The organism is Verticiella sediminum, assembly GCF_007558815.1.
GTDB lineage: Bacteria > Pseudomonadota > Gammaproteobacteria > Burkholderiales > Burkholderiaceae_B > Verticiella > Verticiella sediminum.
Map to the genome: position 1 here is coordinate 56,772 of NZ_VLTJ01000008.1, position 54,478 is coordinate 111,249.

General features: G+C 67.3%; 55 protein-coding genes (2 of these 55 only partly in view). 18 read left to right on the top strand and 37 right to left on the bottom strand.

Annotated features, from left to right (window positions below):
* The 6 genes from bcsD to FOZ76_RS05410 form a co-directional block, all read right to left on the bottom strand.
* Nucleotides 1–401: the 5' portion of a cellulose biosynthesis protein BcsD gene (gene bcsD / locus FOZ76_RS05385; protein WP_246129305.1), read on the bottom strand. It extends 55 nt beyond the left edge of the window; only the first 401 of its 456 coding nucleotides appear in the window; the start codon lies at nucleotides 399–401; its stop codon lies off the left edge, out of view.
* Nucleotides 402–592: 191 nt separating this feature from the next.
* A complete protein-coding gene (folK, locus tag FOZ76_RS05390) occupies nucleotides 593–1,102 on the bottom strand; it encodes a 2-amino-4-hydroxy-6-hydroxymethyldihydropteridine diphosphokinase (protein ID WP_143947113.1) in 510 nt (169 codons plus the stop codon).
* 166 nt (nucleotides 1,103–1,268) lie between these two features.
* Complete coding sequence (gene pcaDC / locus FOZ76_RS05395; RefSeq protein WP_143947114.1) at nucleotides 1,269–2,441, bottom strand: bifunctional 3-oxoadipate enol-lactonase/4-carboxymuconolactone decarboxylase PcaDC; 1,173 nt, start codon at nucleotides 2,439–2,441, stop codon at nucleotides 1,269–1,271.
* A gap of 30 nt (nucleotides 2,442–2,471) precedes the next feature.
* On the bottom strand, nucleotides 2,472–3,836 hold the full coding sequence (locus tag FOZ76_RS05400) for a lyase family protein (RefSeq protein WP_143947115.1): 1,365 nt from the start codon (nucleotides 3,834–3,836) through the stop codon (nucleotides 2,472–2,474).
* Between the two features lie 11 nt (nucleotides 3,837–3,847).
* Complete coding sequence (locus tag FOZ76_RS05405; protein ID WP_143947116.1) at nucleotides 3,848–4,489, bottom strand: CoA transferase subunit B; 642 nt, start codon at nucleotides 4,487–4,489, stop codon at nucleotides 3,848–3,850.
* Nucleotides 4,490–4,499: 10 nt separating this feature from the next.
* Nucleotides 4,500–5,162 (bottom strand): 3-oxoacid CoA-transferase subunit A, encoded by a 663-nt coding sequence (locus tag FOZ76_RS05410; RefSeq protein WP_143947117.1) that lies wholly within the window; start codon nucleotides 5,160–5,162, stop codon nucleotides 4,500–4,502.
* 211 nt (nucleotides 5,163–5,373) lie between these two features.
* Between FOZ76_RS05410 and ribBA the strand changes: the two genes are divergently transcribed.
* The 6 genes from ribBA (at nucleotide 5,374) to FOZ76_RS05440 (ending at nucleotide 9,788) form a co-directional block, all read left to right on the top strand.
* Complete coding sequence (gene ribBA / locus FOZ76_RS05415) at nucleotides 5,374–6,552, top strand: bifunctional 3,4-dihydroxy-2-butanone-4-phosphate synthase/GTP cyclohydrolase II (RefSeq protein WP_143947118.1); 1,179 nt, start codon at nucleotides 5,374–5,376, stop codon at nucleotides 6,550–6,552.
* Nucleotides 6,553–6,596: 44 nt separating this feature from the next.
* Complete coding sequence (ribH, locus tag FOZ76_RS05420) at nucleotides 6,597–7,139, top strand: 6,7-dimethyl-8-ribityllumazine synthase (protein WP_143947119.1); 543 nt, start codon at nucleotides 6,597–6,599, stop codon at nucleotides 7,137–7,139.
* Complete coding sequence (gene nusB / locus FOZ76_RS05425) at nucleotides 7,136–7,615, top strand: transcription antitermination factor NusB (RefSeq protein ID WP_143947120.1); 480 nt, start codon at nucleotides 7,136–7,138, stop codon at nucleotides 7,613–7,615. Before ribH ends, nusB begins: the two co-directional genes overlap by 4 nt.
* Nucleotides 7,616–7,625: 10 nt before the next feature.
* The gene (gene thiL / locus FOZ76_RS05430; protein ID WP_246129306.1) at nucleotides 7,626–8,645 is read left to right on the top strand and encodes a thiamine-phosphate kinase; all 1,020 of its coding nucleotides are present in this window, start codon (nucleotides 7,626–7,628) and stop codon (nucleotides 8,643–8,645) included.
* 40 nt (nucleotides 8,646–8,685) lie between these two features.
* Nucleotides 8,686–9,198, top strand: a complete 513-nt coding sequence (locus tag FOZ76_RS05435; RefSeq protein WP_143947122.1) for a phosphatidylglycerophosphatase A family protein — start codon at nucleotides 8,686–8,688, stop codon at nucleotides 9,196–9,198.
* A gap of 74 nt (nucleotides 9,199–9,272) precedes the next feature.
* Entirely contained in the window at nucleotides 9,273–9,788 is a 516-nt protein-coding gene (locus FOZ76_RS05440) for a CinA family protein (RefSeq protein WP_143947123.1), read from the top strand.
* A 126-nt stretch (nucleotides 9,789–9,914) separates the two neighbouring features.
* Here FOZ76_RS05440 and FOZ76_RS05445 read toward each other — a convergent pair whose 3' ends face one another.
* From FOZ76_RS05445 to FOZ76_RS05455, 3 genes are read right to left on the bottom strand one after another with little or no spacing between them, the layout of a single operon-like run.
* On the bottom strand, nucleotides 9,915–10,145 hold the full coding sequence (locus FOZ76_RS05445; protein WP_143947124.1) for a hypothetical protein: 231 nt from the start codon (nucleotides 10,143–10,145) through the stop codon (nucleotides 9,915–9,917).
* 53 nt (nucleotides 10,146–10,198) lie between these two features.
* Nucleotides 10,199–11,041: an orotidine-5'-phosphate decarboxylase gene (gene pyrF, locus FOZ76_RS05450; RefSeq protein WP_143947125.1), complete on the bottom strand. Its 843-nt coding sequence runs from the start codon at nucleotides 11,039–11,041 to the stop codon at nucleotides 10,199–10,201.
* Nucleotides 11,042–11,092: 51 nt separating this feature from the next.
* Nucleotides 11,093–12,319, bottom strand: coding sequence for an MFS transporter (locus tag FOZ76_RS05455; protein ID WP_143947126.1), 1,227 nt, complete (start codon nucleotides 12,317–12,319; stop codon nucleotides 11,093–11,095).
* Nucleotides 12,320–12,498: 179 nt separating this feature from the next.
* Here FOZ76_RS05455 and pip point away from each other — a divergent pair, with 179 nt between their 5' ends.
* A complete protein-coding gene (gene pip / locus FOZ76_RS05460; protein WP_143947127.1) occupies nucleotides 12,499–13,470 on the top strand; it encodes a prolyl aminopeptidase in 972 nt (323 codons plus the stop codon).
* An 84-nt stretch (nucleotides 13,471–13,554) separates the two neighbouring features.
* On the opposite strand, the gene FOZ76_RS05465 is transcribed toward pip, so the two are convergent.
* The 7 genes from FOZ76_RS05465 to FOZ76_RS05495 form a co-directional block, all read right to left on the bottom strand.
* The gene (locus tag FOZ76_RS05465) at nucleotides 13,555–13,869 is read right to left on the bottom strand and encodes a DUF4387 domain-containing protein (protein WP_143947128.1); all 315 of its coding nucleotides are present in this window, start codon (nucleotides 13,867–13,869) and stop codon (nucleotides 13,555–13,557) included.
* 4 nt (nucleotides 13,870–13,873) lie between these two features.
* Entirely contained in the window at nucleotides 13,874–15,253 is a 1,380-nt protein-coding gene (locus tag FOZ76_RS05470; RefSeq protein ID WP_143947129.1) for an acyclic terpene utilization AtuA family protein, read from the bottom strand.
* A gap of 9 nt (nucleotides 15,254–15,262) precedes the next feature.
* A complete protein-coding gene (locus tag FOZ76_RS05475; RefSeq protein WP_143947130.1) occupies nucleotides 15,263–16,792 on the bottom strand; it encodes a carboxylesterase/lipase family protein in 1,530 nt (509 codons plus the stop codon).
* A 3-nt stretch (nucleotides 16,793–16,795) separates the two neighbouring features.
* Nucleotides 16,796–17,773, bottom strand: a complete 978-nt coding sequence (locus FOZ76_RS05480) for a Bug family tripartite tricarboxylate transporter substrate binding protein (protein ID WP_170235302.1) — start codon at nucleotides 17,771–17,773, stop codon at nucleotides 16,796–16,798.
* A 139-nt stretch (nucleotides 17,774–17,912) separates the two neighbouring features.
* Nucleotides 17,913–18,815: a LysR family transcriptional regulator gene (locus FOZ76_RS05485; protein ID WP_143947132.1), complete on the bottom strand. Its 903-nt coding sequence runs from the start codon at nucleotides 18,813–18,815 to the stop codon at nucleotides 17,913–17,915.
* A 234-nt stretch (nucleotides 18,816–19,049) separates the two neighbouring features.
* The gene (locus FOZ76_RS05490) at nucleotides 19,050–20,021 is read right to left on the bottom strand and encodes a Bug family tripartite tricarboxylate transporter substrate binding protein (protein ID WP_143947133.1); all 972 of its coding nucleotides are present in this window, start codon (nucleotides 20,019–20,021) and stop codon (nucleotides 19,050–19,052) included.
* Nucleotides 20,022–20,055: 34 nt separating this feature from the next.
* Nucleotides 20,056–21,555, bottom strand: coding sequence for an AMP-binding protein (locus tag FOZ76_RS05495; protein WP_143947134.1), 1,500 nt, complete (start codon nucleotides 21,553–21,555; stop codon nucleotides 20,056–20,058).
* Nucleotides 21,556–21,741: 186 nt separating this feature from the next.
* Here FOZ76_RS05495 and FOZ76_RS05500 point away from each other — a divergent pair, with 186 nt between their 5' ends.
* Nucleotides 21,742–22,662, top strand: coding sequence for a LysR family transcriptional regulator (locus tag FOZ76_RS05500; RefSeq protein ID WP_143947135.1), 921 nt, complete (start codon nucleotides 21,742–21,744; stop codon nucleotides 22,660–22,662).
* Nucleotides 22,659–23,309: a GNAT family N-acetyltransferase gene (locus FOZ76_RS05505; protein ID WP_143947136.1), complete on the top strand. Its 651-nt coding sequence runs from the start codon at nucleotides 22,659–22,661 to the stop codon at nucleotides 23,307–23,309. The genes FOZ76_RS05500 and FOZ76_RS05505 overlap by 4 nt, the downstream gene beginning before the upstream one ends.
* 35 nt (nucleotides 23,310–23,344) lie before the next feature.
* Here the strand turns inward: FOZ76_RS05505 and FOZ76_RS05510 are convergent, their stop codons facing one another.
* Nucleotides 23,345–24,154, bottom strand: a complete 810-nt coding sequence (locus FOZ76_RS05510; protein WP_170235303.1) for an alpha/beta fold hydrolase — start codon at nucleotides 24,152–24,154, stop codon at nucleotides 23,345–23,347.
* 303 nt (nucleotides 24,155–24,457) lie between these two features.
* Between FOZ76_RS05510 and FOZ76_RS05515 the strand changes: the two genes are divergently transcribed.
* The 5 genes from FOZ76_RS05515 to FOZ76_RS05535 all read left to right on the top strand — a co-directional run bounded on the left by FOZ76_RS05515 (nucleotide 24,458) and on the right by FOZ76_RS05535 (nucleotide 29,430).
* Nucleotides 24,458–25,405 carry a LysR family transcriptional regulator gene (locus FOZ76_RS05515; protein ID WP_143947138.1) on the top strand — a complete coding sequence of 316 codons (948 nt, stop codon included), beginning with the start codon at nucleotides 24,458–24,460 and terminating at the stop codon, nucleotides 25,403–25,405.
* A gap of 87 nt (nucleotides 25,406–25,492) precedes the next feature.
* Entirely contained in the window at nucleotides 25,493–26,350 is an 858-nt protein-coding gene (locus FOZ76_RS05520; protein WP_143947139.1) for a class II aldolase/adducin family protein, read from the top strand.
* A gap of 132 nt (nucleotides 26,351–26,482) precedes the next feature.
* Nucleotides 26,483–27,061, top strand: coding sequence for a TRAP transporter small permease (locus tag FOZ76_RS05525; RefSeq protein WP_143947140.1), 579 nt, complete (start codon nucleotides 26,483–26,485; stop codon nucleotides 27,059–27,061).
* Nucleotides 27,058–28,344 carry a TRAP transporter large permease subunit gene (locus FOZ76_RS05530; protein ID WP_143947141.1) on the top strand — a complete coding sequence of 429 codons (1,287 nt, stop codon included), beginning with the start codon at nucleotides 27,058–27,060 and terminating at the stop codon, nucleotides 28,342–28,344. The genes FOZ76_RS05525 and FOZ76_RS05530 overlap by 4 nt, the downstream gene beginning before the upstream one ends.
* 75 nt (nucleotides 28,345–28,419) lie before the next feature.
* Complete coding sequence (locus FOZ76_RS05535; RefSeq protein ID WP_143947142.1) at nucleotides 28,420–29,430, top strand: TRAP transporter substrate-binding protein; 1,011 nt, start codon at nucleotides 28,420–28,422, stop codon at nucleotides 29,428–29,430.
* A gap of 121 nt (nucleotides 29,431–29,551) precedes the next feature.
* On the opposite strand, the gene FOZ76_RS05540 is transcribed toward FOZ76_RS05535, so the two are convergent.
* Complete coding sequence (locus tag FOZ76_RS05540) at nucleotides 29,552–30,325, bottom strand: AraC family transcriptional regulator (protein ID WP_143947143.1); 774 nt, start codon at nucleotides 30,323–30,325, stop codon at nucleotides 29,552–29,554.
* Between the two features lie 135 nt (nucleotides 30,326–30,460).
* Here FOZ76_RS05540 and FOZ76_RS05545 point away from each other — a divergent pair, with 135 nt between their 5' ends.
* Nucleotides 30,461–31,717: an MFS transporter gene (locus FOZ76_RS05545; RefSeq protein WP_143947144.1), complete on the top strand. Its 1,257-nt coding sequence runs from the start codon at nucleotides 30,461–30,463 to the stop codon at nucleotides 31,715–31,717.
* 36 nt (nucleotides 31,718–31,753) lie between these two features.
* Here FOZ76_RS05545 and FOZ76_RS05550 read toward each other — a convergent pair whose 3' ends face one another.
* The 6 genes from FOZ76_RS05550 to FOZ76_RS05575 form a co-directional block, all read right to left on the bottom strand.
* Nucleotides 31,754–32,518, bottom strand: a complete 765-nt coding sequence (locus tag FOZ76_RS05550) for a hypothetical protein (protein WP_143947145.1) — start codon at nucleotides 32,516–32,518, stop codon at nucleotides 31,754–31,756.
* Nucleotides 32,519–32,769: 251 nt separating this feature from the next.
* On the bottom strand, nucleotides 32,770–34,425 hold the full coding sequence (gene groL / locus FOZ76_RS05555) for a chaperonin GroEL (protein ID WP_143947146.1): 1,656 nt from the start codon (nucleotides 34,423–34,425) through the stop codon (nucleotides 32,770–32,772).
* Nucleotides 34,426–34,519: 94 nt separating this feature from the next.
* Nucleotides 34,520–34,807 carry a co-chaperone GroES gene (groES, locus tag FOZ76_RS05560; RefSeq protein ID WP_143947147.1) on the bottom strand — a complete coding sequence of 96 codons (288 nt, stop codon included), beginning with the start codon at nucleotides 34,805–34,807 and terminating at the stop codon, nucleotides 34,520–34,522.
* Between the two features lie 431 nt (nucleotides 34,808–35,238).
* Complete coding sequence (locus tag FOZ76_RS05565; protein ID WP_143947148.1) at nucleotides 35,239–35,793, bottom strand: LeuD/DmdB family oxidoreductase small subunit; 555 nt, start codon at nucleotides 35,791–35,793, stop codon at nucleotides 35,239–35,241.
* A 6-nt stretch (nucleotides 35,794–35,799) separates the two neighbouring features.
* Nucleotides 35,800–37,035, bottom strand: coding sequence for an aconitase family protein (locus FOZ76_RS05570; RefSeq protein WP_143947149.1), 1,236 nt, complete (start codon nucleotides 37,033–37,035; stop codon nucleotides 35,800–35,802).
* 75 nt (nucleotides 37,036–37,110) lie between these two features.
* Nucleotides 37,111–38,004, bottom strand: a complete 894-nt coding sequence (locus FOZ76_RS05575; protein ID WP_143947150.1) for an isocitrate lyase/PEP mutase family protein — start codon at nucleotides 38,002–38,004, stop codon at nucleotides 37,111–37,113.
* Nucleotides 38,005–38,091: 87 nt separating this feature from the next.
* On the opposite strand from FOZ76_RS05575, the gene FOZ76_RS05580 reads away from it, so the two are divergent.
* The gene (locus tag FOZ76_RS05580; protein ID WP_143947151.1) at nucleotides 38,092–38,841 is read left to right on the top strand and encodes an IclR family transcriptional regulator; all 750 of its coding nucleotides are present in this window, start codon (nucleotides 38,092–38,094) and stop codon (nucleotides 38,839–38,841) included.
* 130 nt (nucleotides 38,842–38,971) lie between these two features.
* Here FOZ76_RS05580 and FOZ76_RS05585 read toward each other — a convergent pair whose 3' ends face one another.
* From FOZ76_RS05585 to FOZ76_RS05620, 8 genes are all read right to left on the bottom strand, one after another.
* On the bottom strand, nucleotides 38,972–39,943 hold the full coding sequence (locus tag FOZ76_RS05585) for a Bug family tripartite tricarboxylate transporter substrate binding protein (protein ID WP_170235304.1): 972 nt from the start codon (nucleotides 39,941–39,943) through the stop codon (nucleotides 38,972–38,974).
* A gap of 106 nt (nucleotides 39,944–40,049) precedes the next feature.
* The gene (locus FOZ76_RS05590) at nucleotides 40,050–40,847 is read right to left on the bottom strand and encodes an HpcH/HpaI aldolase family protein (protein ID WP_143947153.1); all 798 of its coding nucleotides are present in this window, start codon (nucleotides 40,845–40,847) and stop codon (nucleotides 40,050–40,052) included.
* Nucleotides 40,844–41,701, bottom strand: coding sequence for a TauD/TfdA dioxygenase family protein (locus FOZ76_RS05595; protein WP_170235305.1), 858 nt, complete (start codon nucleotides 41,699–41,701; stop codon nucleotides 40,844–40,846). The genes FOZ76_RS05590 and FOZ76_RS05595 overlap by 4 nt, the downstream gene beginning before the upstream one ends.
* Nucleotides 41,702–42,027: 326 nt before the next feature.
* Nucleotides 42,028–42,984, bottom strand: coding sequence for a bifunctional helix-turn-helix transcriptional regulator/GNAT family N-acetyltransferase (locus FOZ76_RS05600; protein WP_143947155.1), 957 nt, complete (start codon nucleotides 42,982–42,984; stop codon nucleotides 42,028–42,030).
* A gap of 191 nt (nucleotides 42,985–43,175) precedes the next feature.
* Nucleotides 43,176–44,441 (bottom strand): CaiB/BaiF CoA transferase family protein, encoded by a 1,266-nt coding sequence (locus tag FOZ76_RS05605; protein WP_143947156.1) that lies wholly within the window; start codon nucleotides 44,439–44,441, stop codon nucleotides 43,176–43,178.
* 8 nt (nucleotides 44,442–44,449) lie between these two features.
* On the bottom strand, nucleotides 44,450–45,436 hold the full coding sequence (locus FOZ76_RS05610) for a Bug family tripartite tricarboxylate transporter substrate binding protein (RefSeq protein WP_143947157.1): 987 nt from the start codon (nucleotides 45,434–45,436) through the stop codon (nucleotides 44,450–44,452).
* Nucleotides 45,437–45,501: 65 nt separating this feature from the next.
* A complete protein-coding gene (locus FOZ76_RS05615; RefSeq protein WP_143947158.1) occupies nucleotides 45,502–45,936 on the bottom strand; it encodes a MaoC family dehydratase in 435 nt (144 codons plus the stop codon).
* A gap of 11 nt (nucleotides 45,937–45,947) precedes the next feature.
* Nucleotides 45,948–46,421: a MaoC family dehydratase gene (locus tag FOZ76_RS05620; RefSeq protein WP_143947159.1), complete on the bottom strand. Its 474-nt coding sequence runs from the start codon at nucleotides 46,419–46,421 to the stop codon at nucleotides 45,948–45,950.
* Nucleotides 46,422–46,583: 162 nt separating this feature from the next.
* Here FOZ76_RS05620 and FOZ76_RS05625 point away from each other — a divergent pair, with 162 nt between their 5' ends.
* Nucleotides 46,584–47,357, top strand: coding sequence for an IclR family transcriptional regulator domain-containing protein (locus tag FOZ76_RS05625; protein ID WP_143947160.1), 774 nt, complete (start codon nucleotides 46,584–46,586; stop codon nucleotides 47,355–47,357).
* A gap of 31 nt (nucleotides 47,358–47,388) precedes the next feature.
* Here FOZ76_RS05625 and FOZ76_RS05630 read toward each other — a convergent pair whose 3' ends face one another.
* From FOZ76_RS05630 to FOZ76_RS05650, 5 genes are all read right to left on the bottom strand, one after another.
* Nucleotides 47,389–49,665 (bottom strand): xanthine dehydrogenase family protein molybdopterin-binding subunit, encoded by a 2,277-nt coding sequence (locus FOZ76_RS05630; RefSeq protein ID WP_143947161.1) that lies wholly within the window; start codon nucleotides 49,663–49,665, stop codon nucleotides 47,389–47,391.
* Nucleotides 49,666–49,730: 65 nt separating this feature from the next.
* The gene (locus FOZ76_RS05635) at nucleotides 49,731–50,396 is read right to left on the bottom strand and encodes an N-carbamoylsarcosine amidohydrolase (RefSeq protein WP_143947162.1); all 666 of its coding nucleotides are present in this window, start codon (nucleotides 50,394–50,396) and stop codon (nucleotides 49,731–49,733) included.
* 67 nt (nucleotides 50,397–50,463) lie between these two features.
* Entirely contained in the window at nucleotides 50,464–51,537 is a 1,074-nt protein-coding gene (locus FOZ76_RS05640; protein ID WP_143947163.1) for a 2,5-dihydroxypyridine 5,6-dioxygenase NicX family protein, read from the bottom strand.
* Nucleotides 51,538–51,588: 51 nt separating this feature from the next.
* Nucleotides 51,589–52,425 (bottom strand): alpha/beta fold hydrolase, encoded by an 837-nt coding sequence (locus FOZ76_RS05645; RefSeq protein WP_143947164.1) that lies wholly within the window; start codon nucleotides 52,423–52,425, stop codon nucleotides 51,589–51,591.
* A gap of 73 nt (nucleotides 52,426–52,498) precedes the next feature.
* A complete protein-coding gene (locus FOZ76_RS05650) occupies nucleotides 52,499–53,269 on the bottom strand; it encodes a maleate cis-trans isomerase family protein (protein ID WP_143947165.1) in 771 nt (256 codons plus the stop codon).
* Nucleotides 53,270–53,596: 327 nt separating this feature from the next.
* On the opposite strand from FOZ76_RS05650, the gene FOZ76_RS05655 reads away from it, so the two are divergent.
* Nucleotides 53,597–54,478, top strand: the 5' portion of a protein-coding gene (locus tag FOZ76_RS05655; RefSeq protein WP_143947166.1) for an FAD-dependent monooxygenase. 276 nt of this gene lie beyond the right edge of the window; only the first 882 of its 1,158 coding nucleotides appear in the window; its start codon is at nucleotides 53,597–53,599; its stop codon lies beyond the right edge, outside the window.

The window sequence follows — 54,478 nt, forward strand, 5'->3', positions numbered from 1 at the left end:
TGCACGCGCAGCGCGCTGCCCGAGCCCAGCGCCTGGAACCATTGCTGATAGGCGCCTTCCAGGAACGCCGGCGTCCAATGCAGATGTTCCTGGCCGAAGGCGGCGCGCAGCGGCGAGCAGTAGTGGCGGATCAGCAGATGGTCTGCGTGTTCTTCGAGGTCGACCCAGCCCCAGCCTTGTGCGTCCCAGCACGCGCTCATCGCCTGGCTGGCGTCGGCGATGGTGCGTGCAGCGGGCAGAGGATGGGCGCTGGCGAAGCGCGTGCCGATGCGCTGCATCATGGCGCGCAGATCGGGCTCACGCAGTTGGGTCGCGAATTCCTCGGCCAGCGCCGACAGAAAGAACCGCCATTGCCGCGAACCTTGGCGCTGCGCCAGGTATTCCTCGATTGCCTGCTCCACGATCATCCTTTTCGTGATTGCGCCCGATGGCCCGTCGACGGCGCCGACAGTCTGCTTGCCCGGGACCAAAAACGATTATAGGTCGAGCGGTGTATCCGTATATGTCTCGAAACGTGTTGGCCGCACACATACAACAGTTCGTACCTGCGACGGCAGAGGCGATTGTCGGCGCGGCGTTACGAAAACCAAAGTCACGTAAGACTTTGTTGATCTTCGCGTCGAATCCGCTGAGGGTTGCCGGCCAGCGCCGCTCGTATAGACACGCCGGCGACGGTCAAGGACGGCGCGAGCTCGGCCAGCGGTGCGAGTACGAAGGCCCGTTCGAGCATGCGCGGGTGCGGCACCCGCAGTTCGGGCGTATCGATCACGGCGTCGCCGTGCAGCAGCACGTCCAGGTCCAGGGTGCGGGGGGCGTTGCGATAGGGCCGCTCGCGTCCATGGGCCTGCTCGATCGCCTGCAGGGCACGCAGCAGCGCCAGGGGCGTCAGCGTGGTGCGCACGCGCACGGCCGTATTGACGTAGTCGGGGCCGGAGGACTCGACCGGCGCGGTGCGGTAAAGCGAGGCGGCCTGCAGGTCCGTCACGCCCGGCACCCGGCCGATCTCGGCGATCGCGGCGCGCACCGTAGCGCGCGCGTCGCCCAGGTTGGCGCCGATGCCGATGTAGGCGATCACGCCGGCCGGCCGGGCGGAGGCGCTCATTGATGTGCCCTCCGGTCGCTGCGCGACCACCTCCCCACGGGAGGGAGCGCCCCCTTCGGGCGGCCGGGCGGAGGCGCTCACTGGTGTACCCTCCGGTCGCTGCGCGACCACCTCCCCGCGGGAGGGAGCGCCCCCTTCGGGCGGCCGGGCGGCGGCGCTCATCGCGTCAATCGGCCTGCTGGTGTTCGCGGATCAGATCGCCGGCCAGCTTGAAGCCGGTGTTGGCGGCCGGTACGCCGGTATAGATGGCGATCTGGTAGAGCAGTTCCTGCAGGGTTTCGGGCTCGACCCCGGCGCGCAGCGCGGCACCCACGTGCAGCTCGTACTCTTCCCAGCGCGCCGCGGTGGCGGTGATGGCGAGCACGATCAGGCGGCGCTGCAGATCGGTGAAGCGGCTGGAGGTCCAGAGCTGGCCCCAGGCGTAGCGGGTGATGAGTTCCTGGTAGCCGCGGTTGAAGCTCGTCGCATGGCTCAGGCTGCGCTCGACGTGGGCGTCGCCCAGGACCGCCTTGCGCCGCCCGAGGCCGGCTTCGTAGCGCTGCTGCTCGGTCTGCATCTCCGGGGGCGCGAGGAACTCGATCAGGGTGTCGCCATAGGCGGTGGGCGCTTCCACGCAGGGGATGTGCGCGCAGCGCAGGTTGACACGGCGGCTGCCGGCGATCTGCTCGGCCAGCGCCGCGCCGACGGCCGGCGGCGTGGATTGATCGAATTCGCCGGTGACGACCAGGGTCGGCGCCGCGATTTTGGCCAGCAGCGGCTGCAGGTCCATGTCGCGGATGGCGGCGCAGCAGCCGGCGTAGCCCACCGGGTCGATGCCGAGCAGGGTGTTGCGCACGCGTTGTACCGACATGTCGTTGGTGCGCAGGAACTCCGGCGAAAAGAAGCGCGCCAGCCCGGCTTCGGCGATCGCGCCCATGCCGTTCTTCAGCACGGTGTCGATGCGCGCAGCCCACATGGCCCGGTCCGGGAACCTGGCGGTGGTGTTGCACAGCACCAGGCGGCGCAGCCCGGCCGGCTGGCGCGCGGCCAGGGCCATGCCGACCATGCCGCCCAGCGAGATCCCGCAGAAGTCGTACTGCTCGATCCCGGCCGCGGCGATCACCGCCTGGGCGTCGTCGGCGAGCTGCTCCAGGGTGTACTCGCCCGGCGGGGCGTCCGAGGCGCCATGGCCGCGCATGTCGTAGCGCAGCACGTAGAAGTGGCGCAGCAGGCGCGGCAGCAGGGTATCCCAGAGCGAGAAGTCGGTGCCGATGGAATTGCCGAGCACCAGCGCCGGCAGCTTGGGGTCGCCATCGGTGCGCCAGTAGATCCGGGCGTCGTGACTCAGTGTGTGGGGCATGCAGTACTCCGTTCGTTGGGCGGCGGCGGACTAGGCCTCGTGCGTGGCGGGCAGGCCGGGGGCGAGCGCCGCCCAGGCGGCCAGCACGGCCTCGCACATCGGGCGCGCGCCCGCCAGCAGGTGTTCGGTGTCGAAGACGCGAGCGATCGCATCGCCATGGGCGGCGGCCTGCGGATGCTCGGCCAGAATGTCGCGGATGTGGCGCTGCTGTTCCAGCGCGGCCTGGCTGGCCTCGGCGACGAGCTTGCTCGCGGCGGAGGCTCCCAGGGCCTGGCCGAGCACGCTGCCGAGCGGCTCGGAATACACCACGCCGTGCATGCGGTCGATGTTGCGCTGCATGGCCGCGGCGTCCACGCGCAGGCCCTCGGCCGTCTCGCGGGCGGCGTCCAGCGCGTTCGCGGCGAGATTGAACAGCGTATCGAGGGTGGGCAGGGCGTTGGGCCAGGAACCCAGGCCGCGTTCGTGTTCGGCAGGCAGTTCGCCCGCGAGCGTCTGCGCCAGCGCCGGCGCGCGGTAGGCGGCGTCGAGCATGTGCATGGCGGCCACCGGATTGCGCTTGTGCGGCATCGCCGACGAGCCGCCTCGGCCTTCGCCGCTGGGCTCGAAGGCCTCGGCCACCTCGGCCTGCATGAGCAGCGAGACATCGCGGCCGAACTTGCCGAGCATGCCGCAGAGGATGGCGAGCTCGGCCGCCAGGCGCGCCAGGCGGTCGCGTGCGCCGTGCCAACTGATCGCGGGCGCCGCCAGGCCCAGCCGCTCGGCCAGGCGCCGGCTGACGGCTGCGCCCTGTTCCCCGTGCAGCAGCAGCGTGCCGTTGGCGCCGCCGAACTGCAGGGTGGCGGCCTCGTCGGCCGCGTGCTGCAAGGCCCGGGCGCTGCGTGTCAGCGCATCCAGCCAGCCCGCGGCCTTCCAGCCGAAGCTGACGGGCGCGGCGGGCTGCAGCAGCGTGCGCGCGAGCAGGGGCGTGGCCGCATGCGCGCGCACCAGCCCGGCCCAGGCCTCGCCCAGGGCGCGGACCTCGGCGAGCAGCACGCGCGCGGCGCGTTGGCATACGAGCACCAGCGCCGTGTCGGCCACGTCCTGGCTGGTGCTGCCATGATGCGCGAGGTGTCCGAGGCCGGGTGCGTGCTCGTTCACTGCGGCCTTCAGGGCCTTGGCGAGCGGGATGGCCAGTGTGCCGGCGCGGCGGGCATCGGTGGCCAAGGCCAGCGCATCCAGCCGCAGCCCGGCGCAGGCCTGGGCGACGGCCTGGGCGGCTTGCGCCGGGATGACCCCGCAGTCGGCCTGGGCCAGCGCAAGCTCGGCCTCGAACGCCAGCATGGCGCGCAGGATGGCGTCGTCGCTCCAGAGGGCGCGCATGCGCGCCGTGCTGCAGGCCGCGTTCAGGGCATCCATGCGCGGCGTCCTCAGGCGGCCGGCAGCAGCGTGATGCCGGTCAGCTTCTGCAGTTCGTCGAAGCTGAGGTCGGGGATGTGCTCGACCACGCGCACGCCCTCGGGCGTGATGTCGAGCACGGCGAGGTCGGTGTAGACCCGGCTCACGCAGCCCACGCCGGTGAGCGGGTAGGTGCAGGCTTCGACGATCTTGCTCACGCCCTGCTTGGTGAGGTGTTCCATCATCACGAACACTTGGCGCGCGCCGATCGCGAGGTCCATGGCGCCGCCGACGGCGGGGATGGCGTCCGGCGCGCCGGTGTGCCAGTTGGCGAGATCACCGGTGGCCGACACCTGGAACGCGCCGAGCACGCAGATGTCCAGGTGGCCGCCGCGCATCATCGCGAACGAATCGGCGTGGTGAAAGAACGAGGCGCCGGGCAGGGCGGTGACGGGTTGCTTGCCGGCGTTGATGAGATCCCAGTCTTCCTTGCCCTTCTCGGGCGCGGGCCCCATGCCGAGCAGGCCGTTCTCGGTGTGCAGGATGATCTCGCGGTCGGCCGGCAGGTGGTTGGCGACCAGGGTGGGCAGGCCGATGCCCAGGTTCACGTAGGCGCCGTCGGGAATGTCGCGGGCGACGCGGGCGGCCATCTGGTTGCGATCGAGTTTTTGCATGGCGGACTCCTTAGGCGACCTTGACGACGCGTTGCACGAAGATGCCGGGCGTCACCACGGCTTCCGGGTCGAGTTCGCCGAGCTCGACGATCTCGTTGACCTGGGCGACGGCGACCTTGGCGGCGCTGGCCATGATGGGGCCGAAGTTGCGCGCGGTCATGCGGTAGGTGAGGTTGCCCCAGCGGTCGCCGCGCAGCGCGCCGATGAGCGCGACGTCGCCGTAGATCGGGTATTCGAGCACGTAGTTGCGCCCGTTGATCTCGCGCGTTTCCTTGCCTTCGGCGAGCCGGGTGCCGTAGCCGGTGGGCGTGAAGAAAGCGCCCACGCCCGCGCCCGCGGCGCGGATGCGTTCGGCCAGGTTGCCTTGCGGCACGAGTTCGAGCTCGACCTTGCCGGCGCGATAGAGTTCGTCGAAGACGTACGAATCGGCCTGGCGCGGGAACGAGCAGACCACCTTGCGCACGCGGCCGGCCTTGAGCAGGGCGGCGATGCCGGTCTCGCCGTTGCCGGCGTTGTTGGAGACGACCACCAGATCGCGCGCACCTTGCTCGATGAGCCCGTCGACCAGGGCGTGGGGCATGCCGGCATTGCCGAAGCCGCCGATGAGGACGGTGGAGCCGTCCTTGACGTCGGCCAGCGTGGCGGCGACCGATTCGAATATCTTGTTGACCATAGGGAGTGTCTCGTTCCTGTGCTGAGTCGCGCATACCGTCCGGGTATCGCGGCGCGCAGCGCTCCAAAGAAGCGCCACGGGGAACTCATGATGATATTCCATGCGCGCGCCGCATGTGGGGGTACGGCGCTCAAACAGCGGTAAACTACGCGGGTTTTCGCCCGGTGGCGCTGTGCGCCCACCGGGTTTGTCCATTTGCCGGAGCCTGTTCATGTCCGCGGTCGCGTCCGCCTCTACCCCAGCCAGTGGCGCGATCGCGCCGGTCACCGAGATCATCGCCGAGCTGCGCGCCGGGCGCATGGTGATCCTGGTCGACGAAGAGGATCGCGAGAACGAGGGCGATCTGGTCATGGCCGCCGAATTCGTGACCCCGCAGGCGATCAATTTCATGGTCACGCACGCGCGCGGCCTGGTGTGCCTGACGCTCACGCAGGAGCGCTGCCGCCAGCTCGGCCTGGCGCCCATGGTCAGCGCCAACGGCACGCGCTACGGCACCAATTTCACCGCCTCCATCGAAGCGGCCGAGGGCGTGAGCACCGGCATCTCGGCCGCCGACCGGGCTTACACCATCCGCACCGCGGTCGCGCGCGAGGCCACGCCGGCCGACATCGTCCAGCCCGGCCACGTCTTTCCGATCCAGGCCGTGCCCGGCGGCGTGCTGATGCGCGCCGGCCATACCGAGGCAGGCTGCGACCTGGCAGCGCTGGCCGGGCTGACCCCCGCCGCGGTGATCTGCGAGATCCTCAACGAGGACGGCACGATGGCGCGCCTGCCCGATCTCATGGGCTTCGCGCAACGCCACCAGTTGAAGATCGGCACCATCGTCGACCTGATCCAGTACCGCAGCGAGACCGAGTCCATGCTCGAGCGGCTCGGCGAACGCGAGATGCGCACCGCCTATGGCTGCTTCAGGGCGATCGCCTATCGCGATGCGCCGAGCGGTGCGCCGCACCTGGCGCTGGTCAAGGGCGAGATCGCGCCCGAGACGGAAACCCTGGTGCGCGTGCACGAACCGACCTCGCTGCTCGATCTGCTCGAGACCCGCGTGAGCGCGCATAGCTGGAGCCTGCCGGCCGCGCTCGCCGCCATCGCCGAGGCGCCCGGCCCCGGCGTGGCGGTGCTCCTGAATTGCGGCGGCGACGCCGGCCAGCTCTTCGAAGGCTTTGCCGCCCTGGCCGAGATGGATCGCACGGGCGCGATTCCTGCGCCCATCGATCGCTCGGCCAGCATGGACCTGCGCGCCTACGGCATCGGCGCGCAGATACTGAAAGATCTGAATGTGAACCGCATGCGTCTGCTCGGCCGTCCGCGCCGGATGCCGAGCATGACCGGTTTCTCGCTGTCCGTCACCGGCTTCGAGTCCGGACCGGCCGCCTCGGCGGCCGACTGATGTCTCACCCTATCAACTGCCCACGTGCACAGGACGATACCCTCATGAATCCCTATACCCTGACCCCCGACCTGAACGGCGAAGGCTTGCACATCGGCATCGTGCGGTGCCGCTTCAATGAAGAAATCGGCCTGGCCGAGCTGCAGGCCTGCCTGGACGAACTCGGCAAGCTCGGCGTGGACGAGCGCGACGTCATGGTCGTCACCGTGCCCGGCGCGCTGGAGGCCGGCGTGACCACTGCGCAGCTTGCGGAAACCGAGGAATTCGACGCCCTGATCGTGCTGGGCGCGGTGATCCGCGGCGAAACCTATCATTTCGAGGTCGTCAGCAACGAGAGCGCCGCCGCGTTGGGCCGCGTTGCGCAGGCCACCGGCATCCCGGTCGCCAACGGCATCCTCACCACGGAAACCGACGAGCAGGCCGAGGCGCGCGCCGAGCCCAAGGGCCGCGACTGCGCCCGTGCCGCGGTGGAAATGGCCAACCTCCTGTCCGCGCTCGAGCCGGAAGCCGACGAGGAAGACGAAGACGACGATGACGACGTCTTCGACGACGAGGACGAAGACGGCAACCAGGGGCGGCTGCAATGAGTGACGCCGCCGGGTCCGCGCGTCCGACGGCGCGCAGCGCGCGCCGCCGTGCGCGCGAATTCGCCTTGCAAGGCACCTACGAATGGCTGGTCAAGGGGGGGCAGGACCTCACCGATCTCACCACCATCGACGCGCACATGCGCGACAGCGAAGGCTTTCTCCAGGCCGACGCCGATTATTTCCACACGCTGCTCTACGGCGCCACGCGCGAGGCCGACGAACTGCGCCGGCGCTTCAGCCCGCACGTCGACCGTCCGCTGTCCGAGCTGTCGCCGGTCGAGCACGCGATCCTGCTGATCGCCAGCCTGGAACTGGTGCACCAGGTCGAGGTGCCGTACAAGGTAGTCATCAACGAAGCCGTCGAACTGGCCAAGTCCTTCGGCGGCACCGACGGCTTCAAGTTCGTCAATGGCGTGCTCGACAAGCTCGCCATCGACGTGCGCGAGGCCGAGGTCGCGGCGGCGCGTCGGCGCTGATCGTACGCCGGTGTCCGAATTCGATCTCATCCGGCGCCACTTCACCCGGCCGGCCCCGGCCGGCATCCTGGGCGTGGGCGACGACTGCGCGCTGCTGCCCGCCATGCCGGGTGCCTGGGCCGTCAGCACCGACCTGCTGCTGCAAGGTCGGCATTTCTTCGCCGACGTCGATCCGCGCGCCCTCGGCCACAAGGCCCTGGCCGTCAACCTCTCGGATCTGGCCGCGATGGGCGCCGAGCCCGCCGGCTTCGTGCTCGGCCTCGGCCTGCCCGCGGTGGACGAGGCCTGGCTCGCCGGCTTCGCCGATGGGCTGCATCGTCTTGCCGAGCGCTGGCGCTGCCCGCTGGTCGGGGGCGACACCACGCGCAGCGACACCGGGATCACGCTGAGCGTCACCGTGTTCGGCCGGGTGGATGCGCGGCGCGCGCTGCGCCGCGATGCCGCGCGCGACGGCGACGACATCTGGGTCTCCGGCACCTTGGGCGAGGCGGACGTGGCCTTGCGCCTGCTGTTGCGGGCGCGGGGGCAGGGCCTCGAGCGCAGCGATGAGCTGGGCCGGGCGCTGGCCGGCTTAGATCCGCAGGCCGCAAGCCGGCTGCTCGAACAGACCCGGCCGCGCCTGGATTGGCCGCAGCCCCGGATCGCGCTGGGCCTGGCGCTGGCCGGCGTCGCCCACGCTGCGATCGACCTGTCCGACGGGCTGTTGCAGGATCTCGGTCACGTCGTCGCGGCCAGCCACTGTGGCGCACTGCTGGATGCGCCGGCGCTGCCGCTTGCCAAACCGCTCGCCGCCCTGGGCGAACGGCCCGCCTGGCAGGCTGCCTTGGGCGGCGGCGATGTGTACGAACTTTGCTTCACCGCCCCCGTGGCCGCGCGCGCGCGGATCGCCGCCATGGCCGGGCGCCTGGATCTGCCGCTCACGCGCATCGGCCGCATGGACGCGGCCGTCGACGGCATCGGCGTACGAGGCTCCCAGGGCGAGCTGCTCGATGCCGCGACCCTGCCGCAGGGCTTCGATCACTTCCGCTGATCCTTCTTCCTCTTTCTTCTCCACCCCATCGATTCGCCCCATGCCGCCTCGCCATCCGCCTTCGGTCCCACGCCTCCTGCCCACGCCGCACTGGATGAGGCAGCGCCTGGCGCGCATCGTGGCGTTCGGCTTCGGCAGCGGGCTGCTGCGCCCGGCGCCCGGCACTTGGGGCACACTGGCCGCCTGGCTGCTGTGGGTGATCGCGGTGGGCCACCTGGCGCCCTGGGGCATCGCGCTGGTGCTGATCCTCGGCTTCGCGTATGGCGTATGGGCCTGCGACACCGTGGGCCGGGAACTCGGCGCGCCGGATCACGGCGGCATGGTGTGGGACGAGATCATCGCCTTCTGGCTGGTGCTCGCCTTCGTGCCCGGCGATTTGTTCGCGCAGGCGCTCGCCTTCGTACTGTTTCGCGCGTTCGATGTCGTCAAGCCGGCGCCGATCCGGCAGATCGACCGCCGCGTCAAGGGGGGGCTGGGCGTCATGCTGGACGACATCCTGGCCGCGGGCTACGCATTGCTGGTCTATGCCATCATTGTCTGGATCGCTCATTGATGGGATGAGACCCCGGGGCCGGACTCGCAGCTCCTGCGCTGCGTGCGTGCGGCCTCTTGCCAGAGGAATCCAACATGTTTGCATCCGAAATACTCGCTGCGTCCGAACGCCTGGGTGAACTGCTCGTAGCCCGCGGCCAGACCGTCACCACCGCCGAGTCCTGCACGGGCGGCCTGATCGCCGGCGCTATCACCGAGACCGCCGGCTCCAGCAATTGGTTCGACGGCGGTTTCATCACCTATGGCAACGAGGTCAAGCAGCGCGTGCTCGGCGTGCGCGCCGACACCCTCGCCAGCGACGGCGCGGTCAGCGAGCGTACCGTCCGCGAGATGGCCGAGAGCGCTGTCCTGCGGTTGCCGGCCGACTGGTCCATCGCCGTGAGCGGCATCGCCGGCCCCGGCGGGGGAGCGCCGGGCAAGCCCGTCGGCACCGTCTGGCTGGCCCTGGGCCGGCGCGAAGGCGGCCTGGCCCACACCCAGGCCGAGTTGCGCCAGTTCCCGGGCAGCCGTGCCGAAGTGCGCCAGGCGACGGTGGGTTTTGCGCTGGCTTGGCTGATCCGCGAAATCGAAGAGCAGGCGATGGTGGCGTGAGCCGTGACGAGGGAAAGCCCGCGGCGCGTGATGGGCTGTCCTGCACGGGGGCCGTATCGGCGGCGGACGGGACGTGCTTTCCGGCTGGCGCTCGCGCAGCGATCGCCGCGCGCCCCGGGCCCACGTTCAGGCGTCCGCGCCATCCTCCTCCAGGAAGCCGGTCAACAGCTCCCGCGCCAGCGCTTCCTGCGCCGGGTCGACCATCAGCGTCTGCAGGTTGAAGTCGTCGGCGAGGGCGTTCGGATACAGCGTGCCGCCCGCGCCTCCCTGGAAGTAGTGGCGCACGCCGTAGGCTTGCATGAGCGAGGCGAGGACAGCGGCTTCGGCGCTGGATTTGAGGCGGTAGACCGGGACCATGCGGGCTCCGTTGCGAGCGCGCAGCCGTGGGCCGGCTCCGCGCGGGTCGTAAGTCAGGCAGGCGCGCCGATGCGCGCGGCGTTGATCGCATCGCGCGTATCGCGCGCGGCCGCCGCCGCCGCGGCGCGCCAGTCCTCGCCCGGCGCATAGAGAATCGCGCGCGACGAATTGATGAGCAGGCCGGTGCCGCGGGTATCCAGCCCCGCCTGCACCGTCAGGGGTACGCTGCCGCCCTGGGCGCCGACACCCGGGACGAGAATGGGCACGCCGGCGCCCACCGTCGCGCGCACCTTGGCGAGCTCATCGGGAAAGGTTGCACCCACCACCAGGCCCAGTTGCCCATCCAGGGCGTCCGCGCGCTCGCGCCAGACCTGGGTCGTCAGCCGCGCGACGCGCAGGTACAGGGGTTCGCCCTCGAGCGTCAGGAACTGCAGGTCGGAGCCGCCCGGGTTGGAGGTGCGGCACAGCACGAACACGGCACGGTCGCGCCAGTCGAGATAGGGGGCGACGGAGTCGTAGCCCATGTACGGATTCACGGTGACGGCGTCGGCGCGGTAGCGCTCGAAGGCTTCGCGGGCATATTGCGCGGCGGTGGGGCCGATGTCCCCGCGCTTGGCGTCGAGCACGATGGGAATGCCGGGATGCTTCTCGCGGATGTGGCGGCAGATCGCTTCGAGCTGCTCCTCGGCGCCTTCGGCCGCGAAGTAGGCGATCTGCGGCTTGAACGCGCAGGCGTAGGCGGCGGTGGCGTCGACGATCTCGCGGCAGAATTCGAGCACCGCGTCCGGCCTGCCCCTGAGTTCGGCGGGCAGGCGGGAAAGGTCGGGGTCCAGCCCCACGGTGAGCAGCGAGCCGCTGGCGGCCCAGGCCGCGTCGAGCTTGTCGAGAAAGGTCATGCAGAGAACCGATGGGATGGAGAAGCCGCCGGCGCGGCCGATAGGCGGATGTTAACCGACACCCCTGGCGCGCATCACGCGCAGGCGCAGCCAGAAGGTGAGCCCGAGGTTGAGCGCCGCCAGTGCGGTGAGCAGCCACAGGGTGGCCGCCGCGCCCGCGTGCGCAATGACGAAGCCGCAGGCGAGCGGGGTGAGCGCCTGGCAGAACAAGGACGAGCGGGAGAGCCGGCCCATCACCGGGGCCAGCGCGGCGGGGGGCAGCAGCGCGAGCGGCAAGGTGCCGCGCACCAGCGCGCGCAAGCCGTTGCCGATGCCGTAGCAGACGATGCCCAGGGCCGCGGCCTGCGGACTGGCGCTCAGCAGCAGCAGGCCGACGGCGACGAAGGCCGCCGAGACCAGGGCCATCAGGGTCGGATGCAGCCGCTTCAGGAACAGGGTCAGCACGCGCATGGCGACCATGCTGGGCCCGATCAGGGCGGCCAGCGCGATCGCCGCGGTGGCCGAGTGGCCGACGCCCTGCAGCATCACGATCATCTGCACCACGACCGCGGTCATGATGATGGCGGCGATCGAGAATACCAGCGAGAGCAGCAGGTAGTCGGCCCTGGGCAGGGGTGCCGCGGGGGCGGTGCCGGGCAGGGCGGCGCCGGACCTCTCGCCGCTCGGAGGCGGCGCATCGGTGCGCGCGGCGCCGTCCGGCGGCAGCGCCTTGAGGTAGATCGGCAGCAGGACGAGTGCGGTCACGCCTGCATAGACAAGACAGGTCGTGCGCCATCCCATCGATGCCTCCATCCAGGCCTGGATAGGCCAGACCAAGGTGGTAGTGAAACCGGCCACCAGCGTGACCGCGTTGATCGCGGGCCGCGCTGCCTGGCCGTACAACAGGCCCAGCGTGGTGAACAGCGGGTCGTACAGCGCGCCCGCCATGCCGACGCCGATGAGGCACCATCCGGCGAAGAAGACCGGAAAGTTGGGCGCGGCGCCGACGATCGCCAGACCGCCCGCGATGATCCAGCCCGAGACGATCAGCAGCCGCCTGCCGCGGCGGCGCGCGATGTAGACGTTGGCGCGCGGCGAGAGCAGCGCCGAGACGAGGATGCTGACGGTGAGCGCACCGTAGATCCAGGGCAGGGGCCAGCCGGTATCGCGGTGGATGGGTTCGGCCAGTACCGAGAGCAGGAAGAACGAGGCGCCCCAGACGAGAATCTGGGCGATGCCCAGCAACAGGCTGGCGGGCAGCGGTACGTGCGCCGGGCGGCGCGGGGTGGAGGCAGTCATGCAGATCGGTCGGAGTCGTGCCGCTGGGTTGGCGCCCGGCCATGCGCGGCGCGCCAGCGTCGTATCCATGGCCACCGCGCCGGGCTCGCGACGATGACGGACAGGGCTCTATGGTAGCGCGCCGGCCAAATCTGCGATCATGGCGGCACTACCCGCACACTATCCGCACGGACCCGACGATGAGCACCCTGCGCACCCTCTATCCTCCCATCGAACCCTACGCCAGCGGCATGCTCGACGTGGGCGATGGACACACGCTCTACTACGAGCGCTGCGGCACGCCGGGCGCCAAGCCCGCCGTCTTCCTGCATGGCGGCCCCGGCGGCGGCATCTCGCCCGACCAGCGCCGCCTGTTCGACCCCGCCCGCTACGACGTGCTGCTCTTCGAGCAGCGCGGCTGCGGGCGCTCCACGCCGCATGCCTCGCTCGAGGCCAACACCACCTGGCATCTGGTGCAGGACATCGAGCGCCTGCGCGAGCTTGCCGGCGTCGAGCGCTGGCTGGTGTTCGGCGGCTCCTGGGGCTCGACGCTGGCGCTCACCTACGCCCAGACGCACCCCGAGCACGTGAGCGAGCTGGTGCTGCGCGGCATCTACCTGGTGACGCAGGCGGAGCTGCGCTGGTACTACCAGTTCGGCGTGTCCGAGATGTTCCCCGACAAGTGGGAGCGCTTCCAGGCGCCGATACCGCAAGCCGAGCGCGGCGACATGATGGCGGCCTACCGCAAGCGCCTCACCGGCGACGATGAAGCCGCCAGGCTGGAGGCGGCCAAGGCCTGGACGATCTGGGAAGGCGAGACGGTCACGCTGCTGCCCGATGCCGCGCACACCGAGGCCTTCAGCGACGGCCATTTCGCGCTCGCCTTCGCGCGCATCGAAAACCACTACTTCGTGCATGGCGCCTGGCTGGAGGAAGGCCAGTTGCTGCGGGACGCCGGCAAGCTGCACGGCATCCCGGGCACCATCGTGCACGGCCGCTACGACATGCCGTGCCCGCTGCGCTACGCCTGGGCCCTGCACCAGGCCTGGCCGCAGGCGGATTTCCACCTGATCGAGGGTGCCGGGCATGCCTATTCCGAACCGGGCATCCTGGATCGGCTGATCCGGGCGACGGACGGGTACGCGGGCGGCCAGGCATTGCCCGCGTCCTGACGACGATGCACCGCGGGGAAGGCACCGCCGCCCGTTCGCAGCGAAGTCAGTCCGGCAGGATCGGGTTTCGATGGGCGAGCGGGATCACGCCGGAATCGGCAGCGACAGAAGCGGCGCGTACTGCTGTCCCCCATGCAGGTCGCCGTCGCCCAGTTCCCCCGAGGGCCTCGGGCGGGGAATGCTGAATTTGATCGCCAGGGCGTTGTCGCACTCGAAGAACTTCGTTTTTTCCGCCGGGCAACCATAGAGCGCAGCCATGGTTGCGCGCGTGAGCGTCCCGGAAGCCTTGACGCGTTCGTAGTTCTCCCGGCTCGAGAACATGATGTCGAACGTCAGGCTGAACGGGCCCGCGTTTTTGCTGCGAATGAGCACGGCCAGCTCGGATAGCGGTGTCGTCATGCGTTCACTCCAGGATGAGATGCTCGGTGCGGAACATGTCGCGGTACGAATCCGGCACGGCCACATGATTGAGGTTGAAGCGGTAGACCGGCCCGCGCTCGAGATAGGCCGGGTTGTGCAGGCAGGCGAAGCCGGTGATGGAGCCCTTCCATTTCTCGATGGGAAAGTGGAGCAGGGGCTGCCTGCTCATCTTGGCGATCTGCGTCGCCAGCTCCTGTGTCGGCGCGGTCGCCTCGAACACGATGCCCACCTCGTGCGGAATGGCGCCCGCCTGCGGCTCCAGCGCTCCCATCACCGCGCCCTTGCCGTAGACATGGAAATTGAGGACGTAGTCGTCCGGGCCGAGCTTGCCGGCCATGACCTCGCCGATGGATTTCTCGATGCGTTCGCGTACGCCCGCCAGCCAGGCGTCGAGATCCGCGATGATGAAGGGGTCGCGTATGCCCCCGATGATGATGGACTGGTAGCCGCACAGTTCGGCGCCTTCCAGCTTCACGGTATAGGTGTCCGCCGGCAGGAAAGCGCTGCCCGTGATCCTGACGCTGGTGCCGTCCTCCATGGCCTCGAACCTGGCGTGCGTCAGGTCGAGCGTGCCGGAGCATTCCTTGTGCAGGTACGGGTCCGAGTTTTCATAAAGGCTGTGCGCCGCCACGCTCTGCGGCGTGCACCGCAACCCCTTGCCGATCGGCTGGATGATGCCGTGGTCCTGGCATATGCGGCCGAGAATCACCCCGTTTCCGCTGGTCTCGCAAACCATCGTTCCGCATTCGATGGCCTTGCCGACATGCCAGGCGAGCCCGGCGGGAAAGCCCGCTGCTACCGGCATGGCCGCGTACAGGGCGGGGTCGCTGCAGCGCCCAGCGAGGATGAGCTGCGCCCCGCCCGCCAGCGCATCCTGCAGCGGCTCCACGCCCATCATCCCCACGATCCGCGAGCTGTGGGTGAAGGTGCGCTCGGTGATGTCCGGCGCGGGTTCCAGGGCCCGGATCCGGCCGCTTCTGTACAGCCCGAGCAGGTAGTCCGGCGCCTGCTCGGCGCGGATCACGGCTGTCCTGACGCGCCATCCCTCGCTTGCGCAGATGTCGCGGGCGATGTCGAGCACTTCGTCCAGGTGGGGATCGCCGCCGGCGGTGCCCGCCGAACCGATCAACACGGGGATGTTGGCCTTGAGGCCGGCGCGCAGCATGGTGGAAAGATCCCTGCGCACGGCTGCGCGGGAATAGGCGGCTTCGCCCTTGCCCAGGGAGAACGGCCCCGCGTCGGTGGTCCCGGCATCGGCGGCAATGAAGTGAGGCCGGTGCGCAAGCGCCTCGTCCAGGTATTTCTCGTCGATGGCCCTGGCGCCCAGGCCGCCGCTTGCGGCAATGAATCTGATCTCGTCCATGGCGGCTCCTCAACCCGTCGTATGTCGTGTGCGGCCCGATGGCATGTCGCCGGGCGATTCGAGATGCAGGTCTCGGATGAAAAGCAGGTCGTCGACACGTGGCATCGCGCCCAGCGAGATGCGATCGTCGAAGTACAGGACGGCGCCGTCCGCGCCCAGCCTGGGCCAGTGCGGCAGGTCGTCGCCGTTCGGGTTGCCGGTGGCTGCGAAGCGTACCCAGGCGGCCATCATCTGCTCGCCGAGCGAACGGGCCGCGGGACTGGGCGGGCGCGCCGGATCGCCCACGAACCGCAGGCCGCCCTGTGCCAGCGTGCCGAACACATAGGGCAGTTCGTCGTCATGCGTGGGCAGGTGATCGGCGCCGTCGTTCGGACGCGCGAATACGTATTGGTACACCGGTGCGCCGAGTTCGCGCATGGACTGCGCGACGCGCCAGGTGCCATAGCTGAACTGCGTATCTCCGATGACTCTTTCCAGGGCCGGCACCACGTCCTCGTCCTGCGTCGCGCGGTAATTGCGCGGGAGCGCGTCGAGCGAGCCGAAGCTGTCCGCGAGATAGGCCTCGAGCTGCGCCACGCTGCGTATGGCGAACCGGTCTGACAGACGCTTTCCTTCGTTGGCGGCGATGCCGGTGACGAGCGGCATGGGGCGCACGCGCCCACGGCGATAGTTGTCCACGTCGTCACCTTGCACGATCCAGCCGTCCACGATCGGCCCGAGCCCGCGCGGCGAGGCGAGCTTTCTTCGCGCCGGCACGAGCAGCGAGGTCATCTCCAGCAGCTTGTGCGCCGGCAGGTCCCGCATGGCCGCGATATCCGAGCCGATGCGCTCGCCCGAAGCCTCGGCCTCGGTCAAGGTGGCCATCGGCCGCATCGCCCCCGGGCTATGCAATATGGCCTGGGAGAACAGACCGGCTGCCAGCGGGCAAGCCATGAGCAGATGCGTGCAACTGGCCCCGGCCGACTGGCCGAACACCGTGACTCGGTCCGGGTCGCCGCCGAAGGCCGCGATGTTCTCCCGGACCCAGCGCAGCGCCTCGATCTGATCGAGCAGCCCGTAATTGCCGGAGCTGCCGTGGGGGGATTCCGCGGACAGCCCGGCATGGGCGAGAAAGCCCGGCAGGCCGAGCCGGTAGTTGAGGGTGACGAGCACGACCCCCCGTCGCGCCAGCGCCTGGCCGTCGTAGATGGCGTGCGAGCCGGACCCCCTGGTGTAGCCGTCCCCGTGGATCCACACCATGACGGGGCGGCGTTCCTCGGGGGACCGGGCCCCTGTCCATACATTGAGATAAAGGCAGTCCTCGCTCATGCCGCAGCCGCGCAGGTGCGGGTGCGGCGTCTGCACGCAGTCCGGCCCGAAGGCCAGGGCATCGCGGATGCCGGCCCAGCCGGCATGCGGGCGAGGAGGGGCCCAGCGCAGCGGGCCCACGGGCGGCATGGCGTAGGGGATGCCACGGTATACGTCCACGTCTTCCCGGAAGCCGCGCAGGGCGCCGCGAGGTGTATGGGCGACACAAGTCGCATTCGACGTCTTTTGCATGAATTAACTGATCCTGATGTCGGCGCTCTTGACCAGCGCCGCGATGTCGCGGGATTCCTGCGCCATGAACTCCGCCAGTTGGACGCCCGTCATCGACATCGGCGCTTCGCCTTCGCGAGCGGCCATCTCGACGAACGACGGATCGGCCTGGAGACGCGCGATTTCGTCGCTCAGGCGTTGGGCGATCGAGGCGTCCAGGCCCGCCGGCGCAATCAGCGCGTACCAGCCGGAGAAGCTGTAGCCGGGAACCGATTCCGCGATGGGAGGAATGTCCGGAAACGCCGCCAGCCGCTGCGGCCGAGTGATGCCCAGCCCCGTCAGGCTGCCGGCGTGGATCTGCTCCGAGACGGCGGACAGGCCGAAGAACGCCACGTCGACCACGCCGCTCATCAGGTCCGGCACGAGCGCGGAAACGCCCCTGTAGGCGACATTGACGACATCGATGCCTCCGATCTGCTGCAGCACCCGCCCTTGCAGGTCGACCGACGTGCCCACGCCCGACGACCCGAAATTGACTTTTCCGGGGTACTGCCTGGCGTAGGCGATCAGATCGGCGGCCGTCTTGGCCGGAAAGCCCGGGCGCGCCGCCAGCACGCCGCAGGATTCGAGCACGGTGCAAACCGGCGTGACCTGCTTCAAGGCGTCGTAGCGCACCGCGGTGTTGACCAGGGGAATGATGATGTGGTTCTTGGCCACCAGGGCCAGCGTGTAGCCGTCCGGCGGCGACGAGATCAGCCTTTCGGTGCCGATGATCCCGCCGGCTCCCGGAATGTTCTCGACGACGACCGCCGTGCCCAGCCCCCGGTTCAGGTGATCGCCCACCCGCCTGGCCAGTTTGTCCACGGAAGACCCCGCGGAATTCGGCGTGATCAGGCGTATCGGCCTGGACGGATACGGATCGGCGCGTACGGCCGTCAAAGGCAGGGCGGCGCCGAGCACGGCAGCCGTGCCGAGGAATCCGCGCCTTGAAAGCTTGTGCATGTTGTCTCCTCCCATGTGCCTCGTTCGCGCCGTGCGGTTTGACGCGAAAGAGGCCGCCATTGTTTAGGCGAGGCAGGAGTTTCTCCAAGCGAAAAAAACGAGCGCATTGTGTCGTGGCGGGACACAATGCGCCTGGCGCCTAGGTGCGAGGGTCGGCTCTGAGCAATTGCGCCATGCAGTCCCACAGCGCCTGCGCAGGAATGCCGAGCCGGGCTTGCCGGCGTACCAGGTAGATGCTCCGTTGCAGTGTGGGGGCGGTCAGCGGGACGGCCACCAGCCCGGGTATGAAGCCGGCCAGAAGCTTGGGTACCGGCGCGACGAATTCCCCGGACTTCAGATAACCCAACAGCGAGGACAGCAGCCCGACTTCGTAGAACCAGGACAGCTCGATGTTCGCTTGGGCCAGGGACTTGTCTATGAGTTTCCTGGTCGATACGTGAGGCTTGAAGCCGACGATCTTCCAGGCGTTCAACTCTTCCCAGCACATGTCGGTACGTTGGGCCAGCGGGTGCTCGACACTGCAGACGACGACGAACGGGTCCGTCGCGATGAGCTCGGAAATCAGGTCGCGCTGAGCATCCAGGACCGTGGTGACCGCGAACTCGACTTCATGGTTCAGGACCGCCGCGGTGATGTGCGAGCCTTCCCCGTCGCGCAGGTTGACGTGCACGTCGGGGAAGTCGCGCTTGAACGCCGCGACGGCGACGGGGAACTGGGAAAAGGCCACGGTCGCAATGCAGCCCACGGAGATCTGACCCTCCAGTCCCAGCGCCACGCGCGACACTTCCTCCACGCAGTCGTCCAGCGCGTGCAGCAAGGGTTCGGCCCGGGCCAGCAAGTGTCTTCCCAGCGGGGTCAGCTCCATGTTGCGGGTGCTGCGCTCCACGATGGGGCCGCCTATCGACATCTCCATCTTGGCGATCCGCTTGCTCAGTGCGGACGGCGTGATGGCAAGCGCGTCCGCGGCGCGATTGAAGCTGCCTTGCCGCGCCAGCTCGAAAAGCGCCCGCAGATCGGGAACGTTGTAGTTGATGCGCGTCATGGCGTGACTGACCCGTAGGGGGCGACCCACCGCCGTTGCGGCGTGTGCACGTCGGCATCGGCGTGCCGCCGATGCGCAGCGGTGCAGGCCCGGGCGGGCCGGTGGTCTTCGCTGGCCTCGAGTGTACGCGCAAGGCCCGGCCCGGCACGCCGGGTCACGGCGACGCCGGCGTGCCGGGCGCGCCCGCGCATCAGGCCTGCGCGAGAGCGGCGTCCGTCACGCTCGCATCGAACCTCAATCGAGCACGATCTGGTTCGTGGCGATCACTTCGCGCCAGCGTGCCTGGTCTTGATCGAGATAGGTGCGGATCTCGCCCCTCGAGCGCGGCTGCTGCACGATCAGGCCCAGGCCGTTGAAGGTCTCCCGGAAGGTGGCGTTCTGCATCGCCGCGTCGGCCGCTTCGCGCAGCACGTCCAGGGCGGCCGGCGGCGTGCCCGCCGGCGCGGCCAGGCCGAACCAGGTAGTCGCCTGGTAGCCCGGGTAGCCGCTCTCGGCGATGGTGGGCGTGTCGGGCAGGGGGGCGAGCCGCTCGGCCGACGTCACGGCGAGCGCCTTGAGCTTGCCGGCACGGATCAGGGGCAGCGAGGTGCTCACCACGTCCATCATGAACTGGACGTCGCCCGCCATGAGCGCGGTGAGCGCCGGCGCGCTGCCGTTGTAGGGCACGTGCATGGCCTGCATGTCGGCGCGCCCCTTGAGCATTTCGGCCGCCAGATGCACGGGATTGCCCCGGCCGACGGATGCGTAGTTGAGCTTGCCGGGGTTGGCCTTGTCGTAGGCCACCAGGCCCGGCACGTCGGACGCGGGCACCGACGGGTTCACCACGGCGACCATCGGTATCTCGGCGATCACGGCGAAAGTCTGTATCTGGGCAGGATCGTAGGACAGGCTGCGATACAGCAGCGGGTTGAGTACCGCACTGGCGCTGCTGGCCATGAGCAGGGTGTAGCCGTCGGGCGCGGCGCGGGTCAGTTGGGTAGCGGCGATCTGGGTGTTCGCGCCGGGTTTGTTCTCCACGACCACGGGTTGGCCGAGCCGCTCGCTCATGCCTTGGGCGGTGGCGCGCGCGAGCTGGTCCGCCGAGCCGCCGGGCGCATAAGGCACGATCAGCGTGATCGGGCGCTCGGGGAAGGCCGCATGGGCCATCGAGGCCAGGGCCAGGCAGGTCAGGGCGCCGCCCAGTGCGGCGCGCAAGGTGTGATGCATCTCGGGTCTCCTCCTGAGTGTTGGGCGCCGCGCCTCAGATGCGCCGCGTCTGTCCCTGCCAATAGGGCTCGCGCAGATGGCGCTTGGCGATCTTGCCGTTTTCGTCGCGCGGCAGGGCATCGCGGATCTCGATGATCCGGGGTATCTTGAAGCGCGCCAGGCGCTGCGACAGCCAGTCGATGATGCTGGCCGAATCCAGCCGCGCGCCGGGCTGCGGCTGCACCATGCCGAGCAGCCGCTCGCCGTACTCGGCGTCCGGTATGCCGAACACCACGCAATCGCCCACACCGGGGTATTGCAGCAGTTGGTGTTCGATCTCGGCGGGATAGATGTTCACGCCTCCCGAGATCACCATGTTCGAGGCGCGGTCGCACAGGAACAGGAAGCCGTCCTCGTCCAGATAACCCATGTCGCCCAGGCAGACGAGCCCCTCGTGCTCGATCTCGGCGCGGGCCTGGGGGCGGTTGCGATAGGTGAAATCGGGGTAGGCCGGCTGGCGAAAGAAGATGCGGCCGATCTCGCCGGCCGGCACCGGGCGCTGCCCATCGTCCAGGATGCGGATGACGGCGCCGTCGATGGGCAGCCCGGCGGTGCCCGGCCGCGTCAGGGCGTGCTCGGAAGTGGCCAGGGTGATCATCCCGCCTTCGCTGGAGCCGTAGGTTTCATGGATCACCGGGCCGAACCAGTCGATCATCGCCCGCTTGACCTCGGGCGCGCACGGCGCGCCGGTGGAGCCGATGAAGCGCAGCGAGGATACGTCGTAGCGGCGCCGCACGTCCTGCGGCAACTGCAGCAGTCGTACATACATGATCGGTACCAGGTAGGTGGTGTCGATGCGCAGTTCCTGCACGAGCCGCAGGAAGTCCTCGGCATCGAAGCGCGGCATGAGCGCAAGCAGCTCGGCATTCTGCAGCGCGGTCTGGGCGAAGGCACTCGGCCCGCTGTGGTAGATCGGCGCGGTCATCAGCGCGCGGCAGCCGGGCCGCAGCCCGAAGGCGATCTCGGCGATGCGCTGGGTGGCCTTGGTGCGCGCGGCGGCTTGCTCGAGCGGCACGGGCAGGCGTACCACGCCCTTGGGCCGGCCGGTGGTTCCGGAGGTGTAGGCCATGTGCGCGCGCGGCGCCACGACGGGGCCGTCGTAGGGGCGCTGCTGTGCAAGCCAGGGCTCGTAGGCCGTGGCGCCGGCATGTGCAGCCGCGTCGCCGACGACGAGCACCGGCACGCCGTCCGGGACGGCGGCCCGCACCGGGCCGAGCAGCGTGTCGCCGGCGATCAGCAGCCTGGCGCCGCTGTCCTCGAGGATGTAGGCGATCTCGGCCGTGGTGAGGTGCCAGTTGAGCGGGCAGTAGTAGCACCCGGCCTGGCGGCAGGCCAGGATCGTTTCGAGAAATTCGATCGAGTTGCGCAGCAGCACCGCGACCACGTCGCCTTCGCGCAGGCCCAGCGCGCGCCAGCCGCCCGCCAAGCGTTCGGCGCGTTGAGCCAGAGCGGAGCCGGCGAGTGGGCGATCCGCGACCAGGACGTCAGCCGGCATGGCGGAAGCTTCCGTGGGCGAAGGTGAATGAAGGGGGCATGCGTGTCTCCGGGCTGGGATGGCGGCGGCATCGCCCGGGCATGGCGGGCGGCGGCTTTTTTTCGTTGGCCTAGCGTACCAACGTGCCCAGGTATTGACAATCTCACGAAATCGACCAAGCATGTTGTCTTACAGACGACAATCTCCATGGATCTCAACCTCATCCGGCTTTTCGTCGGCATCGTCGAGGCAGGCAGCATGAGCGAGGCGGCGCGGCGCCTGGGTATCACGCGCTCGCACGTGAGCCGCCGGGTGCAGGCGCTGGAGCGCGATCTCGGCAGCCAGTTGATCCGCCGCACCACGCGCCGCATCGATCTCACGGCCGACGGCCAGACTTTGTACGAACATGCCCAGCGCATGCTGCAGGAACTCGAGCAGGCGCGCGCCAAGCTGCACGAGGCGCATGGCGCGCCGCGCGGGCATGTCCGCGTGAGCCTGCCCACCGGCCTGGCGGCCATCGGCCTGTCCGCCGCGCTGGCGGAGTTTGTCCGTGCCCAGCCAGGGCTCACCCTGCGGCTGCTGTTGTCCAACCGTGTGGCCGACCTGGTGGACGCGGAGATCGACGTGGCCGTGCGCGTGCTCGCCGAGCCGCCCGCGGATGCCGTCGTGCGGCATCGCCAGCCCGTGCGCTGGCGCCTGTGCTGCACGCCGGCCTATCTGCAGCGGGTCGGCGGCATCCAGGCGCCCGAGGATCTCGCGCGCTGCGCGGTGATCTGGCTGCCCGCCGTCAGGCGGGCGCGCGAACTGGCCTTGCGCCGCGACGGCAGGCGCTGGACCGTGCCGCTGCGGCCCGTGCTGGAATCCGAGGATTTTCCGGTGCAGGCGCAGGCCATGCGCTCCGGGCTGGGCGTGGCCTTGCTGCCCTCGTATCTGCTGGCGGACGATCTGGCGCAGGGGCGCATCGTCACCGTGCTCGACGACTATCTGCCGGATCACGCCGGCGACCTGCTGTGCGTGCTGACCACGCGCAACCCGTATCCCAGCACGGCGATACGCGCGGTCGTGGACTACCTGCGCGAGTGGCTGGACGCATTGCCGGCGATCGAGCCGGCGGGCAGGCCGGCATGAGCGCTCCCGCCCGGCCGCCCGAAGGGGACGCTCCCTCGCGCGGGAAGCACGTCGCGCAGCGACAGGACGGGACGCCGGCAAGAGGGCCGGCCCCCACGCTCGTCACCCCGCGCCTGTGCCTGCGTCCCTGGCGCGACGCCGACCTCGCGCCCTTTGCCGCCCTCAACGCCGACGCGCGCGTCATGCGCTACTTCCCGGCACCGCTCGCCCGCGCCGAGAGCGACGCCCTGGCCGCGCGCATCCGCGGCCGGCTGGCGAACTCGCTCTTCGGTTTGTGGGCCGTCGAGATCCCCGGCGTCTGCGGCTTCGCCGGGTTCACCGGCTTGTGCGTACCTGCGTTCGACGCCCCGTTCACGCCCTGCGTGGAGATCGCCTGGCGGCTGGCGCGGGCGTACTGGGGGCAGGGCTACGCCACCGAGGCGGCGCGGGCGGCGCTGGCCTACGGCCTGGACACGCTAGGGCTGGACGAGATCGTCGCCTTCACGGCCCGCGTGAACACGCCTTCGATCGCCGTGATGGAGCGCATCGGCATGCAGCGCGACGTCGGCGGCGACTTCCTGCACCCCGCGCTGGCGCCTGAGCACAGGCTCGCGCGGCATGTGCTGTATCGGGCGCGGGGCGGGCGCCACGACAGCGGCCGCGCCTAGCCTGCGGCCCGAGGCCGGGCCGGTGCCGGCCGGCTTCAGGGGGCGAGGCGACCTTTGAGCAGCGGCTGCGCCAACGCCAGGAACTGCCTGGGCGCCATCTCCACGGCCTGGTGCTTCTGGCCCGCGAGCACATGGGTAGTGACGGCAGGCAAGTGCGCCGCCAGGAACTGCGCCACCGCATGAAAGGGGGGAGTGGAGTCCGCGCCGACGATCAGGTCCAGCGGCGCCTGCCGGTCCCGCAGCAGGCCGGTGGGCGCCGGCCCGAGGGCGTGGACCGCGGCGAGCTCGCGCGCGATGGTGGGCACCACGCGCAGGCGGCCTTCCCAGTCGGGCCAGTGGCGCGCCACCTCCAGGGCCACCGGCGGCAGCCCGAGCACGTCGGTGAGAAAGATGCCGAGCGCGCGTTCGAGGTCGCCTGCGTCGCTGGCGGCCTGGATGCGCTCGATCAGCGCCAGGTCCGCCATGTAGCCGATCGGCGGCTCGTAGAGCACCAGCGGACCCGCATGGCCGGCCAGGCCGCAGCCGCCCAGCGCGCAGATGGCGCCGAAGGAGTGGGCGAGCACGGCGGCGTCGCGCCCCAGCGCCTGAACGACGGCGGCGATGTCCTCGAACTCGCGCTCGATGGCGTAGGGCCCTGGACCGTCCGCGCTGGCGCCGCGGCCGCGGCGGTCCAGCGCATACACGCGATAGTCGCGCGTGAGCGCCGGTATGACGGGATTCCAGTGGCTGCGCTGGGCGTTGGTACCGTGCACGAGCAGCAAGGGCGGCCCGTCGGTGCCGTGGCGCTGGGCGCCCAGCCGCGTACCGTCGGCGCTAGTGAAGTGAAGAAGATCCGGGGTATTCATGGATGCTGGATGAGGCCGATCGGCGGCCCGCGCCGTTGCGCGGTGTGCAGGTGCCGGCACGCGGCCGGCAGGACGGGGCGCGCGAGCGCGTATCGGCGCGTTCGCCTGGCCGGCCATGCGGTTCGCCCGTAGGCTCGGTGCACGCAGCCGGCCAGCCAGGCAGGGTGAATGCGCACCGCGAATGACAACACACTCGGCTACCCCGGGCAAGGATGCCGTCGGCGCAACGGACGGCTTTCTTGCCCCTACACTTGGGCCCAACGGCGCGTACGGGATCGCGCCGGCGTGGAGCAGGTGAGGAAAATGAAGGACGATCGGTTGCTGGAGATGCGGGTCTTTCGCGCAGTCGTCGAGCACGGGGGTTTCACGGCCGCAGCGAGAGTGCTGGACGTGAGTCAGCCTTTCGTCAGCCAGATCATCAGTGCCCTGGAGCGCCGGCTGGGCGTGACGCTGCTGCATCGTTCGACACGCACGCACAGGCTTACGCCCGAGGGCGAGCAGTTCCTGGCACAGTCGATCCGGCTGCTCGAGGACCTGGAGCAGATGGAACTGCAGATTCGCTCGCCGGTGCCTGTGGGTGAGCTGCGCGTCAGCGCGCCCATGGCATTCGGCATGGACCAGGTCGTGCCTGCCATGCCGGAGTTCATGGCGCGCTACCCGCAGGTGGCGCTGTATCTCTCGTTGTCGGACAGCATGGTGAACCTGCTGCGTGACAACTTCGATGTGGCCATCCGGATGGGGAGGTTGCAGGATTCGTCGCTGATCACCCGCAAGCTGTGCGACTTGCAACGGGTGGTCGTTGCCGCGCCTTCCTACATCGCGCGTCAGGGACAGCCGGTGACGCCGCAAGGCTTGGCCCAGCACAAGTGCCTGCTCTGGGCAGGCCCGCTGGATCATCTGAACCGCTGGCCCTTCATGGAGAAGGGCCGCCGACGCGAGCTGACGGTCAGTGGCGACTTTCGCAGTGTGGACGGTTCGTCGCTGTTCCAGATGTGCGTGGCGGGCATGGGCATCATGCGCCTGGCCGAGCACCTGGCGATCCCGGCGATCCGCCGCGGCGAGTTGGTCTTGCTCTTGAAGGACTACCAGGCACGCGACGACACGGCCATCCACGTGCTGTACCAGCGCGAGCGCCAACTGGTGCCGCGCATCCGCGCCTACGTCGACTACCTGGTCGATGTGTTTCGTGAGCCGCCTTGGCTGTCGTCGGGGCCGTCGGAGAGATCGGCGACGTTCTATCGCCACACGTAATAAATGTCATTGATCTCCGGGGATAGTTCGCCCGGCGCGCGAACTATAGGATGCCGTCTCAGACCAATTTCTATCAGGATGCAGCCCATGGAAGAGACCGTCCTGGCGCCCGAGCGGCCCGTGCACAATCCCGCCGGGAAAGGGACCGGCCGGGTGTCGATCTACCAGCCCGAACAGGCCGGATTGATATTTCCCGAGATCCCGACATTCAACACCCACGCGGAAGAACGCCAGCATCGCAAGGAGCGTCTGGTCGCGGCCTGCCGGGCTTTTGCGCAGCATGGCTTCGACTACGGGTTTGCGGGCCATCTGACGGTGCGCGACCCGGAGTTTCCGCAGTTGTACTGGACCAACCCGATGTGCGTGCACTTCTCGCAGGTGAAGGTCTCCAACCTGATCCTTGCCGATCACGAGGGCAGGGTGGTCGAGGGCGACTACGCCTTGAACCGTGCGGGCTTCGTATTGCACGCTGCGGTGCACGAGGCCCATCCGGACATCGTGGCAATGTGCCATGCGCACACGGTGTATGGCACCGCCTTTGCCACGCTCGGCCGTCCGCTCGAACCGATCTCTCAGGATGCCGCCGCGTTCTTCGAGGACCATGTGGTCATCAAGAGCGAGGCCGGGCAAGTCGCCGTCGAGAAGGCCGCGGGGCCCAAGGTGGCGGACTGGTTCAAGGGCGTGAAGGCCGCGATCCACCAGAACCACGGGTTGTTGACCGCAAGCCGGCACAGCATCGAGTCGGCCGCCTTCTGGTTCATTGCTCTGGAGCGTTGCTGCCAGCAGCAACTGGCGGTCGAGGCCACCGGCAGGCAGCCGGTGCTGGTCTCGCCGGAGCGCTCGCGCTACAGCCGCGAACACGTGGGCAGCGAGTACATCGGCTGGCTGCACTTCCAGGCGATCTTCGACCAACTGATGGCCACCCAACCCGACATGTTCGATTGAACGCGCTTGGCGGGCGCGGCCTGTCAGGGCTGCGCCTGTCCGCCGCGTAGGCTTTGACAGAAACGCCCCGTCCGGTGCCGCTAGCTGCGCCCGGTGCAAAAGATCATTCCACGGGGCGGCGAGGAGACATCTATGCATAGGGCGATACGCGCCTACTTCGGTGCGCTCAAGGCGATCCTGGTGGTCAGCCTTGGACTGATGGTGGTGCTGGTGTTCGGCAACGTACTACTGCGCTACCTGTTCAACGCAGGCATCACGGTGGCCGACGAGCTGTCCCGGTTCTGTTTTGTGCTGGTGACTTTCCTCGGCGCGATATTGACCATACGCGAGCGCGCGCATCTGGGCGTGGACAGCGTGGTCAAACGCCTGTCGCCGGCAGGCCGAAGGGTCTGTTTCGGCGTGGCGCAGGTCCTGATGATGATTCCCATTGCGCTGTTCCTGCAGGGTAGCTGGGAGCAGATGCAGATCAACATGTCGGTACGTTCGCCCGTCATCGGCTATTCGATGGGCCTGTTCTACGGCATCGGCGTCGTTTTCTCGGTGTCCGTGTTGTTGATCCTGGCCAGTGTGCTGTGGCGCTTTCTCGCCGGTCGCCTGGACGAGAAGGCTCTGGCACCGGCAACCGAGGCGAGCGCCGCGCAAGGCACGCTCCAGCCGCCGCTGGCGGGGGCGGGTGGCGTCATCGGCATGGCCGGCAAGGAGCGCGCATGACCATCGGCCTCTTTCTGGGAACCTTGCTGGGCACGATGGCCATCGGCGTGCCGATCGCCTTCGCCCTGCTGCTGTGCGCTGTGGCGCTCATGTGGCATCTGGACTTGTTCGACGCTCAGATCATTGCCCAGAACATCCTGAACGGCGCGGACAGCTTCGCCTTGATGGCGGTGCCGTTCTTCCTGCTTGCGGGCGAGATCATGAACGCGGGCGGCCTGTCCAAGCGCATCGTGCGCATCGCGCTGGCTCTGGTGGGCCATATCCGCGGCGGCCTGGGCTACGTCACCATCATGGCCGGCTGTGTGCTGGCTGCCCTGTCCGGTTCGGCGGTGGCCGACGCGGCCGCGCTCGCGGCGCTGATGGTGCCGATGATGACGCGAGCCGGGCACGACAAGCCGACCTCGGCCGGTCTCGTGGCGGCCGCAAGCTGCATCGCGCCCGTCATCCCGCCTTCGATCGGGTTGATCGTGTTCGGCGTGGCGGGCGGCGTGTCGATCACCAAGCTCTTTCTGGCCGGGATCGTGCCCGGGCTGATGCTCGGTCTGGCCCTGGCCGCGGCCTGGTGGTTCGTCGTTCGCAATTCCGAAGATCAGATGCAGACGCAGGCGCGGGTGGGCGCCCGCGAGCGCCTGCGCGCGCTGGCCGAGGGGTTCTGGGCGCTCATGCTGCCCGTCATCATCATCGTCGGTCTGCGCATGGGGGTCTTCACGCCGACCGAAGCGGCGGTCGTCGCCGCAGTGTATTCGCTCTTCGTCGCGGTCTGCATCTACCGCGAGCTGGCGATCAAGGACCTTTATGCGATCTTCCTCGATACGGCGCGGGCAACGTCGATCGTGATGTTCCTGATCGCGGCGGCCCTGGTGGTGGCCTGGCTCGTGAACATTGCGGACCTGCCGGGCATGGTGGTGGACCTGGTCGAGCCCTTCATGGACCATCCCACCTTGCTGATGCTGGCGATCATGCTCCTGATCGTGGCGATCTGCACTTGCATGGACATGATTCCGGCAATCCTCATCCTCACGCCCGTGCTGATTCCCGTGATCAAGGAAGCGGGCATCGATCCGGTCTACTTCGGTGTGCTCTTCATCCTGAACTGCAGCATCAGCCTGATCACCCCGCCCGTGGGCAGCGTGCTCAACGTTGTTGCGGGTTCGTCCAAGACGAGCATCGAAGCGCTGGTGAAGGGCGTCTGGCCCTTTCTGCTCGCCATGCTCTGCGTGCTGTTCCTGCTCGTGCTGTTCCCGTCGCTGGTGATGGTGCCGGCGAACTGGTTCTCGCGCTGATCGACAACGAAGAAGGCGGCACCGCGGTCGGGCGGCGCTCCTTCCCACCATTCTGTTCACCCAAGGGAGACAATCATGAAGAAATGGATTCAACACGTGCTGCTGGCCGCCGCGGCACCGGCGCTCATGGCATGGTCCGGCGTCGGCCACGCCGAGGAGGTCCGGGCACGCACGTTCAAGTTCGCCTACGTGCAGCCCAAGGACAGCCACATGGGCCATGGCGTCGAACGCTTCGCGGAACTGGTGGCCGAAAAGAGCGGCGGCAAGATGAAAGTGCGCGGCTACCCCGGCGGCAGCCTGGGCGGCGATCTGCAGACGGTCTCCGCCCTGCAGGGCGGTACGGTGGAGCTGACGACGCTGCCGCCCGGGCTGCTGGTGGGCATGGATAAGCAGTTCGGCATCTTCGATCTGCCCTTCCTGTTTGACAACGCGGCACAGGCCGATGCCGTGCTGGACGGGCCCGCGGGCCAGACCATGATGCAGCGCCTGCCCAAGGGCCTGATCGGTCTCGCCTACTGGGACCATGGCTTTCGCAACGTCTCCAACAGCCGGCACCCGATTGCATCGGCCGATGATTTCAACGGGTTGAAGCTGCGCTCCCTGCAAGCGCCGCTCATGATCGACACCTTCAACGCGCTGGGCGCGAACGCCATCGCCATGTCGTTCACCGAGCTGTTCACGGCCATGGAAACCCGTGCGGTGGATGGACAGGACAATCCCATCGTGGCGTTCGAGACGAACAACTTCGGCGAAGTGCAGAAGCACTTGTCGCACACCCGCCACGTCTACAACCCGCTGGTCGTGCTGATGAGCGAGCGCGCCTGGGACCGGCTCAACGACGCCGAGCGGACCATTCTGCGACAGGCCGCGGAAGAAACCCGCGCCGAGCAGCGCAAGGTCTCGCGCGAGATGGAGGTGCAGGCGATCGAGCGGCTGCAGAGGCAGGGCGTGGTCGTGACCGACATCACCCCCGAAGCGCGCGCCGGCATGCGCGACAAGGTGCAGGCGGTGACGGACAAGTACGTGCGGGAACTCGACCCGCAGCTCGTCGCCACGTTCAAGACCGCCATCGCCGGGGCGAATTGACCGCGGGCCGACGTGCAGGCCTCGCGCACCTCGCGGCCTGCATGCCGCCCGGATTCGCCAGGCGCGGGACAGTTCGCTGGGGCTGTCCCGTATCCGGGCCCATCCTTCAGGACCAGGTCGACTAGCGGTAGAAGCCGGAAGGCGACACGCCGAAATGCCGGCGGAACATGGCGGCGAACGCGCTGGCACTGGCGTAGCCGCAGTCGAAGGCGACATCGATGATCTTGCCGCCCTCGGCGATCCTGCGCAGCGCATGCAGCAGTCTGGCCTGTTCGCGCCATTGCGCAAACGTCATGCCGGTTTCCTTGACGAACAGGCGGTGCAGCGTCCGCTCGCCTACATGGACTGCGGCTGCCCACTGTGCCGCGCTGGAGGCGTCCGCGGGTTTTGCGATCAAGCTGTCGCAGAGTGCCCTCAGGCGTTCATCCCGCGGCATCGGCAGGTGCAGCGGCAGCGTGCTCGAGACCCGGATCTCGTCGATGAGCAGGTCCATGAGGCGAGCGTCCCGTCCCGTCGGTTCCCGCGTCGGCGAGATGCGGACGGCTTCGACGAGAAGTTCGCGCAGCAAGGGAGATACATTGATGACACAACTCTCCTTGGGCAACGCTTCTACTTTTTCAACGTCGATGTAGGCCGTGCGCATCAAGACGTCGCCGGACATGGTGACGGTATGCAGCAAGCCGGTGATCATCCATAGCGCGCGATTGGGCGGCACGACCCAGGAGCCCGCCTCGGTGTGCGCGATCATGACACCCTCGGTCGCGTACAGAAGCTGCCCCTTGGGATGGGAATGCCAGCCCGTCGACGTACCCGCCGGCCATCGGTTCTCCATGACGACGAGCGGGCGAGGCAGGTTGTCGTACTGCTTGTGCTTGTGCGAGGGGTGCGGCGTCATGGCAGAAACTCTACAGACAATGGCAGGTCGGCGAGAGACAGCCATTTTGGCGCAAATTACCTTTGGGCTTCCCGTGCGAGCCGGCGTGCGTCCATCCGCGTGCCAGCCGCCGTTCCAGCCTCGAATGCTCTTGCCATGACGTCCCGCACCGCAATCGCCGAAACAACCGCCGAGATAAGCGCCCAGGCAACCGCCGCAGCGCACGCCGCGCCAGCCAGTGCAGCACCGACATCGGGCTTTCTTCTGCCCATCGTGGGAGGTGCCGCGCTCGCCCACCTGCTCAACGACATGATCCAGGCCATGCTGCCCGCGGTCTTTCCCATGCTCAAGACGGGTTTCGCGCTGAGCTTCGGGCAGATCGGAGTCATCGCGCTGGTCTACCAGGTCACGGCGTCGCTGCTCCAGCCGTGGATCGGGCTATACACCGACAAACATCCTAAACCGTACTTGTTGCCCTCGGGCATGGTGATGACGCTGATCGGCATCGGGCTGCTGGCGACGGCAGACAGCTATGCGATGCTGCTGGTCGCGGCCGCCGTCGTCGGCGTCGGCTCGGCCACCTTCCACCCGGAAGCCTCGCGTATCGCGCGGCTGGCCTCGGGTGGGCGGTTCGGCACCGCGCAATCCACCTTCCAGGTGGGCGGCAACACGGGCAGCGCGATCGGACCACTGCTCACCGCCGCCATCGTCATACCCTACGGCCAGCGCGCCATCGCCTGGTTCATGTTCGTCGCCCTGGCTGCCATTTTCGTCTTGTACCGCCTGACCCGCTGGGTGCTGCACAATGGCTCGGCCAAAGCCAAGGGGCTTGCCCGGCGCCATGGCGAAGGCCTGGACCGCCGTCGCGTGATTCGGGCCGTGCTCGTCATCTGCGTGCTGATGTTCGCGAAGTTCGTCTACATCGCCTCGTTCACGAACTACTTCACCTTCTATCTCATCGAGCGCTTCGACCTGAGCGTGCGACAAAGCCAGCTATTCCTGTTCATGTTCCTCGCCGCGGTCGCGGCCGGCACCTTCGCCGGCGGGCCCGTGGGCGATCGCATCGGCCGCAAGGCCGTCATCTGGATCTCGTTCCTGGGTGTTGCGCCCTTCGCGCTCGCGCTGCCCTACGCCGGACTGGCCTGGACGGCCGCTCTCGCCATCGCCATCGGGTTGGTCATGTCCTCGGCCTTTGCCGCGCTCGTGGTCTATGCCCAGGAGGCCGTGCCGGGCCGGGTCGGCATGGTGTCGGGCTTGATGTTCGGGCTCATGTTCGGCATCGGTGGCATCGGCGCTGCCGCCCTGGGCGACCTGGCCGACACTCACGGCATCGTCTGGGTGTACGGGATGACCTCGTTCCTCCCGCTGCTCGGCTTGGCCACGGCGTTCCTGCCCGAGACCGGGAGGAAATGATGGGTAGCGACTGACCGGCCGCGGGCCGCAGCCCGGTCAGCGCAGATTGGGCGGCGCGGCGGCGATGTCGTCCACCGCAGCATCGCCGGCCGCGTGGTGCATGCCGGCGCCCATGGCCATGGCGCCGCCGCCCGCACCGCCGCCACCGCCGCCACCACCACCCCCGCGGCCGCCGCCGGCGCCGCCGTCACGCCTGCCACCGCCTGCGCCGCCAGCGCCGCCAGGGCGCAGCGGCCCCTGGCGGGGGATCAGCACAGCGTCGGGAATGGGTTCCAGGTCCAGCGCGGCGCGGATGAACCGGCGCAGCGACACCACCAGCTCGGCGGTCTCCACGCTGCGGCCGGCGACCATGTCCTGGGCCGCGCGGGCGGCCAGCCCGACCTGCTCCTCGGTGCCGAGCAGGATCACGTCCGACAGCGCGGCTTCGACCGCGTCGCGGATGCGGCGCTGGCGCTCGGAGCTGGACAGCGCCGCCGGGGTTTGCGCCGGCACCGCCGCTACGCCGTCCTCGTCGGCCGGCGTGCCGGCGGGCTCCGGCACACCGGGCAGCGCCTCGCTCAGGTCGCGCATGTGCGTGGGGCTGACCTGCAGACGGCCGGTGAACGAGCCGCCCAGCGTCTTGTAGGCGGCGATCAGCGTCTTCAGGCGTTCGTTGATCTGCCGGTTCTCGCGTTCGCGCCGGCGCTGCATGACCTGCATGAAGACCAGCCGGATGCCCACCATGACCAGCGAGGCGAGCAGCAGCCCGATCAGGGTGGAGAAGAGGGAAGGCAGGGAGCTGAAGTCGATGAGGTTGCGCATGGGGACGGGCGGGCTCTGGGGCCGGGGCGTTGAGAACGATGATACGACGGCGGCGAGCATCCTCGCGCCCGCCGCCGGCAGGCGGGGCAGGCAAAGCAAGAAAGTGCCCCCTACGCTTGCCGCTGACGCGGCGACGCTGCCCTGTTGGTACGGCTAGGCGGCAAAAAAAGCCGCCAGGGCTTGCACCCTGGCGGCTTTGCACTGCGGTCGCGTACCGGGTGCGGAGCACCCGGCGGGGCAGAGGGCAGGACTTAGAAGTCCATGCCGCCCATGCCACCCATGCCGCCCATACCACCCGGGGGCATGCCGCCACCGGCGGCCGGCTTGTCTTCGACCAGCTCGGCCACGGCAGCTTCCGTGGTCAGCAGCAGGCTGGCGACCGACGCGGCGTTCTGCAGCGCGGTGCGGGTGACCTTGGTCGGGTCCAGCACGCCTTGCTCGACCAGATCGCCGTACTCGCCCGTGGCGGCGTTGTAGCCGTAGTTGCCGGTGCCGCCGGCCACGTTGTTGACCACGACGCTGGCTTCGTCGCCGGCGTTCGAGACGATGGTGCGCAGGGGCTCTTCGACGGCGCGCAGGATCAGCTTGATGCCGGCTTCCTGATCGGCGTTGTCGCCCTTGACCTGGGTGATCGCAGCCTTGGCGCGGATCAGGGCCACGCCGCCGCCGGCGACGATGCCTTCTTCAACGGCGGCACGGGTGGCGTGCAGCGCATCTTCGACGCGGGCCTTCTTTTCCTTCATTTCGACTTCGGTGGCAGCACCGACGCGGATCACGGCAACACCGCCGGCCAGCTTGGCCACGCGCTCTTGCAGCTTCTCGCGGTCGTAGTCGGAGGTGGCTTCCTCGATCTGCACGCGGATCTGCTTGACGCGGGCTTCGATGGCCTTGCCGTCGCCGGCGCCGTCGATGATCGTGGTGTTTTCCTTGGCGACTTCGATGCGCTTGGCCTGGCCCAGCTCGGCCAGGGAAGCCTTCTCGAGCGACAGGCCGGTCTCTTCCGAGATCACGGTGCCGCCGGTCAGGATGGCGATGTCTTCGAGCATGGCCTTGCGGCGGTCGCCGAAGCCCGGGGCCTTGACGGCGGTGGTCTTGAGGATGCCACGGATGTTGTTGACCACCAGGGTGGCCAGGGCTTCGCCCTCGACGTCTTCGGCGATGATCAGCAGCGGGCGGCTGGCCTTGGCGACTTGCTCGAGCACGGGCAGCAGGTCACGGATGTTGCTGATCTTCTTGTCGTGGATCAGGACGAACGGGTCTTCCAGAACGGCGACCTGCTTGTCCGGGTTGTTGATGAAGTAGGGCGACAGGTAGCCGCGGTCGAACTGCATGCCTTCGACGACGTCCAGTTCGTTGTCCAGCGACTTGCCGTCTTCGACGGTGATGACGCCTTCCTTGCCGACCTTGTCCATCGCATCGGCGATGATCTGGCCGATCGACTTGTCGCTGTTGGCCGAGATCGAGCCGACTTCGGCGATCTGCTTGCTGCTGGTGCAGGGGATCGACAGCTTCTTGAGCTCTTCGGTGGCGGCGAAGACGGCCTTGTCGATGCCGCGCTTGAGGTCCATCGGGTTGATGCCGGCGGCAACGTACTTCATGCCTTCGACGACGATGGACTGGGCCAGCACGGTGGCGGTGGTGGTGCCGTCACCGGCGTTGTCGCTGGTCTTGGAAGCCACTTCCTTGACGAGCTGAGCGCCCATGTTCTCGAACTTGTCCTTCAGTTCGATTTCCTTGGCGACGGACACACCGTCCTTGGTCACGGTCGGGGCGCCGAAGGAGCGCTCGAGCACGACGTTGCGACCCTTGGGGCCGAGGGTGGTCTTGACAGCGTTGGCCAGGACGTTCACGCCGCGAACGATGCGGGCGCGGGCGTCATCGCCGAATTGGACTTGCTTGGCAGCCATGTGGAATTCCTTCTATGAATGGGATGAAAGGCAGTGATCGGGTAACGGGTGCAGCAGCCGGACGCCGCCAGGGCGTTGCCGCGCAGCGCGCGAATTACTCGATGACGGCCAGGATTTCGTCTTCGCGGATGACCAGCACTTCTTCGCCGTCGACCTTGACGCTTTGGCCGGCGTACTTGCCGAACAGCACCTTGTCGCCAGCCTTGACGCCCAGGGGCGAGAGCTCACCGTTGTCGGCGCGCTTGCCGGGGCCAACGGCCACGACTTCACCCTGATCGGGCTTCTCGGCGGCGCTTTCCGGGATAACGATGCCCGAGGCGGTCTTGCGTTCGTTGTCCAGGCGCTTGACGATCACGCGATCATGCAGGGGACGGAGGGCCATACAGACTCCTAGTTGGTAAAGATGGAAGGTTGTGGTTCTGAGTACCGGGAACGCGTGTTAGCACTCACCGGCATCGAGTGCTAATTATAAGGATGGCGCTCGGGAGTTCAAGGGGGGCGGAGGAATTTTGGCGATTCGCCATGTCAAAGCGATGATGTGGAACGCCATCCGACGTGGAATTCGGCTCAGTTCACCAGGAACGGACCGATTCGCCTACATTCGGGTCTGGTGTGGTTTTCCATAGGGCTTGCCTCGAAAGCGCGTGCTTGTAGCTGGCTGCATGCGTCTTCGCGGCCGGAGCGCTTTCCTGGAATTTCCGTGCATACGTTTGGCCGCCGACGTAGACGGGTTTGACCCGTGTGATAAACCGCTGCGATTGCGGCGCCAGTGCCGGACGCCCCCATGATCTGCTGGCGGCTCGACATTTCCCCTTAAGTGTCTTCTGTCCATACGGCTTTGCCGTGAAATTCGACAGCATGGGCTTTGAGCCATTGGGCTTCGCCGCCTGCCTCCAAAATTTCCAAGGCCGCGCCTGTCACAGGCGCCACCCGAAGGTGTTTCCCGGTAGTTAGGTTTGCCACGGTTCCCGTGCAGAAATCGACTTCCAGTTCATCCCCTGGATTGACCAGTTGCCGGATCCCAGTGGCAAAAGGTAGTACCCGCAGGCCCACGGAAATGGACAGCCGGTAGAAGCTCCTGGCCATCGATTCAGCTAGTACGGCAACGCCGAGCGCAGCCAGGGCAATGGGCCCTTGAATGTGCATCGGCCCTCGACCGAATCGTTCCCCTCCAACGACGAAATCGCCCGGTCGGACCTTCTTGGAAAACTCCGGATCCAGGCCGCACATCGCAAGAGGGGCGAGTTGTTCAGGTTCGTAGACAACCTGCCTTGTCATTTCGATGTCCATGATCTGGCCGTCGTTCAGTACGTCGTCGCCGAAAACCCAGGCGCGCCCCCGTTGCGTCATGTTTTTCACTCCGGGCATTTCGCCTTATTCCTCTAGATGCAACGCGGAGGGAGCCGCGATCTTTCCCGCTACTGCGGAAGCCGCGACAACGGCGGCATTTGCAATGAAGACGAGGGATTGCATGCTTCCTAGCCGGCCTGCGTCGTTGCGGGTCGCGGTGCAGATGGAGGTGTCTCCATCGCCGAGCGGCGCATACGTGCCATAGCATGGACCGCAGACCCCGACGGCGACCTCTGCGCCAGCCATGGAAATGTCGGCGATGAGGCCTTCCTGTAGCGCTTGCTGATAGATGGCCTGTGTGGCTGGGATGATGGTCAAGCGTACGTCGGGGGATATGCGCTGGCCGCGAAGCACCTTGGCCGCGGCGCGCAAGTCCTCCATCTTTCCGCCGATACAAGAACCGATGAACGCGGAAGTGATGGGCGTTCCGATCGCTTCGGATAACGGGACGCAGTTCTTCGGGTCTGGGGGCAGGCAGATCTGAGGTTCGAGATCCTGGACATCCCATGTCAGTCGGCACTCGAACGTTGCGTTGTCGTCGCTGTGCCAAGGGGTGGACTCGTCCGGGCATATCGCGGTCTTGATGCCGATGTCGACGACGGCATTGCACAATGTGTGCTTTTCATCCTGCCCGATGCTGCGTATGTACGGGCCACAGAATTCGATGCATTTGTAGTCGCCGGCGTTGGAACCGATCTGTGCGGCCACCCATTGCGCGATATCGCGGCTCATCACACCCGGGCGAGCGGTGCCCTGCAGCTCCACTCTGATAGTCTGCGGCACGCGCAGCCACACCTTACCCGTGGCCAAGGCAAGGATGACGCTCATGCCGAGGGCGATGCCGATAGCGCCGTTGCAGCCGAGTGCGGGCGCCCGCGTGTCGGCGGCGACGACCAGCATGCCTGGCTTGAGCGAACCGGTCTCGACGGGTAGGTTGTGACTGATGCCGTGCCGGCCCGTATCAAAAAACCATTGAACTGCCTGCTTCTTGGTATCCGCGCGCATAAAGGCATGTGCCTCCAGGTGACCGGGCGAAGACGAGTGCGTGGTGTGATCGATGGTCACCAGAAGCTTTTCGGGGGCGGCGACATTCTCATACCCCAGCGATGCGATCAGCTTTCGATGTCGGTGATAATTCAAGTCATGTGCAGTGACCATGTCCGGTTCGGCCCAGATGATGTCGCCGGCACGGACACATTCTAAGGACGCCGCACGCGCCAGTATTTTTTCTACGGCCGTATAGCCGAGCTTGGCGGACATAGGTGATGGCTCCGAGAATTTTCAATCAGACTGTGTCCATGGGCTTCACGGGGTACCCTGCGCTCGTGTCCACGGCTATACCTCGGAACGCTGGGTCCAGCGGGTATATGCCTCGTCTATCGAATTTGCTTGCGCGACATCAAGCAATTGCGCGATCTGCGGCAACATCCACATCGACCGGCCGACGGATTCCGTGCCCCCCGTCTCGGCCAGGATCCGCAGGTATTCCTCTTGCGCGAATGCTTGGGCTTGTAGCAGCGAGACGGGGTAGAGCACCAGCGGATAGCCGATCTCTCCCAGACGCTGGGCGGAGACAACGGGACGCAGGCCTTCCACCATCAAGACGATGGTCGGCTTCTTCAAGCTCGAAGTGATTTTCCGCATGTCGTGTTCGGACGATACGGACATCAGCATGGTCGCGTCCGCGCCCGCTTCTTCGTATGCCTGAAGCCGGGCAATCGACGCGTCCAAGCCCTCCACTGCGAGCGCATCCGTGCGCGCGATGATCACGAAATCGGAGTTGCGACGCGTTGCGAGCGCTGTCTTGATGCGCGCCTCCATCTCAGACACCGACACCAGTTTCTTGCCTTCCATGGCGGCGCATTTTTTTGGAAACGGCTGGTCTTCGAGATGTATGGCCGCTGCGCCAGCGTCTTCGAAGGCTCGAGTCGCATGGGCGACGTTCACGGCGCCTCCGTATCCGGAGTCGGCGTCCGCGATCAGCGGAAGGCTGGATGCTCGTGTAATGACGCTGACCCGACTGACCATCGCGTCGACGCTGATGACGCCCACATCCGGCTCGCCCAGGGTCGCCGCCACGCATAGGCCCGACATGTACGCGACGCGGAATCCCGCCTTCTGCACCAAACGGGCAGAGACCCCGTCATAGCAGCCTGGTGCGATGAACGCGTCCGTGAAAGGCGCAGTCAACAGTTCTCTTAGTTTCATGCCGGGATTGAGCGTTGTCACCGTGGCTCCTCCAAAACAGAATGACCAGACCACAGTGTCTTGCTGAAGGAGAAGATTGAGAACTACAATTGTCCGAGGATCGGACAAATGAAAAATGATGCGGAGACAGGCGCCGTTGGATCTTTGCGCCGCGGCTTGCTGATCTTGAATGCGCTGCGCTCCGGCGGGGAGATGAGCGTCGCCCGGTTGTCTCAGGTCACCGGAATTCCGCGGCCGACGGTCTACCGTGTTCTCGATGTCCTGGAGGCTGAGCATTATGTGCGTCGGCTTTCAGGAAGCTACTTTGCGGCCACATTACCCGAAGAGCGCGTGGACGAGCGTCGCGATGCCTGGGTCGGTTACTTCGCTCCCCGGATGCGCCGAATTGCCAGCCGAACGGGCAACTCGGTCTTCCTCGGCGCCATTGTCGGAGATGATCTTCTGGTTCTGCACCGCGAGATCGGATCCTATCCCATTCAAATCCTTGCTTTGCCGATCGGAGGCCGTCAACCCCTTGGGGTCGGCGCCGGCGGGGTGGCTCTACTCTCGGATATGCCGACCAAGCAGCTTGCTGCTGTTCTTCGCCGCAATGCCGACCTTTATAAGAACTTTGGAAGCTTGAACGCTACGCTCGTACGGCGACTAATCGAGAATTGCCAAGCGAGAGGATATTCGGTGGTGGGAAACTACGCTTTGAAGGGCGTTCTTGGCCTGGGGCTGTTGTGCAGCGGGCCGGAGCTGCAGAAATGCGCGGTGAGCGTCACCGCTCCTATCGACCGCATGACGGCCTCGGCGCAGCGTGAGGCGATCAGAATCATGCGAGAAGAGCTGCATGAGCACAAGGGCTTGGACGATTGACGCGATAGGTCCTTCGGCAGCGGCAAGACTGTGCAGGGCCTTGTCTTGCATATTGAGCTGCATGTCGGGCAGAGGTCAGCGAGCCGGGATTCCTGACGCCTCCTGACCTGCCTGCATAGCCTGGACAGCGTCAGTTGGCCTTCGCTCCGCTCACTTTGACAAGCTCACCCCAACGGCGAGTTTCCGCCTCGATGAATTCCTTGTAGGCATCACGCGTTACATAGGTGGCGGGCGCGTATCCCGCCGCAGTCACCGTCTTCTGGTAGTCATTCGACTCAAGAACGGATTTCAGGCTGCTGCTTACGACATCCAGTGCAGATTCTGCCGTCCCTTTCGGGGCGAACAGCCCGTACCAACCACCGATTATCAGATCTGGAGCGCCCAGTTCTTTCACTGTAGGGATGTCGGGGTAGCCCGGGACCCGATCCTCCGTGGTCACCGCGAGTGCCTTGATCTTTCCCGCCTTGATGAAGGGTCCCGCAGTACTCAGCGTATCGAAAATCACCTGCACTTGGCCGCCCACGAGATCGGAAATCATAGGAGCGCTTCCCTTGTATGGAACATGAAGGATCTTGAGCTTGTACTTCGTATTGAACAGCTCGCCGACCAAGTGGCCGCCGCTACCGACGCCCGCGCTGCCAAAGCTGAGTTCTTTGGGATGTGCCTGCGCATACGTCAGCAGTTGGTCCATGCTGTCGACCGGCACATTGCTGTTCACAGCGATGACGAACGGGTAGGTTGCCAGGTTGCCGATCGGAATCAGATCCTTTTCCGGGTCGTACGGCATTGTCTTGTAAAGACTGGGATTGATGGCCTGTGTCCCAACATATGACGCCAGCAAGGTGTATCCGTCGGGAGCCGCTCTGGCGACTTGGGATGCGCCGATATTGCCGTTCGCCCCGGATATGTTGTCTACGAGCACGTTCTGTCCACTCTGCTCGGCCCACCGCATGGCGAACTGACGCGCCAGAAAATCGGTCCCACCGCCCGCAGGCGCCGGCGCTATCAGGCGAACCGGTTTGGATGGGTACGTGTCGGCGTGTGTAGTGGTTGCAATGAGCAACGTCGCCAGGAACGCAATGCGTCGCAGCAGGATGTTCATAAGTGTCTCCGAATTCTTTATATCGCCGCCTGTGCCCCGGTTGCCGGGAGCCTTGGCAGTTCTAGGTTGGACACCCCAGCAAAGGGGTGTGTGCATTTCCACCACCCTAGGCCACAAGACCGCGGATTGCAGAAAAGCTGTTCGAGATGATGCGGCGATCGCTGCCGGCCACAAGAATTCGGCATCCGCTTCGCACATAATGTTCGCGGGATGACTTCATTCCCTCAAGGTCTGCGTCGAATAGCAGCCCCACAACGTCCACATCGGCGCGACGCACTCGTTCGATCATTCCATCGAGGACCCGCTCCACTTCAGGATGGTGACGGTCTCCGTCTTTGCCCATGGATACGGCCAAGTCGAAGGCGCCTAGAACGATGGCGTTCACATTCGGAACGGCAAGGATTTCATCAAGATTGCGTATCCCTTCCACCGTTTCCACGAGCAGCCAGATCGTAGTGTTCTCGTTTGCCCAGCGTGCATATGCCGGCCAGTCCAGGGTTTGGTGACCTGTTGCGCGTATCAGCGGGCACGCGCCTCGACGCCCAGCGTCGTATTCCCGGGTTCGATACTTGGCCGCTGCCACCACTTGCCGGGCCGTCTCGGCATCAGACACCTGAGGGACGATGATCCCCATCGCTCCCGCATCCAGCACCCGCGCGATCTCAGCGGACTGTCCGCACGGCACTCTGACGATGGGAGTGAGGCCGGTCGCTTCTGCCGCTCGAATCATGTCGACTACGGTCTCCATCTCGAAGGAGCCATGCTCCCAGTCAATCCAGACGTAGTCGTAGTCGGCGTTTCCAGCGGCCTCCACGATCTCGGGGCATCGCATTTGTACAAACGCGCCTACGGGAACGCGGTCCTTTTTGAGGGCTTCCAGTACCTTGTTTTTCCTGTAGATCATGCCGTGGCCTCCACACACTGCAGGTACTCGCCCTTGTGATCGCCGAGAATGGTTGTGCGGAACAGTCGGCGAAGCTGCGCATGGTCATAGTCCATGAGCGCCAGGTGCATCGTGCATCGGTTGTCCCACATCACAAGGTCGTGCTTGCGCCACTGATGCCGATAGACGAACTCCGGTTGCACAGAGTGTTTGAAGAGGTATTGCAAGAGGGGCGCGCTCTCTTCGGTGGATAGATGCTCGAAGTGACTCGTCAGCATCTCGCTGACATACAACGCCTTGCGGCCAGTTCCTGGATGCACGCGCACGACGGGATGCAAGACGGGCGGGTTGCGGTCCTCCTTCTGTCGGCGCAACTCCGCATCGATGCCCCTTAGATGCCCTGCATTCACGACGGTATGGACGGCGCGCATGCCTTCCAGCATGTGCTGCATTCCAGGCGACAGCGTGTCGAAGGCCAAATACATGTTCGTGAACATCGTTTCGCCGCCGACCTCAGGGATGTCATGCGCATGGAGCAGGGACGCCATGCTGGGGCAGATGGTCTGGGAGTGATCCGAATGCCATTGCTGCCCGAACACTTTCTTCCGCTCCTTGCCCTCGTTCGTCACTTTGATCAGATGGGGGTGGCCTTCGAGCCGGTACTCCGGGACATGGGAGTGGTCGTCCAATTCACCGAATAATGCACTGAACGCGATGTGGGTTTCGAAGCTGATGGGCTGATTGCGAAAGAGAAGAACCTGATACTGGTGAAAGATGTCCTTCAGTTCACTCACCGTCTCCGCGGAGGGGTTGGCCGTCACCTGGAATCCTAGGACTTCCGCTCCAAGTGCATAGGAGAGCTTGCGTACTTTCATTTCTCTATATATCTCCGTGCGTTGCTCTACAACTGCGAGCATGGCGTGAATGTGCTGCGCTCGGTGTCCAATGTGGCCATCGGACGGCACGCAGTCATTGTTCGATGTACGCGATATGGAGTGAAGTGACTTTGTCCGGATGTCGGACATCCGGTGAAGACGCCCATGCCGTTCCTCTTCGGTCTCGTGTTGCATACCATGCTGCATCGACGAACAGCGGTTAGCACCGCTTCGCTGGTGTATTAGGTGAATTCACCCGTTCGTCGTAACCCCGATAGATTGCGATGGAGATTTCGAGGTCCAGCGAATGCCGTTCTCGATGGGCCTCAACACGAACCGCGGCGACGCGCGAACTGCTGCTCGACGACTGTGCTTCCCCATTGCTCCCCGGGCGCCTCGTCGACCTGTTCAAAGCCGAAGGCTTCGTAGAGCCTGCGCGCGGCATCCAGCCCTTTGAATGTCCAGAGCCGGGTCGCCGCGAACCCGAACCGGTCGCAGAAGGCCACCGCCTGCTCCAGCAACTGGCGGCCGACGCCGCTGCCGCGGCATCCGTCGTCCAGGATGAACCAGCGCAGGTGGGCCTCGTCGTTGCCCAGGTCTTGGCCGTCGATGGCGATCGAGCCGACGATACGGTCGTTCTGCGTCGCCAGCCAGATGCCATTGCCGGGCTCGTTCAGGCGGCCGACGAACTCGGCCACGCCGCTGGCCACCTGGCTTTCGAAGAACTGGCCGAATCCGGCGTGCCGGGAATAGAACGCCGCGTGCATCTCCGTCACCCGGCCGACCAGACCGGGCCGGTAGCCGGTACTGATGTCGATGCCGCTGTGCGAGGTTGCGCCCGCTCCCAGCCGGCATGCCTGCAAGGCGTGCGCGTAGGCGCCGAGCCCCTGCGCCACGGTTTGCTGCTGCGACGGATTCAAACGTTCCATCGCCGTGGCGACCTGGGTGCGGCCGTAAGCATGGATGCGGGCCACCGTGCGCTTGCCCTTGCGGCTCAGGCTCAGGGGCTTGAGCCGCCCATCCTCGCCGGCCACGGCTTCTTCCAGCTCTCCCGCTTCGAGCAGTTTGCCCACCATCCGGCTGACGCTGGACTTCTCCAGGCCGAGAAACTGCACGATCTGGGCGGCCGTCATGGCGCCCCGTGCGTCGATTTCGAGCAGCGTATGCACGGCCGACGGCGAGTAGCGGGTGGCCGCCAGGGTGGCCTGCATGAAGCCCAGCTCGCGAACCATCGTGCGGGAAGCCGCACGGATCTGTTCGACCAGGGAGGGATCGGTGTTCATTTCCAGCGGCTCCGGCCTGTTTGGTTGTAGTTTACAACCAATGAAGTTGTAGATAACAACTTCTTGCCCGGTGGGCTTTCATGCCCGCCCGCGTTCCGGCCGGAGGGCTGTCCGCCACTCGCTGAAGCGCAGCCGGGCCGGATGCGGCCCCGGCTGCGTCGTGGCGGCGCCCGCAGGCCGCGCACCGTGCCTCAGACGATGCGTCGCTCGCGCAGTTCGGCGATCCGTCCAGCGTCGTAGCCCAGCAAGGCGCCCAGCACCGCTTCGGTGCTGTCGCCCAGGCGCGGCGGGGGTAGCGCGTAGCGCGGCGGTGTCTCGCTCAGCCGCAGCGGGCTGGCGATGGTGGACACCATGCCGTTCACGTCGGCATGGGCGGGTCGCGGAACGTCCACGCGCAGGCCGCGGTGCCGAACCTGGGGGTCCTGGAACGCCTGCGCGTAGTCGTTGATGCGGCCGCAGGGAACGCCGTGCGCTTCCAGCCTTTCCAGCCATGCCGCCGCCGGCCGCGCAAGCATCGTTCGAGCCAGTTCGGGAACCAGGGTGTCGCGGCCCCGGATGCGCCCGGTCACCTTGGCCCAGCGAAGATCGGCCGCCAGGTCCGAGCGCTCGATGGCGGTACAGTAGCGCTGCCATTGATCGTCGTTGCCCACCGCCACGACGATCTCGCCGTCCGCTACCGTGAACACTTGGTAGGGCACCAGGCTGGCGTGCGCGTTGCCGTAGCGTCCGGGCGCCACGCCGGTGGCGAAGTAGCCGGTGACTTGATTGCCGCCCAAGGCAATGATGCAGTCCAGCAACGCCATGTCGATGTATTGGCCCCGGCCGGAAACCTCGCGATGGTTCAGCGCCGCCAGAACGGCGATGGTGGCGTACATGCCCGTGATCACGTCGGCGATCGCGATGCCGGCTTTCTGCGGGCCTCCGCCGGCCAGGTCGTCGCGTTCGCCGGTAATGCTCATCAGCCCCCCGATGGCCTGAAACACGAAGTCGTAGCCGGGCTTGCTGGCGCTCGGACCGTCCTGGCCGTAGCCGGTGATGGAGCAGTACACCAGCCGCGGATTGACGCTGCGCAGGCTTTCGTAGTCGAGCCCGTAGCGCTTGAGGTCGCCGAGTTTGTAGTTCTCGATGACGACATCGCTTTGCGCCGCCAGCTCCCGCGCGATGCGCTGGCCCTCCGGTCTGGAGATGTCCAGCGTCAGCGAGCGTTTGCCCCGGTTGGCGGCCGCATAGTAGGTGGAGTCGTTCGTGTCCCGCCCGTCGCCGTCGCGGATCCACGGCGGCCCCCAGGCGCGGGTGTCGTCTCCCGTACCGGGGCGTTCGACCTTGATCACGTCCGCGCCCAGGTCTGCCAGGTTCTGCGTGCACCAGGGGCCGGCCAGGATGCGCGAGAGGTCCAGTACCCGGATGTGGGACAAGGCGCCGCGCACCGGCGTGCCGCTTTCGGAGGGCGTCGTCATGTCTGCTCCTACTGGATGGTGATGTGGGCGTCGTCGATGACCTTGGCCCACTTGTCCATTTCCGCGTCGACGAAGCGCGCGAATTCGGCCTGGGTCATCGTGCCGGGCACGGCACCCTGCTGCGCGAACTGTTCCTGGATCGAAGGCGTGCGCAAGACGGCCAGCACGTCGTTCGACAGCTTGCCGACGAGTTCAGGGTCCATGCCGCCGGGCGCGTACAAGCCGAACCAGGCGGTCGCCTCGAAACCCGGGACGCCGGCTTCGTCCAATGTCGGGACATCCGGCAGGGCCGGGGAGCGTGCGAGCGAGGTCACGCCCAGCGCGCGCAGCTTGCCGCCCTTGATGTGCGACAGGACGCCGGGCACGGAATCGAACATGATGGGGATCTGGTTGCCCAGCAGGTCGTTCAGCGCGGGCGCTGCGCCCTTGTACGGTATATGGACCATGGAGACGCCGGTCATGGATTTGAACAGCTCGCCGGACAGATGATTGGCACCTCCCGTGCCGGCCGAGCCGAAGTTCACCTTGCCGGGGTTGGCCTTGCCGTAGGCGATCAGGTCGCTCACGTTCGCAATGTGGTTGCTCTGGGCAAAATCCGTGTTGGCCACGAGCACGTTGGGCACCGCGGCCACCTGCGCGATGGGCGTGAAGTCCGTCCTGCTGTCATAGCGCAGGTCCTTGTACAGCGCGGGATTGATGACGTGGTGGGTGGCCGTCACCATCAGCGTATGGCCGTCCGCCGGCGTACGGGCCAATTGCTCGGAAAAGATGGTGCCGCTGGCGCCCGGCTTGTTTTCGATGACCACGGGCTGCTTCCATTCTTCGCCCAGCGCGTTGGCCAGAAGGCGCGCCAGGATGTCGGTGGTGCCGCCGGCCGGAAAGGGCACCACGAGGCGAACGGGACGATCGGGAAAGCCCTGCGCGCGGGCGCTCAAGGGCAGCATGCACAGTGCGCTCAGGCCGAGCGAGGCTGCGATACGCAACCAGGTATTCATGGTTGTCTCCTCAGTATGTCTGCGGAAAGACTCGGGCGGCATCCGCGCGGCGGATACCGCCGGCATCAGCGGGGGAACTCCACCATGGCTTCGCCCACCGCCACGGTTTCGCCGCGCTGGTTGAGCACCTGTACGTCGAGCGTCGCCCAGCGGCTCTTCTCGGTCTTGCGCATGGCGGTGATCACGGCTTGGGGCGTGATGGTGTCGCCGGGTTTGACCGGCGCTTTCCAGCGCGTTTCCAGGCGGCGTTGCACGCCGCCCCGCTCATACAGCCAGTCCGTCAGCATCCGTGTGATCACGCCGAAGTTGTTCATGCCGTGCATGATGATTCCGCCGAAGCTGGTCTTGCCGAAGCTGCCCTGCATATAGTTGTCGTCCAGGTGCAGGGGGTTGTAGTCCAGCGAGGCCTCGCAAAATTCGCGGATGGATTCGCGGGTGGGCGAGAAGGGCGTGCCTTCGATCTTCTGGCCGGCCGCAAGCGTGTCGAAAACCTGGGTCATGTCGGTGCTCCTCACACGGGACGGATGGTCCAGCCGCGGCCGGAGCAGATCACTTCGTTGTTCTGATTGAAGAAGACGTTGTCATGCACGACGAACAGACGGTCCTTGCGGATGAACTTGTCCAGCGCGCGGGCCTGCAGCCGGATGACGTCGCCCGGACGGGCGGGGATGTTGTAGCTCCAGGACTGGCCCGCGTTGACCGTGCCGGGGCTGCGCATCCAGTCGTCGGTGGGCGTGCACGCGAACATCAGCAGGATGTGGATGGCAGGCGGCGCGATTAGGCCTTTGTATGGAGAATTCAGCGCATAGGCCTCGTCGAAGTACAGCGGATGCGTGTCGCCCACGACCCGGCAGTACTTCTGGATGGCTTCCAGCGTCAGGGTGTAAGGAATGGTCTTGCGCGGTTCGCCGGGCACGATGTCGTCCCAGATCTTGCGCGTTTCGGCGTCCTTCCAGAAATCTGTCTCGAATGTGGTTTGTGTCATGGCCTTTCCAGGGCGGGTTGGAGGTAAGGCGCATTGCCGGGCCCGGACTTGCGCGGCGCGATCGGTCTGTCTATAATGACCGCTAAGCGGATATAATTATCCGCCTTACGGTCATTCTGGGTAATTCGAACGGACGTGTCAAGCACGTGCGTGGGAGCATTCATGGCAACGCCGGAAAGCGAATCCTTTGTCCGCACCTTTGCCCGCGGGCTCAAGATCATCGAAACCATGGGGCAGGGGGACGCGCGGCAGACGCTGGCCGACATTGCGACGGCCGTGGATCTGCCGCGCACGGCGGTGCGGCGCTTCCTGCTGACGCTCATCGAGCTGTCTTTCGTGAAGACCGACGGCAAGCACTACTGGCTGACGCCCAAAGTGCTGCGCCTGGGGCTGTCGTACCTGTACACGCTGCCGTACTGGCGGCAGTCGCAGTTGGCGCTGGAAGAACTGGGGGCGCGCATCGGCCAGTCCTGCGCGGTATCCGTGCTGGACGAAGCCGATATCGTCTATGTGCAGCGCCTGCATACCAAGCGCATCCTGCCCATGAGTCCGTCGCTGGGCAGCCGGCTTCCCGCGCATGCGGTGTCGATGGGCAGGGTGCTGCTATCCGGGCTGGATGACGAAGCGCTGGGCCATTACCTGGCATCCGCCAGGCTGAGAAAACTGACGCCGGTCACGGTGGTGGACCGCGAGCAGTTGCGGCAGGTCGTACTGCAGGCGCGCGAGCAGGGCTACGCCTGGGTGGACGGCGAGCTGGACGATTCCATTGCCGGCTTGGCGGTGCCGGTACGCGATCAGGACGGTGCGATCGTCGCGGCCATCAACGTCAGCCTGTCGGCCGGCGCGTACGAGATGGACGCGGCGGTGGCGGAGTTCCTCCAGCCCCTGCGGCAGACTGCCTCGCAACTGCGCGCGACGATGGTGGGGTTGCGCTGACCCGGGGGCGTTGGCTTGTGCGCTCCCGCGCTCAGCCCGCAAGCCCCGCCCGCACCGCCTGTGCCGTGAACGGCGCCTCGTAGAACCGCACCCCCGTCGCGTCGAACAGCGCGTTCGCCATCGCCGCCGGCCCCGGCACGGAGGCGGATTCACCCGCGCCCATGGGCGGTTCGTCCTGGCGGTCCATCAACAGCACCTCGATCGGCGGCAGGGCCTTGAAGCCGATGATGGGATAGGCGCCCCATTCGCGGCTGGCGACGCCGTGGCGGTCGAAGTCGACGCGCTCGTACAGGCTGCGGCTGAGTGTCTGGATGACGTTGCCGTGGATCTGGTGGCGCACGCCGTCGGGGTTGACCATCATGCCGGTGTCCTGGCCGACGACCAGGCGTTCGACGACGACGCGTCCGCTCGCCGGCTCGACGGCCAGGTCGACGACCCAGGCGGCCCAGGCGGCGCCGAAGCCCGGGAAGCGGCTATGCACGTAGCGGGCGTAGGCCACGCCGCGCCCGCGCAGCAGGCCGTCCGTGCCCGGCCGGCCGCGGCTGCCTTGCGCGCCTGCCTGCCAGCCGGCGCGGGTGGCGGTGGCCTCGAGCAGTTCAATGGCACGCGCGTCTTCCAGATGGCGGATCCGGAACGCCACCGGGTCGGCGCCGGCGGCATGGGCGAGCTCGTCGATCATGCTGTCGTGCGCGAACGAGTTCGGCAGGGCGGAGACGCCGCGCAGCCAGGAGGCGCGCACGATGGGCGGGGTGTCATGGCACACGATGCGCCGGCTGCGGTAGCGGTAGGGCGGCACCGAGGTGCGGTCGCCCATCTCCAGCGTGCGCGGTTCGCCGGGCACGCGCCCGGTCAGCAGCAGCGCGAGCAGCGGGGCGTCGTTCGAGGGGTAGCGCACGGCGAAGTCGTAGCTGAGCAGCTCGCCGTCGGCGTCGATGGCCGCCTCGACCTCCATGAGCTGGCCGGTTCCCTTGGGCTCCCACTGGTGTTCCTGCTCGCGGGTGAGCTGCACGCGCACGGGCGCGCCCACCGCGCGGCTGAGCAGGGCGGCGTCGGCGCAGACGTCGTCCGCGCAGTTGCGCCCATAGCAGCCGGCGGCTTCCATGCGCACGATGTCGATGCGGCCTTCGCCGAGCTCCAGCAGGCGGTCGAGGTCGGTGCGCAGCATGTGCGGGTTCTGGGTGCCGGCCCAGACGGTGAGCCGGCCGCCGCGACAATCCGCCACCGCGCACGACGGGCCGATCGAGGCGTGCATCTGATAGGGCCAGACGTAGCTGCGCTGCAGGCGCACGGCGGCGCCGGCGCGGCTGGCCGTGGCGTCGCCTTCTTGCAGCAGCAGGCGTTCGCGTGCCGGGTTGTCGCGGATGGCCTGGGCGAGGTCGGAAAGGTCGGGCGCCGGCGGCAGGCGAGCCCAGCGCAGCCGCAGCGCGCGCATGGCGGCGATGGCCTGTTCCTCGCGGTCGGCCACGACGCCGACGAAGTCGCCGTCGACGACCACCTGTACGTTGCCCGGCAGATGCGCCACCGAGGCGCGATCCACCTCGCGCAGGCTGCGCCCGACGAACTCGCCGCTGTCGCGGCCCGGATGGGGCGGACGCACGACGCGGCCATGGCGCATGCCGGGCACGCGCACGTCGTGTACGTAGGTGAGTTCTCCGGTGGCCTTGGCGGGGATGTCGACCCGCGCCACGCCCCTGCCCACCAGGCGATAGTTGTGCGCCGGCTTGAGGCGCACTTCCTGTTCCGGCGGCGCCAGCGTGAGGTGGATGCGTCGGCCGCGCAGCAGCTCGGCGTAGCTCAGGGCCGAGGCGGTGGCGGCCAGATGCAGCCTGCCGCCGCGCGCCTGCACGGCCTCGCGCGGCACGCCCCAGCGTTCGGCGGCCAGCCCCAGCAGATGCTCGCGCGCCTGCGCGGCCGCGCGGCGCAGCGGCACCGCCGAGATCTGGATGCTGGCGCTGGCGATGGTCGGCCCCTGGTTGGGCGCCGCGCGGGTGTGCCCCAGGACCATCTCCAGGTCGGCCAGCGGCACTTCCAGCTCTTCGGCGGCGATCTGCGCGAGCGCGGTGCGTATGCCCGTGCCCAGATCCACGTGGCCGTTGAAGGCGTAGGCGCGCACGCGAGGCTCACCGTCCGGGCCGGGCTCGGCCAGCAGGGCGACGAAGACTTCCGGCGTGGACTGGACGTAGTCGGTCGCCGCGCCGGGCTGCCCCGGCGCGGGCTTGGGCGGCGCGACGGGCTCGCGCACCACCAGCAGCGCATCGTGGCGCGCGAGCAGTCGGTCGTGGAGCTGGCAGGGTTCGGGCAGCGTCATGGGTTGTGCTCCGCCGGGCGGGGCCGAAGAAAGGCGCGGCCCCGGCAAAGCGGCCGCGCCGGGCATCAGCCGAGCAGCACGTCGGTCTCGGCCACGGCCTGGGCCCTGGGCATGACCGCAGCATACTTCTGCGCCATGTCGAAGAGGTTGGCGTGATGCGGGCCGAGCGCGCGGTCGCCGCAGCAATCCGACACCACCAGCGGGCGAAAGCCCGACTGCATCGCGTCCACCACGCTGGCGCGTACGCAGCCGCTGGTCACGCAACCGGCCACCAGCAGAGTCTGCACGCCGCGCTGTGCGAGCCAGGGCGCGAGCATGGTACCGAAAAATGCGGACGGCGTGCTCTTGCGCACCACGTATTCGCCGGGCGCCGGCGCGAGTTCCGGCACGATGGCGCTGGCCGGGCTGTCTTCCTTGAGGGTGAGCATGCCCGGCACCTTCAGGCAGAAGATGTTGCTGTCGGCGTCGTCGTCGGAAAACACGATGCGGCTGTGCGCGACCGGCCAGCCGCGCGCTCGCGCATGGGCGAGCAGGCCGGCGGTCTGCGCGATCGCCTCGGGTATGTTGCCGCCGCCGAACACGGCGGGGTCGGCAAAGCCGTTGACGAAGTCGATGATGAGCAGGCCGAACGGGGCCTTGAGCGGCAGCGGGGTGCCGAAGCCCTGGCGCGAATAGGCCGACACGTCGCCGTCGACGCCTTCGGTGGGAATGGTCTGGCTGGTGGTGTTCATGCTTGCAGGCTCCAGTGGCTGGCGCGGTGGACGACACGCGCGCGGGTGGGTGACGGCGCCGGGGCGCTCACAGCCCGTCCTTGCGCAGCGCGGCATGCGCGCGTCCGGCCTCGTCCTGGACCACGCCGCGCACGACCGTGGGCTGGCCGTCCAGCGTCACGGTGCAGTGGCGCATCGGAATGTCGATGTGGCAGGCGGTGGTGCGAGCGCCGCCGGCCTCGTTGTTCGGCCCCATCGACCACAGGAAGTTGCCCTCGAAGGCCCGGGCGTCCATGCCGATGTGGGTTTCCTTGTTGTAGTGCGCGAGCATCGACCAGTGCGCGCGCGGCTGCAGGCCCCAGCCGATGTGCGACACGGCGTAGGCTTCCGGATCGCGGTAGGACGCCATGTACTCCTTGAGAATGTCGGCCTGCAGGCCGCCCTCGATGCGCACCACGTAGCCCTTCTCGATGGTGAGCGTGATGGGGTCGGTCACGTAGTCCTTCATGGGCAGCAGGACGTCGCCGCGGTCCAGCACCACCCGGCCTTCGCTCTTGCCTTCGTCCGGCCAGGTGAGCACGAAGCCGCTCGGCCAGTGGTCCCAGCGGCCGGGCTGGTCGACGAAGCCGTACTCGCAGATCGCCGGAAAGGTGCCGATGCGGCAGCGCAGGTCGGTGCCGGCTTCCGAGGTGATGTGCATTTCACCAGCGGCCTCGATGAGGCGGGCGGCGGCCTGCACACGCGCGCGGTCCGCCTCGGTGGGAACCAGCCGGCACAGCACCTCGGGCGGCTCCACGGCGAGCAGGATCTTGGTGCCGGTCTGCAGGATGTCGTGCTGTTCCGGCGAGAAGAGCAGAGTCATCAGGTCGAGCACCAGGTCGCTCGCCTTGAGCGCGGCGATGGCCGCCGGATTGCCGGTGAGCGGAGTCGTTCCCAGATAGGCGAGCGAGTCCCTGCTCAGCGACTTCTCGGCATTGACCGGTGGCAGGTCCAGCCGGTTGACGCGCGCGCCCAGGTCGCTCGCCGCGGCGAGCGCGCAGCGCAGGGTCTGCGGATGGGTGTCGGCGCCGGTGAGCACCGTCACCGTCTGGCCGGCCTCGAGGCGGGACAGCGTAAGCACCTGTTTCCAGGCTTGGATCAGATCGATGTCGCTGACGGACATGGCTTGCTCCAGTATGGCGAGAGTTGGCGGGTGGGCGCTGCGCGGCGGCGCTCAGCCGACCCGGCTGCCGAGGAAGTCGCCCAGCGCGGCATAGAAGCCGGCCTCGTTGTCCCAGGGAATCATGTGCCCGGCGCCCGGTACGCGCACGTGCCGCGTCTGCGGAGCGAGGCGCTGCCATTCGACGACGTCCTCGTCGCGCACCACATCGCCGCGTTCGGCGGTCACGAGCAGCATGGGCTGCGCGATGCGCGGCAGGTTCGCGTGGATGTCGTCGCGGCCGAAGTCCTCGAAGCTCTGCACGATGGCCGGTTCGAAGCAGGTGTGCAGCCATTGCGCCCGCAAGCGGCGCTGCTCTTCGGTCCAGGTCGGGCAGAAGGCGAGCATGTCCTCGGCGTCCATGCCGCGGGTGGCCTGGCGGATGGAGTCCACGTACCACGGCAGGGCGGCAGGGTAGGGCCGGCGTCCGGGGCCGGACACCGGCGGATCGACCACGACGAGGCGGGTCAGGCCCTCGGGCTGCCCGGCGGCGGCGCGCACGGCGATGCGCCCGCCCATCGAGTGCCCGAGCAGGGCGTAGCGCTGCAGGCCCAGGGCCTGGGCGAGCGCGAGCGCATCGGCGGCCTGCGCGTCCAGCCCGTAGTCCAGGCCGGGGCCGGAGGCCGACAGGCCGCGGCCGCGCACGTCGAGGACGTAGGTGTCGAACTGCCGCCCGAGGTGCTCGGCGACGAAGCCCCAGGTGACGGCCGGGCTGGTGATGCCGGGGATGAGGATGACGGCGTCGCGCTCGGCGTTCGCGCCGGCGGCGCCGCCGTAGCGCAGATAGTGCTGGCGGATGCCGTTGGCGTGGACGTGACCGCCGTAGAGGTAGGTGCTGGCGCGTAGATTCATGGAAATACTCGGTGCGTGGAGTGGCGGCGGGCCGGGAGGGCAACTTGTCTATGCAGGCTGCCCGCCTGCGGCATCAGGCCTGCGGATAAGGGTAGGCGCCCGAGAGCAGCGCGCCCGCACCCGGCACCACCGGGTCCAGGCCCAGCTCCTTCAGGATGGCGTAGGTGGTGGCGATCGAGGCGGTGAGCACGGGCTTGCCGGTCTGCGCCTCGACCTGCGCCACTGCGGGCAGCGAAGGCATCTGCACGCAGGCCGAGAGCACGATCACGTCCGCATCGGCGTAGTCCATGCCGGCGACGATGGCGGGCAGCCTGGCCGGGTCGTGGCGGCCGACCTCCAGGTTGTCGGGAATCTCCAGAGCGCGCCAGTCCACGATCTCGAAGCCTTCGGCGGCAACGTAGTCCATGACCAGCCGGGTCAGCGGCACCATGTAGGGCGCGACCAGCGCGATCTTCTTCGCGCCCATCACCTTGAGGGCCTCGACCAGCGCGCCTGCGCTCGTGATCACCGGCGCCGAAGCGCCGTTCTCGGCCGTGCGTTCGCTCAGCCGCCGCTGCGAGACGCGGTGATAGCCCTTGCCCATGGCCATGATGGCAACCAGGCAAGCGTAGCCGAGCACGTCCACACGGGCATCGCTCAGCTCGACCGCGCAGCGGTCGCTCTCGGCGTCCATGGCGGCGAGCTCGTCCTTCTCGACCTTCTTCATGCGCATGCGGCTGGAGTGGAACGTGAAGCGATCGTTCGGCCGCAGGATGGAATGGGCCTGCAGCATGGCGGGAACTTCGGTCTCCATGGTGGTGTTCGAGCTCGGGACGATCTGTCCGATGCGGAATGTCTTGCTCATTCGGGGGCCTCTCTCGCGCGCTGAAGCTTAGGGTTTTCGATCAGTGAAAAACAAGCGTGTACATTCTATTCTTGCAAAGAGTCAGCGGAATGGCAAACGGTGTTTTACCTGATATCCATGTTCGTAATCGGGCATAAAAGCACCATAACCGGGAATTTCTTGGGTGAAATGCACCGACATGGTGAGTGCTCTGTAAATCAAAAAATAGAGCGTATACACTGTAAATGCTGTTCAGAAACTTGGCCCGATTCATGCTTTGCGATTGCATCGGAGCCTGCCGGGCAGCAGCCGTTCGCCAATCTTTCAACATCCTGCAAGGAGAAACCCGTGTCCCAGTCCCCTCGTATTGCCGTGGTCGGCGCCGGCCTCGGCGGCGCCGCGGCCGCTGCGCTGTTGCTTCAGGAGGGATTCAACGTCCGTGTCTACGAGCAGGCGCCCAACTTCTCGCGCTTGGGGGCCGGCATCCACGTAGGCCCCAACGTGATGAAGATCCTGCGTCGCATCGGCGTCGAGGACGCGCTCAATGCCCAGGGTTCGCATCCCGACTTCTGGTACAGCCGGCACTGGCAGACCGGCGATGTGCTCGCGCAGATTCCGCTCGGCGACTACGCCGTGAAAACCTACGGTGCGTCCTACCTCACCGTGCACCGGGGCGACTTCCATGCCCTTTTGATCGACGCGCTGCCGCCCAGCGTCATGGCCTACGACAAGTACCTCGTCCGGGTCGAGGACCGCGGCGACGTGGTGTTGATGCACTTTGCCGACGGCACGACCGAGGAGGCCGACATCGTGATCGGCGCCGACGGCGTGAACTCGCGCATCCGCGAGGAACTGCTCGGAGCGGAGCCCCCGAAGTACGCCGGCTACCTGGCGCATCGGGCAGTCTTCCCCACGCCCGAGGTGAAGGCCGGCATGCTGCCCTTCGACGCCTGCGTGAAGTGGTGGAGCGACGATCGCCACATGATGACCTACTTCGTCACCAGCAAGGCCGACGAGCTCTACTACGTCACCGGTGTGCCGGTCGAGGCGTGGGACCTGTCGGACCGCTGGCTGCCAAGCAGCAAGCAGGAGATGCGCGAGGCCTTCCAGGGCTGGCACCCGACGGTGCAGGCGCTGATCGACGCGACGGTGGAAGTGACCAAGTGGTCGTTGCTCGAGCGCGATCCGCTGCCCCTCTGGAGCCGTGGCCGACTGGTGCTGCTGGGCGAT

Coding starts and splice junctions, on each gene's coding strand:
- folK (WP_143947113.1), bottom strand. CDS start 1,102: ATGAGCGCCTCCGCCCGGCCGGCCGGCGTGATCGCCTACATCGGCATC.
- pcaDC (WP_143947114.1), bottom strand. CDS start 2,441: ATGCCCCACACACTGAGTCACGACGCCCGGATCTACTGGCGCACCGAT.
- FOZ76_RS05400 (WP_143947115.1), bottom strand. CDS start 3,836: ATGGATGCCCTGAACGCGGCCTGCAGCACGGCGCGCATGCGCGCCCTC.
- FOZ76_RS05405 (WP_143947116.1), bottom strand. CDS start 4,489: ATGCAAAAACTCGATCGCAACCAGATGGCCGCCCGCGTCGCCCGCGAC.
- FOZ76_RS05410 (WP_143947117.1), bottom strand. CDS start 5,162: ATGGTCAACAAGATATTCGAATCGGTCGCCGCCACGCTGGCCGACGTC.
- ribBA (WP_143947118.1), top strand. CDS start 5,374: ATGTCCGCGGTCGCGTCCGCCTCTACCCCAGCCAGTGGCGCGATCGCG.
- ribH (WP_143947119.1), top strand. CDS start 6,597: ATGAATCCCTATACCCTGACCCCCGACCTGAACGGCGAAGGCTTGCAC.
- nusB (WP_143947120.1), top strand. CDS start 7,136: ATGAGTGACGCCGCCGGGTCCGCGCGTCCGACGGCGCGCAGCGCGCGC.
- FOZ76_RS05435 (WP_143947122.1), top strand. CDS start 8,686: ATGCCGCCTCGCCATCCGCCTTCGGTCCCACGCCTCCTGCCCACGCCG.
- FOZ76_RS05440 (WP_143947123.1), top strand. CDS start 9,273: ATGTTTGCATCCGAAATACTCGCTGCGTCCGAACGCCTGGGTGAACTG.
- FOZ76_RS05445 (WP_143947124.1), bottom strand. CDS start 10,145: ATGGTCCCGGTCTACCGCCTCAAATCCAGCGCCGAAGCCGCTGTCCTC.
- pyrF (WP_143947125.1), bottom strand. CDS start 11,041: ATGACCTTTCTCGACAAGCTCGACGCGGCCTGGGCCGCCAGCGGCTCG.
- FOZ76_RS05455 (WP_143947126.1), bottom strand. CDS start 12,319: ATGACTGCCTCCACCCCGCGCCGCCCGGCGCACGTACCGCTGCCCGCC.
- pip (WP_143947127.1), top strand. CDS start 12,499: ATGAGCACCCTGCGCACCCTCTATCCTCCCATCGAACCCTACGCCAGC.
- FOZ76_RS05465 (WP_143947128.1), bottom strand. CDS start 13,869: ATGACGACACCGCTATCCGAGCTGGCCGTGCTCATTCGCAGCAAAAAC.
- FOZ76_RS05470 (WP_143947129.1), bottom strand. CDS start 15,253: ATGGACGAGATCAGATTCATTGCCGCAAGCGGCGGCCTGGGCGCCAGG.
- FOZ76_RS05475 (WP_143947130.1), bottom strand. CDS start 16,792: ATGCAAAAGACGTCGAATGCGACTTGTGTCGCCCATACACCTCGCGGC.
- FOZ76_RS05480 (WP_170235302.1), bottom strand. CDS start 17,773: ATGCACAAGCTTTCAAGGCGCGGATTCCTCGGCACGGCTGCCGTGCTC.
- FOZ76_RS05485 (WP_143947132.1), bottom strand. CDS start 18,815: ATGACGCGCATCAACTACAACGTTCCCGATCTGCGGGCGCTTTTCGAG.
- FOZ76_RS05490 (WP_143947133.1), bottom strand. CDS start 20,021: ATGCATCACACCTTGCGCGCCGCACTGGGCGGCGCCCTGACCTGCCTG.
- FOZ76_RS05495 (WP_143947134.1), bottom strand. CDS start 21,555: ATGCCGGCTGACGTCCTGGTCGCGGATCGCCCACTCGCCGGCTCCGCT.
- FOZ76_RS05500 (WP_143947135.1), top strand. CDS start 21,742: ATGGATCTCAACCTCATCCGGCTTTTCGTCGGCATCGTCGAGGCAGGC.
- FOZ76_RS05505 (WP_143947136.1), top strand. CDS start 22,659: ATGAGCGCTCCCGCCCGGCCGCCCGAAGGGGACGCTCCCTCGCGCGGG.
- FOZ76_RS05510 (WP_170235303.1), bottom strand. CDS start 24,154: ATGAATACCCCGGATCTTCTTCACTTCACTAGCGCCGACGGTACGCGG.
- FOZ76_RS05515 (WP_143947138.1), top strand. CDS start 24,458: ATGAAGGACGATCGGTTGCTGGAGATGCGGGTCTTTCGCGCAGTCGTC.
- FOZ76_RS05520 (WP_143947139.1), top strand. CDS start 25,493: ATGGAAGAGACCGTCCTGGCGCCCGAGCGGCCCGTGCACAATCCCGCC.
- FOZ76_RS05525 (WP_143947140.1), top strand. CDS start 26,483: ATGCATAGGGCGATACGCGCCTACTTCGGTGCGCTCAAGGCGATCCTG.
- FOZ76_RS05530 (WP_143947141.1), top strand. CDS start 27,058: ATGACCATCGGCCTCTTTCTGGGAACCTTGCTGGGCACGATGGCCATC.
- FOZ76_RS05535 (WP_143947142.1), top strand. CDS start 28,420: ATGAAGAAATGGATTCAACACGTGCTGCTGGCCGCCGCGGCACCGGCG.
- FOZ76_RS05540 (WP_143947143.1), bottom strand. CDS start 30,325: ATGACGCCGCACCCCTCGCACAAGCACAAGCAGTACGACAACCTGCCT.
- FOZ76_RS05545 (WP_143947144.1), top strand. CDS start 30,461: ATGACGTCCCGCACCGCAATCGCCGAAACAACCGCCGAGATAAGCGCC.
- FOZ76_RS05550 (WP_143947145.1), bottom strand. CDS start 32,518: ATGCGCAACCTCATCGACTTCAGCTCCCTGCCTTCCCTCTTCTCCACC.
- groL (WP_143947146.1), bottom strand. CDS start 34,425: ATGGCTGCCAAGCAAGTCCAATTCGGCGATGACGCCCGCGCCCGCATC.
- groES (WP_143947147.1), bottom strand. CDS start 34,807: ATGGCCCTCCGTCCCCTGCATGATCGCGTGATCGTCAAGCGCCTGGAC.
- FOZ76_RS05565 (WP_143947148.1), bottom strand. CDS start 35,793: ATGCCCGGAGTGAAAAACATGACGCAACGGGGGCGCGCCTGGGTTTTC.
- FOZ76_RS05570 (WP_143947149.1), bottom strand. CDS start 37,035: ATGTCCGCCAAGCTCGGCTATACGGCCGTAGAAAAAATACTGGCGCGT.
- FOZ76_RS05580 (WP_143947151.1), top strand. CDS start 38,092: ATGAAAAATGATGCGGAGACAGGCGCCGTTGGATCTTTGCGCCGCGGC.
- FOZ76_RS05585 (WP_170235304.1), bottom strand. CDS start 39,943: ATGAACATCCTGCTGCGACGCATTGCGTTCCTGGCGACGTTGCTCATT.
- FOZ76_RS05590 (WP_143947153.1), bottom strand. CDS start 40,847: ATGATCTACAGGAAAAACAAGGTACTGGAAGCCCTCAAAAAGGACCGC.
- FOZ76_RS05595 (WP_170235305.1), bottom strand. CDS start 41,701: ATGAAAGTACGCAAGCTCTCCTATGCACTTGGAGCGGAAGTCCTAGGA.
- FOZ76_RS05600 (WP_143947155.1), bottom strand. CDS start 42,984: ATGAACACCGATCCCTCCCTGGTCGAACAGATCCGTGCGGCTTCCCGC.
- FOZ76_RS05605 (WP_143947156.1), bottom strand. CDS start 44,441: ATGACGACGCCCTCCGAAAGCGGCACGCCGGTGCGCGGCGCCTTGTCC.
- FOZ76_RS05610 (WP_143947157.1), bottom strand. CDS start 45,436: ATGAATACCTGGTTGCGTATCGCAGCCTCGCTCGGCCTGAGCGCACTG.
- FOZ76_RS05615 (WP_143947158.1), bottom strand. CDS start 45,936: ATGACCCAGGTTTTCGACACGCTTGCGGCCGGCCAGAAGATCGAAGGC.
- FOZ76_RS05620 (WP_143947159.1), bottom strand. CDS start 46,421: ATGACACAAACCACATTCGAGACAGATTTCTGGAAGGACGCCGAAACG.
- FOZ76_RS05625 (WP_143947160.1), top strand. CDS start 46,584: ATGGCAACGCCGGAAAGCGAATCCTTTGTCCGCACCTTTGCCCGCGGG.
- FOZ76_RS05630 (WP_143947161.1), bottom strand. CDS start 49,665: ATGACGCTGCCCGAACCCTGCCAGCTCCACGACCGACTGCTCGCGCGC.
- FOZ76_RS05635 (WP_143947162.1), bottom strand. CDS start 50,396: ATGAACACCACCAGCCAGACCATTCCCACCGAAGGCGTCGACGGCGAC.
- FOZ76_RS05640 (WP_143947163.1), bottom strand. CDS start 51,537: ATGTCCGTCAGCGACATCGATCTGATCCAAGCCTGGAAACAGGTGCTT.
- FOZ76_RS05645 (WP_143947164.1), bottom strand. CDS start 52,425: ATGAATCTACGCGCCAGCACCTACCTCTACGGCGGTCACGTCCACGCC.
- FOZ76_RS05650 (WP_143947165.1), bottom strand. CDS start 53,269: ATGAGCAAGACATTCCGCATCGGACAGATCGTCCCGAGCTCGAACACC.